General features: G+C 45.8%; 46 protein-coding genes and 1 pseudogene (1 of these 47 running past the window's edge). 39 read left to right on the forward strand and 8 right to left on the reverse strand.

Annotation, left to right across the window (positions count from 1 at the left end; genetic code table 11):
* Positions 1-131: 131 nt before the first annotated feature.
* Positions 132-734 (reverse strand): recombinase family protein, encoded by a 603-nt coding sequence (locus ACO53F_RS07765; protein ID WP_485137973.1) that lies wholly within the window; start codon positions 732-734, stop codon positions 132-134.
* A gap of 117 nt (positions 735-851) precedes the next feature.
* Here ACO53F_RS07765 and ACO53F_RS07770 point away from each other — a divergent pair, with 117 nt between their 5' ends.
* From ACO53F_RS07770 to ACO53F_RS07780, 3 genes are all read left to right on the forward strand, one after another.
* Positions 852-1,538, forward strand: coding sequence for a methylase (locus ACO53F_RS07770; protein WP_485137974.1), 687 nt, complete (start codon positions 852-854; stop codon positions 1,536-1,538).
* Positions 1,539-1,546: 8 nt separating this feature from the next.
* A complete protein-coding gene (locus tag ACO53F_RS07775) occupies positions 1,547-5,941 on the forward strand; it encodes an Eco57I restriction-modification methylase domain-containing protein (protein ID WP_485138028.1) in 4,395 nt (1,464 codons plus the stop codon).
* A 284-nt stretch (positions 5,942-6,225) separates the two neighbouring features.
* Positions 6,226-6,330 (forward strand): putative holin-like toxin, encoded by a 105-nt coding sequence (locus ACO53F_RS07780; RefSeq protein ID WP_246269769.1) that lies wholly within the window; start codon positions 6,226-6,228, stop codon positions 6,328-6,330.
* 448 nt (positions 6,331-6,778) lie between these two features.
* Here the strand turns inward: ACO53F_RS07780 and ACO53F_RS07785 are convergent, their stop codons facing one another.
* On the reverse strand, positions 6,779-7,627 hold the full coding sequence (locus tag ACO53F_RS07785; RefSeq protein ID WP_485137975.1) for an AraC family transcriptional regulator: 849 nt from the start codon (positions 7,625-7,627) through the stop codon (positions 6,779-6,781).
* 198 nt (positions 7,628-7,825) lie between these two features.
* Between ACO53F_RS07785 and ACO53F_RS07790 the strand changes: the two genes are divergently transcribed.
* From ACO53F_RS07790 to ACO53F_RS07920, 27 genes and pseudogenes are all read left to right on the forward strand, one after another.
* Positions 7,826-9,106, forward strand: a complete 1,281-nt coding sequence (locus ACO53F_RS07790) for an ABC transporter substrate-binding protein (protein ID WP_485137976.1) — start codon at positions 7,826-7,828, stop codon at positions 9,104-9,106.
* 67 nt (positions 9,107-9,173) lie between these two features.
* A complete protein-coding gene (locus ACO53F_RS07795; RefSeq protein ID WP_023392437.1) occupies positions 9,174-10,061 on the forward strand; it encodes a carbohydrate ABC transporter permease in 888 nt (295 codons plus the stop codon).
* The gene (locus ACO53F_RS07800; RefSeq protein ID WP_485137977.1) at positions 10,048-10,872 is read left to right on the forward strand and encodes a carbohydrate ABC transporter permease; all 825 of its coding nucleotides are present in this window, start codon (positions 10,048-10,050) and stop codon (positions 10,870-10,872) included. Before ACO53F_RS07795 ends, ACO53F_RS07800 begins: the two co-directional genes overlap by 14 nt.
* A gap of 17 nt (positions 10,873-10,889) precedes the next feature.
* Entirely contained in the window at positions 10,890-13,913 is a 3,024-nt protein-coding gene (locus ACO53F_RS07805; RefSeq protein ID WP_485137978.1) for a glycoside hydrolase family 2 TIM barrel-domain containing protein, read from the forward strand.
* A gap of 786 nt (positions 13,914-14,699) precedes the next feature.
* Positions 14,700-16,754: a BglG family transcription antiterminator gene (locus ACO53F_RS07810; protein ID WP_485137979.1), complete on the forward strand. Its 2,055-nt coding sequence runs from the start codon at positions 14,700-14,702 to the stop codon at positions 16,752-16,754.
* Between the two features lies 1 nt (position 16,755).
* The gene (locus tag ACO53F_RS07815; RefSeq protein ID WP_291454863.1) at positions 16,756-17,037 is read left to right on the forward strand and encodes a PTS sugar transporter subunit IIB; all 282 of its coding nucleotides are present in this window, start codon (positions 16,756-16,758) and stop codon (positions 17,035-17,037) included.
* A 32-nt stretch (positions 17,038-17,069) separates the two neighbouring features.
* Positions 17,070-18,449, forward strand: coding sequence for a PTS ascorbate transporter subunit IIC (gene ulaA, locus ACO53F_RS07820; protein ID WP_268445292.1), 1,380 nt, complete (start codon positions 17,070-17,072; stop codon positions 18,447-18,449).
* Positions 18,450-18,453: 4 nt separating this feature from the next.
* The gene (locus ACO53F_RS07825; protein ID WP_485137980.1) at positions 18,454-19,170 is read left to right on the forward strand and encodes a transaldolase; all 717 of its coding nucleotides are present in this window, start codon (positions 18,454-18,456) and stop codon (positions 19,168-19,170) included.
* A gap of 440 nt (positions 19,171-19,610) precedes the next feature.
* Positions 19,611-20,651, forward strand: a complete 1,041-nt coding sequence (locus ACO53F_RS07830; RefSeq protein WP_485137981.1) for a sigma-70 family RNA polymerase sigma factor — start codon at positions 19,611-19,613, stop codon at positions 20,649-20,651.
* Positions 20,632-23,958 carry a DEAD/DEAH box helicase gene (locus ACO53F_RS07835; protein WP_485137982.1) on the forward strand — a complete coding sequence of 1,109 codons (3,327 nt, stop codon included), beginning with the start codon at positions 20,632-20,634 and terminating at the stop codon, positions 23,956-23,958. Before ACO53F_RS07830 ends, ACO53F_RS07835 begins: the two co-directional genes overlap by 20 nt.
* A 97-nt stretch (positions 23,959-24,055) precedes the next feature.
* Positions 24,056-27,037, forward strand: coding sequence for a DEAD/DEAH box helicase (locus ACO53F_RS07840; RefSeq protein ID WP_485137983.1), 2,982 nt, complete (start codon positions 24,056-24,058; stop codon positions 27,035-27,037).
* Positions 27,038-27,313: 276 nt separating this feature from the next.
* Positions 27,314-28,297: a nuclease-related domain-containing protein gene (locus ACO53F_RS07845; RefSeq protein ID WP_485137984.1), complete on the forward strand. Its 984-nt coding sequence runs from the start codon at positions 27,314-27,316 to the stop codon at positions 28,295-28,297.
* 190 nt (positions 28,298-28,487) lie between these two features.
* Positions 28,488-28,739 (forward strand): annotated as a pseudogene (locus ACO53F_RS07850) (phage replisome organizer N-terminal domain-containing protein); the annotation flags it as partial.
* Positions 28,740-28,968: 229 nt separating this feature from the next.
* Positions 28,969-29,412 carry a GNAT family N-acetyltransferase gene (locus tag ACO53F_RS07855; RefSeq protein ID WP_291454584.1) on the forward strand — a complete coding sequence of 148 codons (444 nt, stop codon included), beginning with the start codon at positions 28,969-28,971 and terminating at the stop codon, positions 29,410-29,412.
* Between the two features lie 26 nt (positions 29,413-29,438).
* Entirely contained in the window at positions 29,439-29,843 is a 405-nt protein-coding gene (locus tag ACO53F_RS07860) for a nuclear transport factor 2 family protein (RefSeq protein WP_070755722.1), read from the forward strand.
* Positions 29,844-29,942: 99 nt separating this feature from the next.
* Entirely contained in the window at positions 29,943-30,128 is a 186-nt protein-coding gene (locus ACO53F_RS07865) for a transposon-encoded TnpW family protein (protein WP_268445227.1), read from the forward strand.
* A 224-nt stretch (positions 30,129-30,352) separates the two neighbouring features.
* Positions 30,353-30,808: a hypothetical protein gene (locus tag ACO53F_RS07870; RefSeq protein WP_291454663.1), complete on the forward strand. Its 456-nt coding sequence runs from the start codon at positions 30,353-30,355 to the stop codon at positions 30,806-30,808.
* Positions 30,809-31,047: 239 nt separating this feature from the next.
* A complete protein-coding gene (locus ACO53F_RS07875; RefSeq protein ID WP_485137985.1) occupies positions 31,048-32,409 on the forward strand; it encodes a serine hydrolase domain-containing protein in 1,362 nt (453 codons plus the stop codon).
* A 14-nt stretch (positions 32,410-32,423) separates the two neighbouring features.
* On the forward strand, positions 32,424-32,786 hold the full coding sequence (locus tag ACO53F_RS07880) for a DUF2620 domain-containing protein (protein ID WP_485137986.1): 363 nt from the start codon (positions 32,424-32,426) through the stop codon (positions 32,784-32,786).
* A 21-nt stretch (positions 32,787-32,807) separates the two neighbouring features.
* Positions 32,808-34,118 carry a YhfT family protein gene (locus tag ACO53F_RS07885; RefSeq protein ID WP_485137987.1) on the forward strand — a complete coding sequence of 437 codons (1,311 nt, stop codon included), beginning with the start codon at positions 32,808-32,810 and terminating at the stop codon, positions 34,116-34,118.
* Between the two features lie 13 nt (positions 34,119-34,131).
* The gene (locus tag ACO53F_RS07890) at positions 34,132-35,010 is read left to right on the forward strand and encodes a phosphotriesterase family protein (protein WP_485137988.1); all 879 of its coding nucleotides are present in this window, start codon (positions 34,132-34,134) and stop codon (positions 35,008-35,010) included.
* A 2-nt stretch (positions 35,011-35,012) separates the two neighbouring features.
* Positions 35,013-36,110: an aminotransferase gene (locus ACO53F_RS07895; RefSeq protein ID WP_485137989.1), complete on the forward strand. Its 1,098-nt coding sequence runs from the start codon at positions 35,013-35,015 to the stop codon at positions 36,108-36,110.
* Positions 36,111-36,119: 9 nt separating this feature from the next.
* Positions 36,120-37,043: a GntR family transcriptional regulator YhfZ gene (yhfZ, locus tag ACO53F_RS07900; RefSeq protein ID WP_485137990.1), complete on the forward strand. Its 924-nt coding sequence runs from the start codon at positions 36,120-36,122 to the stop codon at positions 37,041-37,043.
* Between the two features lie 21 nt (positions 37,044-37,064).
* Positions 37,065-37,418 (forward strand): hypothetical protein, encoded by a 354-nt coding sequence (locus tag ACO53F_RS07905; protein ID WP_485137991.1) that lies wholly within the window; start codon positions 37,065-37,067, stop codon positions 37,416-37,418.
* Position 37,419: 1 nt separating this feature from the next.
* Entirely contained in the window at positions 37,420-38,583 is a 1,164-nt protein-coding gene (locus ACO53F_RS07910) for an alanine racemase (protein ID WP_485137992.1), read from the forward strand.
* Positions 38,584-38,588: 5 nt separating this feature from the next.
* Positions 38,589-39,800, forward strand: a complete 1,212-nt coding sequence (locus tag ACO53F_RS07915) for a phosphopentomutase (protein ID WP_485137993.1) — start codon at positions 38,589-38,591, stop codon at positions 39,798-39,800.
* 11 nt (positions 39,801-39,811) lie between these two features.
* Entirely contained in the window at positions 39,812-40,843 is a 1,032-nt protein-coding gene (locus tag ACO53F_RS07920; RefSeq protein ID WP_485137994.1) for an amidase family protein, read from the forward strand.
* Between the two features lie 127 nt (positions 40,844-40,970).
* On the opposite strand, the gene ACO53F_RS07925 is transcribed toward ACO53F_RS07920, so the two are convergent.
* The 3 genes from ACO53F_RS07925 to ACO53F_RS07935 are packed head-to-tail and all read right to left on the reverse strand — an operon-like array spanning position 40,971 to position 42,888.
* Positions 40,971-41,279, reverse strand: coding sequence for a PTS sugar transporter subunit IIA (locus tag ACO53F_RS07925; RefSeq protein ID WP_485137995.1), 309 nt, complete (start codon positions 41,277-41,279; stop codon positions 40,971-40,973).
* A 1-nt stretch (position 41,280) separates the two neighbouring features.
* On the reverse strand, positions 41,281-41,583 hold the full coding sequence (locus ACO53F_RS07930; protein ID WP_485137996.1) for a PTS sugar transporter subunit IIB: 303 nt from the start codon (positions 41,581-41,583) through the stop codon (positions 41,281-41,283).
* 18 nt (positions 41,584-41,601) lie between these two features.
* A complete protein-coding gene (locus ACO53F_RS07935; RefSeq protein ID WP_314976132.1) occupies positions 41,602-42,888 on the reverse strand; it encodes a PTS sugar transporter subunit IIC in 1,287 nt (428 codons plus the stop codon).
* Positions 42,889-43,786: 898 nt separating this feature from the next.
* On the opposite strand from ACO53F_RS07935, the gene ACO53F_RS07940 reads away from it, so the two are divergent.
* The 5 genes from ACO53F_RS07940 (at position 43,787) to ACO53F_RS07960 (ending at position 50,313) form a co-directional block, all read left to right on the forward strand.
* Positions 43,787-45,115: an extracellular solute-binding protein gene (locus tag ACO53F_RS07940; protein ID WP_485137997.1), complete on the forward strand. Its 1,329-nt coding sequence runs from the start codon at positions 43,787-43,789 to the stop codon at positions 45,113-45,115.
* Between the two features lie 108 nt (positions 45,116-45,223).
* Positions 45,224-46,093, forward strand: coding sequence for a carbohydrate ABC transporter permease (locus ACO53F_RS07945; protein ID WP_485137998.1), 870 nt, complete (start codon positions 45,224-45,226; stop codon positions 46,091-46,093).
* A complete protein-coding gene (locus tag ACO53F_RS07950; protein WP_023392404.1) occupies positions 46,090-46,911 on the forward strand; it encodes a carbohydrate ABC transporter permease in 822 nt (273 codons plus the stop codon). Before ACO53F_RS07945 ends, ACO53F_RS07950 begins: the two co-directional genes overlap by 4 nt.
* Before the next feature lie 23 nt (positions 46,912-46,934).
* Positions 46,935-47,975 carry a LacI family DNA-binding transcriptional regulator gene (locus ACO53F_RS07955; RefSeq protein ID WP_485137999.1) on the forward strand — a complete coding sequence of 347 codons (1,041 nt, stop codon included), beginning with the start codon at positions 46,935-46,937 and terminating at the stop codon, positions 47,973-47,975.
* Positions 47,968-50,313 (forward strand): glycoside hydrolase family 31 protein, encoded by a 2,346-nt coding sequence (locus ACO53F_RS07960; RefSeq protein WP_485138000.1) that lies wholly within the window; start codon positions 47,968-47,970, stop codon positions 50,311-50,313. The genes ACO53F_RS07955 and ACO53F_RS07960 overlap by 8 nt, the downstream gene beginning before the upstream one ends.
* Before the next feature lie 305 nt (positions 50,314-50,618).
* On the opposite strand, the gene ACO53F_RS07965 is transcribed toward ACO53F_RS07960, so the two are convergent.
* Complete coding sequence (locus tag ACO53F_RS07965; RefSeq protein WP_485138001.1) at positions 50,619-52,058, reverse strand: aspartate kinase; 1,440 nt, start codon at positions 52,056-52,058, stop codon at positions 50,619-50,621.
* Between the two features lie 159 nt (positions 52,059-52,217).
* Between ACO53F_RS07965 and ACO53F_RS07970 the strand changes: the two genes are divergently transcribed.
* Positions 52,218-53,414 (forward strand): homoserine dehydrogenase, encoded by a 1,197-nt coding sequence (locus ACO53F_RS07970; protein ID WP_268445131.1) that lies wholly within the window; start codon positions 52,218-52,220, stop codon positions 53,412-53,414.
* 12 nt (positions 53,415-53,426) lie between these two features.
* Positions 53,427-54,314 (forward strand): homoserine kinase, encoded by an 888-nt coding sequence (thrB, locus tag ACO53F_RS07975; RefSeq protein WP_485138002.1) that lies wholly within the window; start codon positions 53,427-53,429, stop codon positions 54,312-54,314.
* A 46-nt stretch (positions 54,315-54,360) separates the two neighbouring features.
* Here the strand turns inward: thrB and ACO53F_RS07980 are convergent, their stop codons facing one another.
* On the reverse strand, positions 54,361-54,948 hold the full coding sequence (locus ACO53F_RS07980) for a hypothetical protein (RefSeq protein ID WP_485138003.1): 588 nt from the start codon (positions 54,946-54,948) through the stop codon (positions 54,361-54,363).
* Positions 54,949-54,973: 25 nt separating this feature from the next.
* Complete coding sequence (locus ACO53F_RS07985; RefSeq protein WP_485138004.1) at positions 54,974-55,993, reverse strand: YeiH family protein; 1,020 nt, start codon at positions 55,991-55,993, stop codon at positions 54,974-54,976.
* Positions 55,994-56,139: 146 nt separating this feature from the next.
* Here ACO53F_RS07985 and ACO53F_RS07990 point away from each other — a divergent pair, with 146 nt between their 5' ends.
* Together ACO53F_RS07990 and ACO53F_RS07995 are read left to right on the forward strand one after the other, a co-directional pair.
* On the forward strand, positions 56,140-56,823 hold the full coding sequence (locus ACO53F_RS07990; protein ID WP_485138005.1) for an NAD(P)H-dependent oxidoreductase: 684 nt from the start codon (positions 56,140-56,142) through the stop codon (positions 56,821-56,823).
* 52 nt (positions 56,824-56,875) lie between these two features.
* Positions 56,876-57,671: the 5' portion of a hypothetical protein gene (locus ACO53F_RS07995; RefSeq protein WP_485138006.1), read on the forward strand. It continues 962 nt past the right edge of the window; only the first 796 of its 1,758 coding nucleotides appear in the window; it begins with the start codon at positions 56,876-56,878; its stop codon lies beyond the right edge, outside the window.

Here is a 57,671-nt window from a genome sequence, read left to right on the forward strand (position 1 = left end):
TTACGCCACCGCCTTGTCTGAGCTAAGGGTCCGAGAAACCGAGGTTTTTCGGACTCTTTTTTTATCGTTTAATGAAGGCGGTTTTAGTCGCCTTCTCACAAGACTTATTATACCATTTTTTGGACTTTCTGCTAGAGGCTAAGATTGCCTTTTTTTAGTTGGTTTAGGTAATAGTAAAACTTAGATTTTTTAACCTGGGTCAGTTGAAGAATCTCTTGGATAGACAATTGATTTTGCGGACGATTTAGATATAGCTCTAGTGCCCTTTCAATTCGGTCATAGTGTTCTCGTGGTCGGCCTAACTTAATACCATTCAGTCTTGCTTTCTCAATTCCTGCCCCTGTACGTTCGATAATCAAGTCACGTTCAAATTGAGCAAATGCCCCTAATATGTTGAACATCAGCAAGCTTAAGGGACTTGGCTTTTCGTGAGCTTCGAAGATCAAATTGTCTTGTAAAAACCTCACTTGAACACCTTTACTGTTGAGAGTAGTCACTATTTGATTAAGGTCGATAATGCTACGTGCTAGTCGGTCAATTTTGGTAACAACCACCTCATCTCCGCGCTGTGCTATCTCCAAAAGATTCTGCAAAGCTTCCCGATTCTCAGTTGTAGTGCCACTTGTCTTGTCGACGAATATTTCGCAGACGCCGTAGTGCCGCAGTTCCTCATATTGGATATCCGTTTTCTGCTGAGCAGTCGATACTCGTACATAGCCATATTTCTTTGTCATTTTCATACTCCTTTTTGCACTCATCTAGTGAGTAGTGCTGGCTTCACCATAGCATAGGTCACCCCTAGTCCGAAAAACCTCGGGTTTGTGGACTGGGAATGGGAGCTGGGTGAGTGCATGTCAGAGGGATTAATAAAAAGTAAGAAACGCGTTCAGCAGCATGGGGAAGTCTTTACTCCTGCTTGGATGGTGAAGAAGATGCTAGATACTCCAGGTATCAAAGAATCCTGTGAAAATATTTATGCTACTTTTCTAGAGCCAGCTGCAGGAGATGGCAACTTCCTCTTAGCAATTCTAGAACGGAAGCTGAAGGCTGTAACAGAGCAGTATGATAAACGTAATTGGAAGACCAAGGCACTGGTAGCTCTAGCCTCAATTTATGGCATCGAGTATCTTGCAGACAATCTTGATGTAGCACGCTCGAGGATGTTTAATTACTATCTCGATTGGTATGAAGAGGCTTTTGGTGAGCGACTCAATAGTCAGACCAATATCTACAAATCGGCGAATTATATCATCCACAAGAATATTGTAAGAGGGAATACCTTAACCAAACGCCACCCCATAACTGAAGAGCCAATTCGAATGATTGAATGGCAGAAAGTTCCGGGATATCCGAGCAAAGTTCGAGCTGTTCCTTTTGCCTTTGCTGAATTATTCGGTGAAGAAGTGGAAGAGGAGAAAAAACTTGTAATGGAACAACTTAGCCTCTTTGAATGGGAGGATGAAGTTGCTAGCGAGCCAGAGGTTGAAAAAGTCATAACAGAAATTGAAATACAAAAAGTATACTTATTGGGGGATTAAGGATGAGTGTGGTTTCAAATTTTGATTTTTTAAGTGTCGATTTAGATACAGCAGAATTGTATGCAACTATTAATATGGCGGAAGAAAACTACGCTCAGAGAGACTATGAAGGGACCTTGACCAAAGTCCGTAAAGTCGCGGAAAATACAGCCAAGTTATTTGCAGACCGTGCCTACATTGAATTGGGGGAACGGGATAATTTCAATGAGATTCTTCGGAAAATTAAGTACTCGATTAATGATAAACATGTTGTGGATTATTTTTACGAGATCAAAGGGAAGGGCAATAATTCTGCCCATGTTCTAAACCCCTCTGACGCCACGCAAGAGAATGCGCTTAGAGCCTTAGAGCATATGTTCTATATCTTAGTCTGGTTCGTTATTAACTATATTGACGATGAAATTCAGGCTAATTTATTCGATGAATTTTTAGAACCTAAAGCTCAAGCCCTCTACAAAACGGCTGAGCGGAAATTTATCTATGTTCAGACAGTTGACAATGCGAGTGGCCAATTTCCTGCTTTTGATGGGACTTACAAAGTTGGCGAAGGAACCGTTCCAGAAGACGAAGTCGAAGGAGACTGGAGTCCGAATAGTAGTTTCTTACGGAAGTTAGCTCCTAAACGAATTAAACAATACATGAAGACCTCAGGTCTGCCTTTTATGTTGGGATGGGTTGAACTAGCCTATCGCAAATCAGACAAGACCTGGTTTCATGATTATGATGTCCATAATGTATTGAGACGTTCCGGAATTAAGCATGCAGAATTGCTAGAAGGCAATGAGTGGTTTGATACGGATTTGGAGACAGCCAAATCAGCTATTCAAGCTGTAAAGGATGGTCGTGAATATATCAATGAGTCGGTAGAAGAGAAGACGGCGGTCGTTTTACGTCCAGAACAAGAAGAAGCAGTAGCAAAGACGCGTCAAGCCTTCAAGACTAAGAATACAATGCTCTGGAATGCTAAAATGCGCTTTGGTAAGACGTTAACGGCTCTTCAGTTGGTCAAAGAAGAGGGCTTCCAAAACGTACTGATTATGACGCATCGTCCCGTTGTGTCAGATTCTTGGTTCGAGGACTTTAAGAAAATGATGATGAGCCAAGAAGGTTATGAATATGGTTCAGTGAGCCAAGGCGCCTCGCTTGAATCGCTCAAAAAGGGAAACAAGCCTTTTGTTTATTTTGCTTCCATTCAACTCTTACGTCATAATAATGCGCAAACGAACTTGAGCCAGTTTGCTGAGGTAGACTGGGATCTCATTCTGATTGATGAAGCGCATGAAGGCACTCAGACTCAACTAAGTGAGCTTGTAATGGAGCAGCTAGTTAAAGGTAAAACCAAAGTTCTGGAGCTTTCTGGTACCCCCTTTAACCTCTTGGATAAATTTGAAGAAGATCAAGTTTATACCTGGGACTATACCATGGAACAGACGGCTAAACTTAAGTGGGCGCTCGAGAAACCAAATGAACCCAATCCCTACGAGAAGTTACCGAAGGTCTCTATGTATACCTTCGAGATGAAGAACAAGAAATTTTTAGACGAACGGAAATCTTTTAATTTCAGGGAATTCTTCCGTACAGATGACTCAGGTTGCCTAGTCCATAAGCAAGAGGTTCGAGCCTTTCTTGATAATATTACCAATCCTGATAGCCGAACGAACTATCCTTTCTCAACTAAGGCCTACCGAGAAGAATTGCGGCACACACTCTGGTTATTGCCAGGTGTTAAGGAGGCCAACGCCTTAGAAAACCTTATGAAGCAGCATCCAATTTTTGGTAAGGAGTACCAAATTGTCAATGTAGTACGAGGAAGCGAACGGGATAGTGACGATGGTGTCGCCAATGAGGCGGACTTAGAGAAAGTTCGCAAGGTGATAACAGAGGATCCCTCTCAGACAAAGACCATAACCCTAACGGTTCGTAAGTTAACGACTGGCGTCAATATTCCTGAATGGACGGCCGTTATATTTTTATCCAATACTAACTCTGCTATGAACTATCTACAAGCTGCTTTTCGTGCTCAGACGCCATTTGCTCATGAAAAATTAGGGATGAAGAAGCATTGCTATATCTTTGATTTTGCGCCAGATCGGGCGCTGACCGTGATGGCTGAGAGTGCGCAGATTAATTCTGGTGTGGGTAAGAAAAATACTCATCAGCAGAAGAAAGCCATGTCCCACCTCTTGAATTTCTTGCCAATTCTTGGTCAATCAGACAATGGCATGAAGACTTATGATGTTGATCGCATGTTAACTCAATTGAAGAAGGTCTATGCGGAGAAAGCCGTACGATCTGGCTTTGAAGACGACAGTCTCTATAATGATAAGCTTCTAACCTTAACAGAGGGCGATGCCAAGTTGTTCCAAGACTTGAACGCGATTGTCGGTAAAACGAGCAAACAGAAAACACCTAAAACGATTACTGTGAATGACAATGGTTTGACCGATGAAGAATACGAGAAGGGTGAGAAGGGCAAGAAAAAGAAAAAACGAGACCGCACCCCTGAAGAGCAAGAAGCAATTGAGAAGATTAAGAAGGCTAAGCAACAGCGCAAGACCATGATTTCGATCTTGCGAGGGGTATCAACTAAGATTCCTCTCATGATTTATGGGATGGATGTCGATATTCAAGAGGATATCTCGATTGAGGAATTCGTCAAGCAGGTGGATGATAAGTCTTGGAAGGAGTTTATGCCTAAGGGCTTTACTAAGGAGCTGTTCCATGATATCGCGCAATTCTATGATGCGGAAGTCTTCGTGGAAGCAGGTCGAATTATTCGACACCGCGCCAAAGAGCTAGACGAGCTGGACTTTATTGAACGTGCAGAGCGGATTGCTGAATTATTTGGCAGTTTCAAGAACCCTGACAAGGAAACCGTCCTCACCCCGTGGCGTGTTGTCAACATGCAAATTGCCAAGGGGATTGGTGGCTTGAACTTCTACGATGATGATTTCCATGCGATGACGGATGGCGGAAGACCTAACCTACATTGGGTAGAGCGTGAAGTAACTAAGGAAATCTACCACCCAGATACCAAGATTATTGATATAAACTCTAAGACAGGCCTATATCCCTTGCATGCTGCGATGAGCTTATACTATCAGGCCATGTTAGCCAATGAAGACAAGCGATTTATTGATAGACAAGTCTATCAGTCGATTCTAATGAAAAATATCTATGTCATTGCCCAAACTCCAATGGCCAAAACCATTACGGAGCGGACACTAGCAGGATACAGAGGTTATAAGACGAATGTGGTTTATATTCCGGGGCTAACGGACGTCCTAAAGCAGGATATAGACAAGGGTAAAGAAAAAGTAGAGGAGGCGTTTGGTCACGTGAAATTTGATGTTGTGGTGGGGAATCCACCGTATCAGGAAGGTACAACAAATGAGCTGATGCGTTCAGGGCAACAACAGCGAGTAAGAAATGTCTTCCAAGATTTTCAATTACTTGCTGATTCGGTTTCGAAGAAGTATTCGTGCTTAATTTACCCAGGAGGGAGATGGATTCATCGTTCTGGGAAAGGGATGGTCGAGTTTGGGAAAAGCCAAATTAATAGCTCAAGTTTAGCTAAGCTAATATATTATCCTCAAGCAAATGAAATTTTTAAAGATGTCGCTATTGCTGATGGAATATCAATAGTAATCAAAGACTACAAGAAAGATACTAATGAATTCATTTATGTTTACTCAGTTGGAGGGAAGGATGAAGAACTAGTGATGTATTCCCCAGGAGATAGATTAATTATATTAGATCCAAAAAATACACGGATAGTTAATAAAATAGAGAAATTTATTAGTGATAACAATTTATCAATTATAGCGGATAGTAGTGTAATTAATCAAAAACTATTTCAGATAGAAAGCGACTTTGTCGAGAAAAACCCGCATAAAGTTAGCCTATATAATGGACAGAAAATTAATTATGAACAGAAAATCAAGCTACTAGTTAATGATAAAGCCGGAAAAACTGGACGAGCTACCTGGTTTGTTGCTGACCGAGATTCTATTAAGGTGAATGTTGAGTTGATTGATAAATGGAAAGTGGTAGTTTCTAGTGCTAATGCCGGAGGTCAGAAGCGTGATAACCAACTGGAGGTTTTAGATAATCACTCAGCATTTGGGCGATCAAGGATTGCTCTCAAAGTGTTTGATACTAAAGACGAGGCGCAAAATTTTTATAAGTATATGAAGAGCTACGTAATTAGATTTACTTTCTTAATGACAGATGAATCGTTATCGTCCTTGGGTAAAGTTGTTCCTGACTTAGGAGATTATTCGGATTTTAATATGCTGGTTGATTTTACTAAAGATATTGATGAGCAATTGATAAAACTATTAGGGCTTTCCAATGAAGAATTTCAATACCTAGTAAAATATGTAGATAACTTTAAGAAATAACCTAGTCACGCCCTATTTAATAGATAATCCTACCTACCCATAAGTAGGATACTTTGTTTAACGATACATGATTTTAAGATAAATTAAATTACTCGTTGTAGAGACGCAAGCAAGGACGGAGTCTCTACGGGATGGGAACAAAAATTCCTGTCCCCCTCCATAATCCCTTCAATAGGCGTATAATAGAGATTGTAGAGAAGTGAAGACGGTGGTGACTCCCACTCAGGAGGAGGTGGTGCCCTATGTGCATCCATCAAAATCTAGAGGGAAGGAGGACACTGAATTTGTCAGCTGAAGCTGTGGTAAGGCTTATCTTGGAATTTGGCACCTTTGTCATTGCCTTGATTGGGCTCTGCCACAAACTTTTCAATAAACACGACAAAAAATAGCCGTCCCCACTTTGACACGCGGGACGGCTATTTTTAGTCATCTTGGCATCACCGTCTTATACGGCTCTGCATGGGAGTCGAGTTCGCCCTCGACTCCTTCTATGTTTATTATACTGTACAGGTTTGGAAGAAGTCAAATCTCTTTCTCGGGAAAGAAAGCTTTGCTCCTTTCTTTAAGAATGCTTTTGGTTAGGGCTTAAAATTCCCTCTGTTAATTCTCCTAGATTTAGGTTAAAATTAAAGTAAGTCATAATAATCTCCTCTTTCAATGTTGTCGGACAACTACATTGTACTAGAGATTACCTGGCTTTTTTTTGCGTATTTTTAAGGGAACATTTTTTTCTGAGCCAGTGGTCCACTCTTTAAAGTGGACCACTGGCTCGGCCAGGAACCTGGGAAAAGCCACCAAACCAGCTACCTCCACCTAGCCACCAAACTAGCCCAACCTTCATCCTTTCCCCATATAATCTGGTTCGCCGGCGCAGTCGCGGTAATCGCTGGGGCTGAGGCCGAAGGTTTTTTTGAAGATTTTGGAGAAGACTAGCTGATCAGAGTAGCCGACGCTAGCGGCAATGGTCTTAATAGAGTCTTGGCTTTCAACCAGGAGTTGCCTGGCCTGACGGAGGCGAGTCTCCATCAGGAATTGCTTAGGTGACTGGCGATAGTGTTGTCGAAAGAGGCGGAAGAGGGCGCTGCGGCTCATGCCAATATACTGGGCAATAGACTCAACTGTTATGGGGTGAGCATAGTTGGCGTAGATGTAGGCGGCGGCTACCTCTGCGGGCGAAGAGTTACTTTGTTGGCGGGGGGCTGACAGGCTGACTAGCTCTAGATGGGCGTGGTAGAGGAAGTCGAAGACCTTCATCATTTGCCAGTAGAAGGTATTGGCATCCTGAGTCTGGGACAGGCTATAGTGGCAGATATCTTGAATGATGGTCTGGCACTGCCCCTCATCCTGGAACTGAATACAGTGGGCATCAGCCAACTGGGTAAATTGCAGGAATTCTTCCAAACGTTGGCCACTAAAGCCAATCCAGTAGTTGCGCCAGGGTTCCTTGCCATCGGCATAGTATTTGACTTGCTGACCGCGTCTAAGAATGAAGCCTTGATTGGTAGTCAGGGGGTAACAGTGGTTGTCGACTTCTAGGCTACCTTTGCCTGAGGCAATCCAGTGAATAATGTAGGGTTGATAGACGGTGTATTGGTAGACCTGATAGGGTTCAAACTGCTGGATGCCGCACTCGTCAAACTGCAGATCCGTCAGTCCATAGTCGAAATGTTGCCATAATTGTCGCATAGGTTTCGCCTCCTTACTCCTAGTATAGCAGAGACATGTTGCAACAAAATGACATAGAGTTTAACGCTTTCACTATATCTTGTAAAACCAAAAGACTATACACTGTAAATATAAAGCGTTACCATTTCAGGTGCCTGGTTGACCAGACTCGAGGTGTGTCGGCTAAGGCGCCCAATTATTGAGGAGGATTAACGAAAGATGAAGAAGTTTACACGTATCATGATGACCTTGACGGTGCTTTTGACAACTTTTACCACGTTTCTAGTCGCTCCACGCCATACCGCACATGCTGCGGATGAGGTATCGGTCTGGGCCTGGGACCCTAAGTTTAACATTAAGGCCCTAGAAATCGCCCAAGAACTCTATCAGAAAGACCACCCAGACTTCAAACTCAATATCATTGAGAACGCACAAGACGATATTGTGCAGAAGTTGAATACCGCCCTCAGTTCTGGGGTGACCGATGGCTTACCACAAATCGTCCTGATTGAAGACTACCGGGCTAAGAGCTTCCTAGCTGCTTACCCAGATAGCTTCTTCCCGCTCTCTGATTTCTTCAAGGCAGAAGACTTCGCACCATATAAGGTGGCAGCTACTTCTATTGGCGATACCCACTATGCGGTGCCTTTTGACACTGGGGTGACTGGCCTCTATGTCCGTAAGGACCTCTTAGAACAGTCTGGCCATAAGGTGGAAGAACTACAAAACATCACTTGGGATCAACTCCAAAAGATTGGTCAAGATATCTACGATAAGACAGGGACCAAACTTCTTTCCATTGACTTCAAAGACTTAGGTCTGGTGCGGGCCATGATTAATGCTAGCGGTAGCTGGTATACGACGGAAGATGGTAAGGCACCTAACCTCAAGGACAATGAAGCCCTTAAGGAAGCCTTCCGTACCCTCAAATCCATGAATGATGCGGGCTTGCTTAATGTCCACAATGACTGGAGCCAAATGCTGCAAGCCTTCAACAAAGGAACCGTTGCGACGGTGCCACAAGGTAATTGGATTACACCATCTGTGACAGCTGAAGCTAGCCAATCTGGCCAATGGGTGGTCGTGCCTTGGCCTCGCCAAAATGTGACAGGCTCAGTCAATGCCTCTAACTTAGGTGGGTCTTCCTTCTATGTCCTCAATGTCAAGGGCAAGGAAGCAGCTGCTGATTTCCTAGGCAAGACCTTCGGATCTAGCGAAGAATTCTACCGCCGTATTATGAAGGAAGTCGGTGCCCTAGGGACCTATCAACCACTCCTTAAGACGGATGCCTATGACCAAGCGGTACCATACTTCGGTAATCAGAAGATTTATAAGGACTTTGCTGAATGGTCTACTAAGATTCCTGCCGTTAACTACGGGGAACATACTTACGCTATGGAAAGTATTGTTGTGGATGCCTTCAACCAATACCTCAATGGTGCAGACCTAGACCAAGTGCTGACTGAAGCCCAACAACAAGCAGAGAATCAAATTCAATAATGACATCCAGAGGCAACAAGGCATCCCTACAGACTTGTTGCCTCTTCTATTTAAGGAGGTAGGTAGGATGTTCAAACTCAATCACTTCGCCCGAACCAAGATTCTGGGTTGGTGCTTTATCGTGGTACCCACCCTCTTGATTGGCCTCTTTTACTTCTATCCTATGGTACAGACCTTCCTCTTGTCCCTATCGGCAGGGAAGGGTAACCAGCTCAAATTCGTCGGTCTAGCCAACTATCAACGCTTACTCAGTGACCCGGTCTTCTTGACGGCCCTCGGTAATACGCTGATTTTTCTGGTTTTCCAAGTGCCACTCATGGTCATTCTGGCCATCTTCTTCTCGGTCTTGCTCAATCAGAAAACACTCAAATGGCGGGGCGTCTTTCGGACCCTCGTCTTCCTGCCTTGTGTCACCTCCCTGGTTGCCTATTCTCTGATCTTCAAGTATTTGTTCGGAAATGAGGGCATTGTCAATCAGCTCTTGGTGAATTTACACATTGTCAGTGAACCCATTATGTGGCTATCTCATCCAGTCTGGGCGAAGGTCCTGGTCATTATTGCCATTACTTGGCGTTGGACAGGCTATAATATGATCTTTTTCCTGGCTGCCTTGCAAAATATCGACCCACAAATCTATGAAGCAGCGGATGTCGATGGGGCCTCCAAATGGCGGACCTTCTTCAGCGTGACCGTTCCCCTCTTAAGACCGGTCATTCTCTTCACTTCGATTACCTCCACCATTGGGACCTTGCAACTCTTCGACGAACCCATGAACTTGACCAAGGGTGGGCCAGGGAATGCCACCCTGACCATCTCCCAGTATATCTACAATATTAGCTTCAAGTTCACACCCGACTTCGGTTATGCGGCCGCTGTCTCCTATGCCATTGTCTTCCTGGTGGTTATCTTCTCAATTATTCAGCTAAAGGTGGGGAATCAACATGAAAAGAACTAAACATCTTGGGTCTTACCTCTTCTTGGGGGTGGCCTCTATCATCTTTGCTTTCCCCTTCTATTTCCTCTTAGTCAGTGCGACCAATACCAGTCTAGATGTTACTAACGGTCGGCTCTTGCCAAGTAATGCCCTGTGGCAGAATCTGACTAATTTATTCAGCCAGACCCAGATGCGGGGCGCCTTAATCAACTCTGCCATTGTGGCCCTCTGGCAGACAGTCCTAGCCCTCTTAGTAGGGTCAGTGGCAGGCTATGGCTTTGAAGTCTATCGCTCCCGGGCCAAGGACATTGTCTTCAATATCCTCTTGGTTTCCATGATGTTGCCATTTGCGGCCATCATTATCCCGCTCTTCCGCTTCTTCAGCCAACTGTCTTCGGTTAGTTCGGCCATTGGGATTAACTCCTATGCCTCCGTTTATCTACCTTTTGTGGCGACTGCCTTCCTCATCTTCTACTTCAGACAGAATACCAAGATGTTCTCCAAGGAATTGCTAGAAGCAGGGCGAATTGACGGCTTATCTGAGCTGGGCTGCTTCGTCCGAATCTTCATGCCGACCATGAAGAATACTTATGCCGCGGCAGGGATTATTGTCTTCATGTCTAGCTGGAACAACTATCTCTGGCCATTGATTGTCTTGCAGACGCCTGACAAACAGACCGTGCCCCTCTTAATTTCCAATTTAGGGTCCTCTTATTCGCCAGATTTCGGTCTCATGATGACGGCCATTAGTATCGCGACCCTGCCAACCATTGCGATTTTCTTCATCCTACAACGTCACTTCGTTGCAGGTATGTTAGGTTCTGTCAAATAAGGGAAAGGAGCTCAAGCATGTTAATCCATCCATATTTTGAAGACCCTCAATTAGTCAGTGTAGGGGCCCTAGACCAAAGGGCTTATACCATTCCTTATGCTAGTTTGGACCAGGCTAAGCAAGCCAGCAATCGACGGGACTCTACCGCCTATCTTGACCTGAATGGCATCTGGAACTTTAAGTATTTCCCTAATGTGCGGACGATTGAGGCCCCTTACTGGGAGCAAGCTCAAGGCTTGGACTGGGACCAAATTCCGGTGCCCAGCTGTTGGCAAATGCAGGGCTACGACCAAATTCAATACTCCAACACAGAATTCCCGATTCCCTATGATCCACCCTATGTGCCTTATGATAATCCGGCGGGACTCTATCAACGTCAGCTTGACTTAGCAGATTGGACTGAAACGACTAGCTATGAACTAGTCTTTGAAGGGGTAGACTCGGCCTTCTATGTATGGGTCAATGGCCATTTTGTGGGCTATGACCAAATATCCCATTCGACTTCTATCTTCGATATCAGCGACTATCTGGTAGCCGGCAGCAACCGTCTAAGCGTCTTAGTGCTTAAGTGGTCCGACGGGACCTATCTAGAAGACCAGGACAAGTTCCGTAATAGTGGGATTTTCCGCGATGTTTACTTACTTAAGCGGCAGCAGGCACGTATGCTAGATTTCAGCCTCACGACTCAGCTATCCCCTGATAGTCAGACTGGCTACTTAGGCTTGTCTGTCGCGGCCACAGTGGGCTTGGCGCAAGGTCACTATGAGCTCTATGCCCCTGATGGAGGCTTAGTGGGAGAGGGGAGTCTGCCCCTAGGACAGCGAGACTGTCAAATCGAAATTCCAAACCCTCAGATCTGGTCCTCAGAGGCACCACATCTCTACAGCCTTTACTGGCAGGTAGGGGAGGAGTACTACCGCCACAAGGTAGGGGTTCGTCAGCTAGCTATCCAAGACAATTGCCTATATATCAATCATCAGCCAGTTAAGCTCTTGGGTGTCAACCATCATGACTCTTGGCCGGATACAGGGGCAACGGTGACCTTGGAACGTCAGCGCCAAGACTTGATTTTGATGAAGGGCCTGAACTTTAATGCTGTGCGAACAGCCCACTATCCCAAGTCACCAGAATTCTATGAGCTCTGTGATGAGCTTGGTTTCTATGTCATTAGCGAGACGGACTTAGAATGTCATGGGGTCGTGGATCTCTATGGCATGGGCGGGAACGACAACTATAACCTACTAGCCTACGATGAACGCTTCAAGCAGGCCTGTCTCGCGCGCATGATAGCCAATGTTCGAGCCCTCAAGAACTTCAGCTCCATTATTATGTGGTCGGCCGGGAATGAGTCCGGCTATGGCCCTAACATTGAAGCCATGTTGAAGGCTGCCAGACAGGAAGATCCAAGGCGGCCGCTCCACTATGAAGCCTACTGGTATCACAAGCCTGATGTCACCTATGACACCCAGTATCTGGATGTTTGGAGCCGTATGTATCCTAGCGTCGAAGAAATCGAGGCCACCTATTTCCATGAAGGGGGCGCCTATGCGCCACTGGACCGGCCTTTTATCCTCTGTGAATATGCGCATGCCATGGGGAATGGGCCAGGCGATTTGGCTCATTACTATGACTGTATGATGCGCCATCCTGAATTTATTGGGGCCTTTGTCTGGGAGTGGGCGGACCACGCCATCGAACTCCAAGGCGTGACTAATCAAGGTGCTTGGAACCAAGGCCTGCCAGTTTACCGTTATGGTGGGGATCATGGTGAGTACCCTCATGCTGGCAACTTCTGTATGGATGGCCTGATGTATCCGGATCGTCGGCCACATACCGGGGCCCTGGAATACGCTCAAATCCATCGGCCAGTTCGCTTGGTAGATAGTGATCTAGAGAGAGGGTGTCTGACCTTCTGTCATCACTACCACTTCACCAAGCTAGAAGACCAGGTCATCCTGGAGATGATTCCTTATGACCTAGCCGGTCAGCCCCTAGTTGGGGTGACGGTCACTGACTGGCAGGCTGAGCCAGGCCAAGAAGCGACCGTCTTCCTGCCTAAGGACTGGGATTTAATGCAAATGTCCCATATTCGCCTGCGCTATCTGCGCCAAGGAGACGACGTTTGCCTGGGCCAAGACCAAGTGCGCCTGCGGGACATTGAATGGCCACAAGCTAAATGTCTAGGTCAAGAGCCTGAGACGCCTTGGCTGACCGAGACCCTAAGGGATTTCACCATGCATTGGCGAGATCAGGCAGTGACCTTCAGTAAGGCCAATGCCGCCCCAAGCTCATGGCAGTTTGGCCAAGAAGAAATCTTAGCAAGCCCGGGTGACTGGACCATCTGGCGAGCGCCAACGGATAATGACCGCGTGATTGTGACAGAGTGGCGCCAGGCCAACTATGACCACAGCCAGGTTCGGGTGCACAGCCTGAGGGCTGAGACCATCAATCATCAAGTATGCCTGCACTTTGAAGCTGTTATTGCAGGAGTTGGCCGTCAGTCAGCCCTTAGTTTCCAAGGTCATTGGTGCCTAGATCAAGAGGGTCGACTGAAGTTAAGCCTGGAAGGGCAACGACCTAAGGAAATGGTGGAGTTGCCACGCTTTGGCTTAGTCCTACCGATGGTGGATGCAGACCGAGTTTCCTATATTGGTTATGGACCTTATGAGAATTATGTGGACAAGCATCACAGTAGTTATTGGGGCTACTTCGAACAGTCTGCCCAAGACTTGTACGAACCTTATGTAACCCCGCAAGAGAATGGCGCCCACCAAGTGTCCAAGCTAGCAGTCCAGCAAGGATCGTTGGCGCTGAGTGTGGCTTCGTCTCATTCCCTATCCTTCAACCTCTCGCCATATTCAACACGCCAACTAAGTCAGGCGCGCCATCGAGACGAGCTAGTGGAAGAGGGCGTCTATTACCTCCATCTAGACTATAGACAGGCTGGTATTGGCTCCAACTCCTGTGGCCCACGCCTCCTACCGGAACACCGCTTTGATGAATCAAGCTTTAAACTAGATTGGACTTTTGAGTTAAGATAAAGAAGGTAGGCAACCACCCGTATAGCGCGGGTGGTTTTTTGGTGTAAAAAGGGGCGCCACGTCGTGTTGGAAGGCAGCCATGTCGCGATGGAGGTCCAACACGACGTGGCAGGGGAAGGAAGTGGGGAATTTGAGGTAAAAAGAGATGAAAAACGTGAGCCACGTCGTATTGGAAGGCAGCCATGTCGCGATGGAGGTCCAACACGACGTGGCACGGCAAGGAAGCGAGTATTTTGAGTCAAAAAGGGCGAAAAAGCGTGAGCCACGTCGTATTGGGAGGTAGTGATGTCGCGATGGAGGTCCAACACGACGTGGCTCGGTAAGGAAGCGAGTATTTTGAGGCAAAAAGGGAGAAAAAACGTGAGCTACGTCGTATTGGAAGGCAGCCATGTCGTGTTGGAGGTCCAACGCGACGTGGCTCAGAATGTAAGCTAGGTTTAAGCTGAAGATATTGCAGGGCATATTTTAAGGCACTGTTAACATATTTAGGCCGCTAACTCAATCTCCCACTGTTAATTATTCAACTTTTAGGTTAAAATTAAGATAAGTCAGATTAATCTCCACTTTCAATGTTTTCGGACCATTACATTGTGCTAGGGATTATCTGGCTTTTTCTGTTTACACACATACAGGGCATTTTTGGCTTAAAAATAAGACGAGACATACCCCTAAATGAAAGGGGATACACTGAGCACAATTTGCTGTTCTAGCCTGCGCATGAGATTGTGCTCAAAGGCTGTTTAAGGCAAGAGAAAGCCTAAGTATAATAGAGATAGGAGGGAGAACGTGTTTACAAATGAGCTCATAAAGAAATACCAATTTTTCCTGAATTATGATAATTCTTCAATTGGGGAGTTAGAGAATTTGTCCAATAGTAGCAGGAGAACCATCCTTTCAGATATTCTGAGAATCAATGAAGCGCTGAGTCACTTATTGCTTCCAAACATAAGAATTGAGAATGACCTAATTAGAGTACCTGCTATTTCAAGCGGCGAGCTACTAGGTCATGTAGATATAAGCAGTAGATCCTATATCTTTCAACATGAACGGCTAGATATGATTATTCTTTATTTGCTATTGTATCCAGACTACATATCCAACTATCATTTGCAAGACTTATTACGAATGAGCAAAAACTCAGTGGTAGCCGATTTGAAAGATATTCGGGAATTGCTAAAAAATCAATCAATCTTATTACAATACACGCGTAGTGAGGGCTATTATTTGGAAGGCACAGGAAGTCAGCTAAGGCAATTACTAGAGCGCACGATTGAGAAGTTAATGCGTCTAGAGAGTGGACGATTTATCTTAGATTATGTGCTCAAGGAATGTCGCATAGCAACTAAGGACGCAGCCATCTTCTCTCAAATCCGAATGCTGAGTGAAAAATATCAGCTTACCTTTATTTTCGAAAACGTGAAAATAGTTTCGCTCGTGATGGCTGTTCTGAATGAAATCGAGATTGAAGGTGACTATCAAGTAAAGCAAGAGTGCTACCGTAATATTAAGGAAACAGCCCTGTTGAAGCTAGTGGAGGAACTCGAAGAAGAATATCCGAAGCTGGCTAAAGAAAGAGACTATACTCTGTCGCGGCTAGCAGGATGCCTACAGGGTAACTTGGATTTAAACCCTGATCCGACTGTAGTGCTAATTATGGACGAAATTATCAAGCAAGTAAAAGCCAATACTGGCCTTGAGTTCCCGCTGGGGATTTCGTTCAGGAAGAATCTGTATGCCCACTTGTATCCGTCATATTATCGTCTCTTGTTCAATATTTCTTTGCATAATCCCTTAACCCATCAGATTAAGAGAGAATACCGTTCGCTATACGAATTAATTAGACGCAGCTTAAAACCCCTAGAAGAGATGACGGGCAAACCATTATCTAGCGACGAAATTGCCTACTTCACTATACATTTTGGTGGGTATTTACAGGCCAAAGTCAAGCATAGAGAAGGGAAGGATTTAAGGGCAATGATTGTCTGCCCCAACGGGGTTAGTACATCCTTGATACTGCAATCTGAATTGGAGAAAATATTTCCAAGGATGGAATTCCAGGCAATCTCAAGGAGTCATTTTAAGACTGTAGATAATAGGGAGAGGGATGATGTTCAAGTTATTTTTTCAACTACTCATTTAGAAAGTCAAGACAAGGTCTTCCTTGTTAAACCCTTAATGACTTCTATTGAAAAAATTCTCTTAAAACGAAGGGTGTATGAATACTTGCACCTGGAAAAAGAGGATGTGGTATCGATAGACGAATTAATGGGGATTGTGGCCAAATATACCACTATCAAGAATGAAGAAGGCTTAAAGAATGAGTTAATCCATTATCTTTTTGCTCAAAACAATCAACAATTATTAGGAGGTGATTCTTTGACTGATCTATTAAAAGAAGAATTGATTCAACAAGTAGACAGTGTGAGTAATTGGCAAGAATCCGTTGATCTTGCGGCTCAGCCACTGCTTACCCATGGCTATGTTGAAGAATCCTATATTCAGGCCATGATAGCGTCCATTAAGGAAACAGGACCTTATATTGTCTTGGCGCCTAAAGTAGCTGTACCTCATGCATCTCCTGATTCAGGTGTGCATCAACTAGGCATTAGTTTATTGCAAGTAAAAGAACCTGTCGATTTCTCTGAAGATGATGATGACGACAAGAAGGTTCAATTAATCTTTGTCTTAGCTGCAGTAGATTCAACTGCGCACCTAAGAGCCTTACAAGAGTTGGCCTTGATTTTAGACGATGAAGAGGCAATTGATTCCTTAATTGCAGCTTCTGACCCAAGGGAAATACTGGCTATTATTGATAAAATCATAGAGGAAGGAGGAGAGTAACTTGATTAAAGTAGTCACGGTTTGTGGTAATGGTATTGGTAGTAGTTTATTACTACGTTTCAAGGTAGAAACAATTGCTAAGGATCTAGGGATTGATGTAGATGTGGAATCATGCGATTCCAATGCAGCAGTTGGTAAGAATGCAGATTTGTATGTAACCGTAAAGGAATTTAAAGATATATTCCCAGAAGGTACGAAAGTTTGCCTCGTGCCAAGTTATACCAATCGCAAGAAAATTGAACCGGAACTTGTTCCAATCTTAAAAGAGATGGTCAATCAATAATATAACTAGCATTAAAAGAAGGAGGAAGTACAATGAATGGCATTTTGACATTTTTACAAAACATCTTAAGTGAACCGGCTTTCTTAATGGGCTTAATTGCTTTTATTGGCTTGGTAGCCTTAAAAACGCCTGGACATAAGGTCTTAACAGGTACCTTAGGGCCTGTTTTAGGTTATTTGATGTTAGCGGCAGGTGCTGGCGTTATTCAAGCTAACTTAGGACCTTTAGCAAGATTAATTGAAGAAGGTTTTGGCATTACTGGAGTGGTTCCTAATAACGAGGCTGTTACCAGTGTGGCGCAACAAATTTTAGGTGTAGAAACCATGTCTATCTTAATTGTGGGCCTTGTCTTAAACCTCTTATTTGCAAGATTCACGCGCTTTAAGTATATCTTTTTAACCGGGCATCATAGCTTCTTCATGGCTTGCTTGTTATCAGCAGTGTTAGGGGCCATCGGATTTAAAGGCCTAACGCTTGTCCTAGTCGGTGGCTTCTTCCTAGGTGCTTGGTCTGCAATTTCACCGGCTATCGGACAACGATACACCCTCAAGGTGACAGACGGTGATGAAATTGCCATGGGGCATTTTGGAAGCCTTGGCTACTATTTATCAGCTTGGATTGGAGAGAAAGTAGGGAAAGATAGCAGAAGTACTGAGGAATTAGAAATCTCTGAAAAATGGAGCTTCCTCAGAAACACCACGATTTCTACGGGGATTGTCATGGTTGCCTTCTATCTAGTCGGAGTAGTAGCTTGTTTAGTTCGTAACCCACAGGCAGTTCAAGAATTAGCTGGGGGTAAGAACCCTTTTATCTTTGCAGTTATTAGTGGGCTAACCTTTGCAGTGGGTGTGTCCATTGTCTACTCAGGTGTACGTATGATTCTGGCAGACTTAATTCCAGCCTTCCAAGGTATTGCGACCAAGATCATTCCGAATGCAGTTCCGGCGGTAGACTGCGCAGTATTCTTCCCATATGCCCCAACGGCCGTTATTATCGGCTTCGCATTCAGCTTCCTCGGAGGCCTGATCGGCATGTTTATTCTTGGCGCAATCGGCGGCGTCTTAATTATCCCAGGCATGGTGCCGCACTTCTTCTGTGGCGCAACGGCAGGTATTTATGGTAATGCAACTGGTGGACGCAAAGGTGCGGTTATTGGCTCATTTGTTAATGGTTTATTCCTTGCCTTCCTGCCTGCTACGCTATTACCAGTCTTAGGCCAACTAGGTTTCGCCAATACGACCTTCGGAGATTTTGACTTTGGGATCTTTGGGATTTTATTAGGACGCGTAGGAGAGTCTGTCGGCTCAGTCGGTATCTATGTTGTGGCTGCCGTATTAGCAATTGTGTTGATTCTGCCATCTATCCTAACCAAGTCTAAGGAAGCATTGAATAATGTAACGGAGGAGGAATAGGCAAATGAGCAAAGCATTATCAATTAAAGTATTTTCGGATGGCGCAGTCTTGGAAACGATGCTGCATGATTTAAATTCAGGCTTAGTGACAGGTTTTACAACCAACCCTAGTTTAATGAAAAAAGCAGGAATTACTAGCTACATTGGTTTTGCTAAAGATGTCTTAAAAGAGATTACGGATTATCCTGTATCATTCGAAGTGTTTGCAGATGATTTAGAAGGAATGGAGCAAGAAGCGCGGAGAATTGCAGCCTTAGGCGATAATGTCTATGTTAAAATCCCGGTCACCAACTCTAAGGGTGAGAGTACTGCACCTTTAATTGATAGACTGACTGCAGAAGGAATCAAAGTCAATGTGACCGCTATTTTCACGGTTGATCAAGTTCGAGAAGTAGTCGATGCACTCAAGAGTGGTACCCCAGCAGTGGTGTCCGTTTTTGCGGGACGCATTGCCGATACAGGCGTTGATCCAATGCCAATCATGCAAGAGGCACTTGCTATTTGTCGTCAAAAAGAAGGTATTGAGTTACTATGGGCTAGTCCGCGCGAGACCTTCAACATCTATCAAGCGGATTCCTTAGGAGTGGACATCATCACCTGTACTTCGGATTTGATTAAGAAGTTAGAATTGAAAGACAAGGACTTGACTGAATACTCCCTGGAAACAGTTCAAATGTTCTTAAGAGATAGTTCTAGCCTAGGATTTACAATTTTAGAGTAAGCAGAGACCTTCAACATTATCAATGACTAGTACAATCATACAATGTAGGCTGAATAGAGCAATCTTCTGGTAGAGGAGGATTGCTCTGTTTTTGCAAATGCGCCAAGAGTAATGATTAGGGGACAAATTATATTGTTTAGAGATAATGGCTAGGAAGGAGGCGAACGCTTAACGGACACAGGTTATAATATCCAATCCCTGCAGAAATTGGCGAATGAGAAGTTAGCAAAATAGAGAGTAAGAAAATACGCCGGTATGGCGTTTTTTTGTGGAATAAAGATCATCGGTATAACATGTCTACTAATAATCACCTGAATTCAGCAAGAATTCTAAATAAAATAGCAAGAAAACTAAAGTGAAATGTGAAACATATAGTGTATACTATTCATGATACACAAAATTATTTAAAGAATTCGCGCACAATGAGAGGGGGGCTAATAATGCATATGAATAGTTCCAATATGGTTAACAGAAAGAAAAATCCTGTTTTTGAGGCTTATCTACTAGCGGAAAAAAAGGGAGAACTGAAAGATCAGCATTCAATTAAGTCAGAACTTGTCATTGTAGAAGATATGGAAGATAATGGGGACGATGACTACTTGGATATCGATGCTTTGCTCTCGTTGCCTGAGTTTGAAGACTTGAAGTCAGTCCATATTGAAACTTTGGATTTTCGGGGCAATCTCATAATGCTCGAAGAATACAGCCTAAAAAAAGATCCTGTTACACTAAACAGATTAGTTGAAGCAAACGAGCGATTGGTTAGGAAAGTCGCTAATCACTATAGAAAACTAGCAACTGCAGATTTTGATTTTGAAGATATGATGCAGTGTGGACGAATAGGCTTAATAAAAGCTGCAAAAAAATTCAATCTTTCATACGGCACACAATTCTCCACCTATGCCTTTCATTGGATCATGCAAAGTATTACCCGTGGCATAGCAGATGATTCAACACTGATCAGATTACCTGTTCATGTTCGAGAGAAGATTTTGAAGATAATTAAGAAGGTGCGAGAGCAGGAGTTCGAAAAAGGGGAAGTCAATACGAAAGAAATTGCTCAGCAGCTTGACATGACGGAACAAGAAGTGGCGCGGCTCTTATACTATAAAGACATGTTTTGGAATTTAGCTAGCTTTGATACTCCAGTTGGAGAATCTGACGGAGACACAACTTTGGGAGAATTCGTAGCAGATAAACAGGCTTCAGTGGAAGGCGAGATACTGCATGGGGATCTGTCTGACCAAATTGATAAGCTCTTATCAGAGCTTTCGGATAAGGAACGCGAGATAATACTTTATAGGTTTGGCTTTCATGATGGGCGAACATACACCCTAGAGGAAGTTGGTAAGATTTATGGAGTGACTAGGGAGCGGATACGACAAATTGAAGCTAAAGCATTGAGAAAGTTACAACGTAGGGCGCGATATAATCCAAAGATAAAGGAGTACATAGAAGATTATGTTGATTGGGAAAATTGAACAAGAAATTAGTAAACTAATAGCTAGACTTTCTGATGTTATTTCTTCAAGTAAGAAGCCTTTAATAGTCTTTAAGGGTGTGGACCGTATGTTGCTTGAGGAGTATCAAGCTCAATATTTTTGTAAAGGGATGGGTACATTTCCAATAGATAAAGCTGATTTCAATGAATGCAGTAGAAGAATACTTGGGAAAGCCACAAATATTCTAGAACTCACTGAGCCTTTTTATTGGATGTTTTTTGAGGAGTTTTTGCTAGTAAAAGATACATTGGACTTGTTCTTTGATCTGCATATTATAACTAACAACTTATACAATGGGTTTTATCCTGTCGATAATCATTTGTCAGACCCTAAAAGTAGCTATCAGGGGATTTTCCTAGAGGATGATCAAAGTATAAATAACAACACATCCAGTGAAAATATATTGAACATTTATGGTGGTATGACCTATTCAGCTACAACAGATTCTTATTATGTCCGACCCCATGAGTACGAATCGAATAGTGCAAGGTATCACGATTTATTTGATTTCGAAAATTGTGACAGGGGACAAGTGTTTAGTATAGAAACTTCTGATGTCTCACAGTCTTTTGAGCTGTTCGATGATGAAACTGCCTTTTTAGATTTAATACATTATGTTTTGCATCGTCAAGGCAAGCAGACGATTGAAGTAGCATTAGCTGATGAAAGATTGTCACCAAACCTTACCTATAGACTGGGCCTCATTAAATGGTTATCGGGAGAAGAAATCTCTTTTATTCAACGGCAAGAAGAACAGAAAAATGACCCGATTTCGAACAGCCAAGAATATCTTCGCTATCTGGAAAAGTACTGGGGTTATACTTCATTTAAGAATCTTGAGATGTATAAAGACATTCGCCAAGGTGATAAGACAATAGACCTAGTATCTCAAGAGAAGATTATTGATGCGATTGTATCACAAGCGTGTAATGCCTTAGATGAAGCAGATTTTCGCGATGTATATATAACCTCTTCGACGGGATCAGGTAAATCTATTATGTTCCAAATTCCAGCCCTTTACTTATCTAATGAGTATCCTGACAAGAAGCCACTAACTCTTATTATTTCGCCATTGATAGGTTTAATGAATGACCAGGTAGATTCTTTGAGTGCGCGAGGCATAAAGTCAGCTAAAAGTGTCCATTCTAACTTAACACCTCAAAAACGCGAAGAGATTATTCAAAGCGTTGTAAATGGGGAAGTGGACATGCTCTATTTGTCTCCAGAGACCTTACAGAATCGCTCAGATATTAAGACGCTTATTGGGGAACGTCAAGTGGGCTTAGTCATTATTGATGAGGCACACATTGTGACAACCTGGGGTAAAAGCTTCAGAGCAGATTATTGGTACCTAGGGATCTATCTGGCTAAGTTGCGTAAAAAATACAAGTTTCCAGTTGTGACCTTCACGGCTACTTCGATCTATGGGGGGAGAGAGAACATGTATCTCGATACCTTGGATAGCCTAAAGATGATTAGGCCGATTACGTTTATAGGTAAAGTAAAACGGGATGATATTCTGATGGATATTCAACGCGTTAATATGGAATCTGCAGCTGTTCGTAAATTGGGAAATGATAAGGCCTATATTAAGAGGTACTTAGCAGCTATGAGAATCAAAGAGGCCGCTAAAAAGAAGCATAAAGTACTAGTTTATTTTCCAACTGTTAGATTACTAAGAGCATTTCATTCTTTTCTTAAGGAATCTTTTTCTGAGTTAGTAGAGAAAACCGGCGTATATTATGGTAGCTTGGAGAAGACACAGAAAGATGAAATGCTTCTAGGATTCAAATCCGGAGAGATCCGGTTTATGCTAGCAACTAAAGCTTTCGGTATGGGGATTGATATATCTGACATTAATGTTGTTTACCATTATGCCATGACAGGCAATGTAGTCGATTATTTACAAGAAATTGGCCGGGTGGCTCGTGATCATGAAAAAGTAGAGGTCGGGCGAGCAAAGTTAGATTATATGCCAAGCGACTTTAATGAAATTAGGAAGCTTCACGGAATGAGTGCTGTAAAAAAATGGGAACTCATAGAAGTGATGCGAAAAATCGTTTCCTTGTATAAAACTAAGAAGAATGCTCGTAATTTAGTTGTGAGTGCGGATGATTTTAGGAATGCCTTAAAAACAACGGAAGACGATAGCAGCATAGATAACCGTATTAAGACTGTCTTGTTAATGATTGAAAAAGACTTTTCATCAACAAGAAAGCTGAATTATTCACCATTTGTCGCGCGTCCTAGAACGCTGTTCGGCGACGACATGGTGCTCGTAACGAAAGACACTGAAGTGATTGTAAACAGCCACTTATATAAAGTCTATTTTGATTTGGTTCATTATATAAAAAGCCCAACTTATGCAGCCGTCTATCGCTTTAATTTAGTTAAGCTGTGGGAGGATAAGTTTGATAATTTGTCATTTCCACAATTTAAGTACGAACTTTATACTAAGAATTTGCCGCTTAAACGGTGGAATGACTTAGTCAGCAAGTTGGTCTTTGCTACCAGTGTCAGTCTCTATATAGACCATAAGCAGGGTGTATCAAGAGCAGAAGCAAAATTGAAAGAGTGGCTAAATCTATTTGAGCTATTCTTTATACAAGGGGTTAGAGATAATAAAGGATTTACAGTAAAGGAAATGGGGGATTTCTTCTCGAAAAGGGTAACGCATCTAGATAGATATGTTTCTCAAGCGTATGCTCAAGGCTTTATCAATTCGATGCTAGACTATCAATCCAATCGAAATGATCGAATCATCCGAATTATAAGCAGTGAAGGAGGAGCCTCTACTTCTTACGATAAATACATGTTGCTTGGGCATCCAGACAACTATATGGAATTTGTTACTCGTACCTTTACAGAACTGGTAAATACAAAATCTATGGTAGTAGAAAGGGAGGAGGCCAAAACGATTTACTTTGCTCGCTCGCGAGATAGGTTTGATCGTTTTAGTGCTGCAACGAATGTCTTAGGTCTGGCCCAGGCCTTAGAAATATTAACCTATGAAGCTAGAAATGGTAAGAATCCTCAGATTTACCTCCGCATAAACTCGATCTATCATATGGAGAAGGCGATTAACAATCCTACAGCCTACCATAATGACTTCCAAGAAGAAATCTATCAGCGGCATGAATTAAGCGTTAAAATGTTTAAGTACTTGTTTGAACGCGATATGGAAGGGAAAGATCGTAATGAACAGATAACTAACTATACCCACTTCTTCTGGGACGCTATCGAGGATTACTTCATGGGAATCATCCCTCAGGAAGTCTTAAAATAGTAACCACAAACTTCAAGCAAGAAGCAGAGCTATTTTGCTATTCAAGCGTGACTTTCGTATAATAATAGGTAATAAGCCAACAAAAGGAGCCCTCACCGTGTCCAATTATTTTCAATCGCAACTTACTAAATCTCTCCAGCATGGCTTCATTCATCGACATGACTATCCGGATGGCAACTATGCCCCGCAGATTCTCATTAATAAGCCGGCCAAGGGGGCCCATGTCCTCACCGCTATTCAAGACGAACTGCTCAAGTGTGATCGTTTCTACTTCTCTGTGGCCTTTATTTCTAAGGCTGGGATTGCCATGCTTAAGACCCAACTCTCGGATCTGGCTGATCGCGGGGTAGAAGGGTATATTCTCATTTCGCCTTATCTAGGCTTCAATGATCCGGATGCTATGCGGGAATTGCTCAAGCTATCCAATGTTCAGGTGCGGCTGACCCGTGAGGAGCTCAATATGCATGCTAAGTGTTATCTCTTCCAACAGGGGGAGCGGCATGTGGTCATTCTGGGATCTTCTAACTTAACCTATACGGCCTTGAAGAAAAACTATGAATGGAACATTAAGTTGACCTCGGCTGAGAGTGGGGACTTCATCCAGAAGATGTATCAGGAATACGACCAGCTTTGGCAGGAGTCGCTGCCCTTGGACGAGCTCATCATTAATCAATATGATCTGGCTCGTCAGAAAGAGCTGACAGTGCTTGGTGAGACGCCAGGCCGGGATAATCTGCCTGAACGGGATTGGCAGCGTCCGCTCTTCCAACAAACGCCGCATGCCCAAGAATCCATTGCGCCTCTGACCAAGGAGCCGCTAGCAACCTATGAGACGCAAGTAATTCGACCTAATAAGATGCAGGTCAAAGCCCTAGCCTCACTGCAACAAGTTCGTGATCAGGGGGCTCGGCGTGCCCTAGTGGTCAGTGCGACGGGGACAGGGAAGACCTATTTGTCAGCCTTCGATGTGGAGCAATATAAGCCCCGTCGCATGCTCTTCGTGGTTCACCGCGAGCAGATTCTGCGCAAGGCTCAGTCGGATTTCCAACGGGTCATTGGTTTCCAGATGGATAAGTCCTGCATCTACCGGTCAGGTCTGGATCTGTCGGACAAGCAATATGTCTTCGTCACCATTCAGACCCTATCCCGGGACGCTAACTTGGCGGAATTGGCGCCTGATTTATTCGACTACATCTTGATTGACGAGGTCCATAAGGCAGGGGCGGCCACCTATCAGAAGGTCATCGATCACTTCAAACCGGACTTTCTCCTAGGCATGACGGCAACTCCGGAGCGGACGGATGGCTTCAATATCTATGAGCTTTTCGATTATAACGTGGCCTATGAGATTCGACTGCAAGAAGCTCTGGACGAAGATATGCTCTGTCCCTTCATGTATTATGGGGTCAAAGACATTGAGCTAGACGGCCAGCTGCTGGATGAGACCAGTGACTTCTCCCAATTGGTGGCGGATAATCGGGTCAATCACCTGATTGAGAAGGTCACCTATTATGGTGTCAGCGGGCAGACTGTCAAAGGGCTTATCTTCTGTTCGCGCAAGGATGAAGCCCATGAGCTGTCGCATAAGCTTAATGAACGTGGTTACCGGACGCAAGCCCTGACCGGGGAAGATTCCCAGGAAGTCCGTCAAGATGTGGTAGCAAGATTGGAAGCGGGAGAATTGGATTATATTCTGACTGTCGACATCTTCAATGAGGGGATTGACATCCCAAGTGTCAACCAGGTCATTATGTTGCGCAATACCGAGTCCAGTATCATCTTCATCCAACAACTGGGACGCGGTCTGCGTAAGCATGACAGCAAGGAATTTGTGACCATTATCGATTTCATCGGCAATTATAAGAACAACTACCTGATCCCAATCGCCCTCTATGGCGACCGTTCCATGAATAAGGATGAGTATCGCCGTAAGCTGGTCAACCGCCAGCAGTTGAGCGGTATGACGACCATTAATTTCGAGGCGGTGGCTCGGGAGCAGATCTTCTCTTCTATTAAGCAGACCAAGTTGTCCAGCATGAAGAACCTCAAGGAGGCCTATGTTGAGATGCGTAACCGCAAGGGCCGGGTGCCTCGTCTCATGGACTTTCTCTTGGAAGACAGCCTGGATCCTATTATTTTCTTCGAAGGAAGCTTCAAGCATTATGGGCAAGTCATTGATAAGTTTGAAGAGGAGGTTGATTTTCCAAGTTCAAAAGAACTGGACCAATACCTGCAATTTATCTGCGAAGAGCTCTTACCTGGCAAGCGGCCGCATGAAATCTGGCTCATGAAGCGTTTGGTGGAAGGGCAAGGCGATCTGGATAAGGAAGCCTTCTATGACTTTCTAGCGCAAATGAACCTGGATGTATCGCCGGCTATTCGTCGGTCGATTGAAGGCTTCTTGGATCTGTCCTTCTTCGCTCAAACAGCTGCAGGTAAGTTTGGTGAGCCCATCATTGTGCCAGGGCTGCCGGTGTTTCGTCTGAATGCGACTATTCAAAACTTCTTAGCCAATGCGGCCATTAAGGACTTGGTGTTGGATATGCTGGAGACGGCCTTGAAACGGTCGGAGCGCTACACAGACGACAGCCAAGACTCGCCTTTCAAGTTGGGTGAACGTTATAGCCGAAAGGATGTCTGTCACCTTCTTAATTGGAAGATTAACGTGGTGCCGCAGAATATCGGGGGTTACTTCATCGATGCCGAGACCAACACCATGCCGATTTACGTGACCTATCACAAGAGTGATGAGATTAGTGATACGACTAAGTATGAAGATGCCTTCATCAATGAGAAGATGTTGCATTATTTCTCCAAGAGTAAAAGACGCCTGGAATCCAATGACGTTCAACAAATGATGAATGCGGATGAGACGGGCCTGGCCATGCACCTCTTCATTAAGAAGGACAATAGCGAAGGAACCGACTTCTATTATCTGGGGCGGGTCCATTATCAGAAGGGTTCAGCCCTCCAAGAGATTATGAAGACAGGCGATAAGCCCGTCTCGGTAGTGTCTATGAACCTGGAACTGGAGCACGAAGTCCCTTATTCGCTCTACCATTATCTCAATAATAACTAGTCAGCTAGTTTTACGAGAGTCCAGTGCCAGTCAATTGCACTGGGCTTCTCTATTTAGTGGGTCGCTAGTAGCCTATTTTTGAGCCAGTCCATAGATAGCCAGAACAATGGACTGGCTCTAGTAGAAAATGATAGCAAGGTAAAATTTTTGTTTTTCCATTAGCTGGTAGTTCTCATCAAACTTTTATCCAAGAGACTAGTGCAAAATCAACTAGTTTGGGTATATATAGAGGGAGGGTATTTCCTCTGTAGACTTGATTAGAAAGAAGGATTAATGATGAGAGCAGCCTCTTTTGATTTAGCATTTTTGCGCTTGCTTAAAGAACGCTATGTATTAAGTGATGATGAGTCCATGCGCCTGTCTCGATTGGAAAAAGGCTATGCGGGCGAATGTCGATTAGATGCTAGTATTGAAAAGTTTGGGTTAGGACCCTTTTTGCTGAAAGACTTGTGGATTACGGAAGGTAAGCTACCAGCGACTGGTTGTCAAATAGACGCCATCCTAGCGGTAAATAATCAATTAGTGATAATTGAATGTAAAGATTTTTCAGGACGCTTCTCTTATTCCCCCTATCATAGTAAAATAAATGGCTATCCTTATGACAATGATTTACAAGGTCAAGCGCAACGACAGCGCCAGTATATCCGGAAGTTCTTTCAGTCCAAGGGGCTTGCGCCAATGCCAATTAAGGCCCTTGTAGTATTCATAAATCCTGACATAGTATTAGAAAATAGACCTGGCAATTTTCTGACTTTAGCAGATTGGCAAGAGTTCTTGGCTCGTTTGTCATCCTATCAACCGCAGGTAATTTCACCTGAGTATTGGCAAGTGCTACGAGCATGCCAATACCAAAATCCATATCGGCCACGTCGTCTGTCTTCTGTTGAACAAGCAGGGGTGGCTACTGGAATTTTTTGCCAAAATTGTGGGAAACGAATGACAGAGCAGTCACGCTATAAATGTCATTGTCTACACTGTGGCCATCGTGAGGGGAAATCTCACGCATATTTGCGAACCATCTATGAATTTGCAATTCTCTACCATGGCGCCGATCTTACCTTAAAAGAAATAATCAAATTTTTTGGAGATAAGGCAAATAGAGATTTGATAGCGAAGCTGCTAGTACACCATGCTGAGAGCCTAGGGCGAGGCCGTAATGCTAAGCATCGCATAGTAAATCCTCATCTGAAATGGCACGACCTTAAGGAGAATCCACTGAAGAAGCTACCCTTACATGGCAGTTCGGAGAAAGAGGGCTAGTCAGGGGTAGTTTAACCGGAGTGCTATCGTGCCTCCAGTCCATAGATAGGCAGAACGATGGACTGGGGCGGTTATAAAGTGCGGAAAACCCTCGAAATGGGCTTTGCCTCGTGTAGCCAGTCCATAGATAGGCGGAACAATGGACTGGCTCCGCCCATGAACAAGCCCCCCACCCCCAAACTCAAAAACCTACGGGGAATTTCATAATGTCAACTTAAGCGATGAAGAATATCAAAGACTAAAGGAAAAGTTAAAAAGCCACACAAATACAATGATTGAAAAGCTATCAAGGTATATGCAAAGCAGTGGTAAAACCTATCAAGACCATTATGCAACCTTGCTTCATTGGTATGAGAAAGATGAGGAAGAATTGCGAAAGAAAACAAATGATAGAAGCAAAGCTCCGACGATTGAAGAATATATGATAGGAGATCATCTTTAAGATATGCTTAAAAGACGGTGCAAGCACTCTATTTTGTTTCTAAATGCAAAATAGGTAAAAAGGATAAGCCGAGAGAGAAAAAGAGCCTTAAAACGATTGCCACCGTTTTGTAGTGGGTTTACTAAAAATATTCCTTTATGGTATTTGGAAATGGAAAGGCTTGGAATTTATTGGTATAATAAAATTTAGGAGAAATAAAACATCATTGATTTGAGAGGTATTCACATTGATAGAAATAAGAGAAGTTGTAGGAAATAAGAAGCGGTTTTTATCGCTTTTATTATTGGCAGATGAACAAGAAGATATGATCGACAGATATATAGCAGATGGCACAATGTATGTTTTAGACGATAATGGAGTAAAGGGCGGGTGTGTTGTCCTAAATGTGGGGAATAATACTCTCGAAATTAAAAATATCGCCATTCATCCGGATTATCAAAGAAAAGGATACGGACAGGCTTTCATTGATTTTATTATAGAGAAATACAAAGGGGAATATTCCGTATTGCAAGTGGGAACGGGAGAAAGTCAGACTACCATCCCTTTTTATGAAAAATGTGGCTTTATTCGTTCTCATATCATCAAGAATTTTTTTATAGATAATTATGAACATCCGATTTACGAAGAAGGTGTCCAATTAGTAGATAGGATTTATCTAAAAATGGATTTATAAGTCCGAGCATTAGGAGCGTGATAAATATGAAAAACCGAGAGAAGATCATTAGCTTATGGTTTGATATGTGGCTCAAACAACAAGATTTAGGAATAGACGATATATTTGCGGAAGATGTTGTTTATACTGAAAGTTGGTGTCCTAAATATGAAAATCGAGCAACTGTAAAGCATTGGTTTAATGAGTGGAATACAAGAGGAAAAGTGCTTGCGTGGGATATAAAGCAGTTTTTCCATAGTGAACATCAAACAGTTGTTGAATGGTACTTCAAAAGTAAGATGAATGATGGAAGAATAGAAGGATTTGATGGTATATCTTTGGTTGAGTGGACAAAGGAGAATAAAATCAAGAAACTAAAAGAATTTGGCTGCAACATCAATCATTATAATCCATATGAAAATAGTGAGAAACCTCAATTTAGAGATGATTGAGCTTCTTGGTTTTAGAACTAATTTCAAAATATTGGTAAGAGCGATTAGAAAATAAAAAATCTAATCGCTTTTTTTATTTCAACGAGGAAAGGAGAATTTATGGAAGAACTGAAAAACACAGATAAAAAAGGCATTAGCACAAAGAGAAAGATTGGAAAGACCACCTATGAGGTTGTTGTCCATTTCGATGAAAATGCAACTGAAACAATGCAAGATAAACTTACAAGAATAATGCTGAGGGAGCTTAGGAGAAAATCGAATGAAAAAAAAGATGATTTTGATTAAAAAGTCCTTGACAAGTGGCAATAGGTGTAACTAGCTCAAGCGACTTCATCGTAGACAGTGACGGCATCGCGGCGGATGCCAGAGCAACTTCTCGCTTAATAAAGCACCTCTCCATTTACCTCTTGTGCTAAGATTTGCTATAATCAGATTAGTAATTACTTAAGCGGTGTTAGCGGTAAGGATTTTAGAGTACACCCTAGCCACCTTAACAAAGGAGTAATATCATGACCGACCAATTTTCTTCCATTCAAGAGCAAGGGCGCAAGCAACGTGCGCGCTATAAGTCCTTCTACCTACTCACAAGAATCCTACTGCTTGCTGGACTCGTTTTGCTGAGATTCCTACAGATGCAGGCTTCGATTAAGCCTACCAGCCTCAATTCAATCCTAGTCTTCGTAGTATATTTCGCCATTCAAGTCGTCCTATTATCAGAGCGCTTTGCTCACAAGTCGCAAGGGCTAATCATTGCCGTGCTCATTCTGGAAGTCCTCTATGTCATTCATCTATTGGCGCATGTGATTTTTGACTGGCTAAATTCCGCCCTAGTCAGAAGCGCCAACTTCCAGGCTGACCTACTAGTGCCACAAGTCGTCCTACCGACCTTATTTTGCTTGATAGGCTTATTCTCCCTAGTCCTAGTCTGGCGTTGGTGGCGCTCCTTCCGCAAGTCCCAAGCCTAGCGTGACGCGGAAGAGGCTGCGTAAAAAAAGTTCCTACTTGTTTACAAGTAGGAACTTTTTTATTATGTAGCATATGGCTATTAGAAAGGGTTTACATTTTTCCGGCCATGAAGTATAATGTTCATGTAGGATAATACAAAAAAATGTATATTGGAAAGGGGGATTACGAAGTAGAATAAGGCCAGGGTCCATTGTCGTCATATCACAAGGCATCTTAGAATGGAGGAGTAGCCATGATCGTGAATCGCAAGAAATTATCGATAGCTCTTTGTCTCGCTATCACAACTAATCTCGCAAGTTACACTTTTAATCAGATAAATCCATCTCCACTCCCTGCTCGTGCCGTATATGCAAGTGAAGATACGGCTAAACAGAAAGAGCTAAGCAAGGCAATTGATGCTGTTGCCTATTCTTATGTTAGAAGTCAACTAGCAGATGATAATCCTAAGGCCACACCGGGTGCTCAAATTCTTGTAATGAAGGATGGAAAAGTGGTATTTGAGAAAAGCTACGGGACCATACAAGCATTTGATTTCAGTAAGGAAGGCGACAACAAAATTGTGGATCCTATTCCAGTCAAGAATGATACGCTCTTCGACCTAGCCTCTGTCACCAAGATTAGCGCCACCACCCAAGTTTTTTTACATTTGGTCTACGAAGGTAAGGTTAGCCTAGAAGATAAGGTGACTAAATATCTGCCTGAATTCGGTAAGAATGGAAAAGAAGAGGTGACAATTGGCCAATTGCTAAGTCATACTTCAGGCTTGCCACAATGGAAGGCAATCTATCTCTATTCTGATAATCGTCAAGCCACTTTAGAATATATTGAGAATCAAAAATTAGAGTTCGAGCCAGGTGAATATAAATACAGTGATTTAGGATTCATGACGCTCGCCTTTGTAGCCGAAAAGATTACGGGTGAATCCTTCGATGAATATGCAACCAAGACAATTTACGATCCATTAAATCTCAAACATACTAGCTTCAAACCATTAGATCATGGCTTTAACAAGGAAAATATTGCAGTAACCTCATTTGGTAATCCTTTTGAGCAACGTATGATTGATGAAGTCAATTATCCTGACTTTGGATACGATATGACAGAAGACAAAGAAGCCTTTGATCAATTTAAAGGTTGGCGTGACTATGAGCTACAAGGTGAAGTCAACGATGGCAATACTGCGATGGCTAATGGAGGCGTTGCAGGACATGCAGGACTCTTTTCCACGGCATCTGATTTAGGGAATCTCTATCAGGTTGTCCTTGATAAAGGTAAGCAGGGTGACACAGTGCTTTATGATGAGGCAACACTTAATAGTTTCTTGACCGATGTATCTAAGAATAAGAATGGGTCAATACAAGCCTATGGATTTTTGAAGAATGCTTCGTGGATGAAGCCTTTGTCAGAAGATGCCTTCGGACATAATGGCTTTACAGGCACCTATGTTACGATTTCTCCTAAGCATAATTTAGTAGTCATTGTCTTGACCAATAAAATGAACAATGGGCTACAGGAGAAGGGGCTGTATAACAATACTCATGACTTTGCTGGTGCCGTTAACTTCGCGGTTCATAATAGCTACATTGAATCAGACAATTAGAAGGAGGAATAGCTATGAAAAGGATTGTGATAGGTGGACAGATTGACAAAGACGAAGTAAGACAATTGGTAGAAAAGCACAGTAATGGAAATTTTGAGATTACTGTTAAAAGCGACCTTGATGCGGCAATGGCTGTAAAGGCTGGACAAGCAGATTATTATATAGGAGCTTGTAACACAGGTGGAGGTGGCGCCTTAGCAATGGCACTAGCACTATTAGGACGAGATCAGTGTGTCACTATCTCGATGCCTGGGAAAGTCATGCCAGAGGAGGAAATTCGACTCAATGTTCAAAGCGGTAAGAAGGCATTCGGGTTTACTGCTCAGCACAAGGAGATTGTTATTCCCATTATTATGGATGAATTGAATAAAAAATAAAACTGAAAAGAGGATAAAATCATGGATACAAAGACTATTGAGTTAATCGTGATTGCGTTGCTAGGCGGATTGTGTGCTATTATGGCCAACAAAGGCATTGCCGTCTTCAATGATGGCCTGCGTCCAATTCTTCCTGAATACTTAGAAAAGAAGATTGGTAAAAAAGAATTAGCAGCTACCAGTTTTGCTTTAAGTTTTGGTCTTGTCATTGGCTTCGGGATTCCAGTTTCTATTGGGGCATCCATTATCTTGGTTCATAGTATCCTCTTAATGACAGATATTATTGGATCTTGGGCGCCAGAAGGAAAGGGTGGGCTAGTTGTTTCTGGCCTTCTTGGGGCACTCTATGGTGTCGGTTTAGTGCTTGGTTTACAGGCTGTCGTTGATTTATTTGCCCAACTACCAGTTAATTTTATGCCAGCCTTATCCTCGGTCGGGGCACCAATTGTAGTTGGATTCAGTATTTTCCCAGCCATTGCAATTGCCGACCAACATGGCTTTAAGAAAGCAGCTGTGACCTTATTGGCTTCTCTTTTGACGCTATTTGTAGTCAAACAATTTGGAACTATTGACCTTGGAAATGGTACGGCTATTAAACTAAGTGCGGAAGGAATGTCCTTACTTGTTGGCATGATTTTTATGATTGCTTTCGCTATGCAAGTAAAAGGGGATGGAGCTAGCTCTAATGAAACTTTGGTGAGTATCTTCCTTGAACGGGTCAATCGCATTCAAAGCAATTGGATTTGGCTTTCTTTGACAGGTGGTTTAGTAGCTGCTTCAACAAGCCTTATGATTTTAGCTGGCGATCCAATCTCTCTTAAACTACTCTCTGAAGGAAAGATAAGTGAAGCAGCACTTGCGGCCTTTGCACGTGGGATTGGCTTCGTTCCTCTCGTCTTCTCTACTGCTATCGTGACTGGGGTATATAGTCCAGCGGGTGCAACCTTTGTCTTCGTAGTGGGGATGTTGTTATCTGGCAACCCGCTCATTGCTTTTATTGCTGGCGCAGGCCTGATGTTTGTTGAGGTGAAGATGTTAGCAGTAGTGGCCAAGGCATTAGATCGTTTCCCAGGAGTTCGAGAGATGGGGGAACATATTCGGACAGCCATGAACAAAGTCCTAGAAATTGCACTCTTAGTCGGTGGTGCCGTAGCATCTGAAAAAATCGCCCCTGGGATAGGTTATTTCTGGGTAATCGGTCTTCTACTTCTTAACCGTAAGGCTAATAAGCCAGTGGTAGAATTAGCCATAGGGCCTGTGGCCGCAATTAGTCTAGGTATCTTAGTAAACCTACTCTTCTTATTGGGTCTATTTACACCGGTTGCTAGCTAGAGGTGAGGCGAAGATGTTTTTAGACGGAATCACATATATGCATGAGCACACTACAATTGATCTATCGCGGCTCAAACACAATGATGACACTAATCTTAATTGTTTCGAAGAAACAGTAGAGGAATTTAAGGAACTCTACAGCAAAGGGGTTCGTAATGTAGTGGATGTCACCAATCTTGATATGCGACGCAATCCTTCTTATGTTCAACGAGTTGCGGAGGCATCTGGGATAAATATTATCCAATCAACCGGGTTTTATCAGGATAAATTTCTGCCTGATTTCGTGACAGATGCATCAGTGGACAGTTTAGCTAATTTGATGATTCAGGAAATTACAGAAGGAATAGCAGAGACCTCTATTAAAGCCCAAATTATTGGCGAGATTGGAACGAGCAAAGGTATGATGACGGAGCGAGAGAAAAAAGTATTTCAAGCAGCCGTAGTAGCTCATAAGACCTGTGGTGTTCCGATTACGACCCACACAACACTTGGAACCTTTGGTCATGAACAAGTCGATTTTTTCAAGAATGAAGGCGTAGACTTGAATCGGGTGGTTATAGGGCATGTTGATTTGACCGGGGATGTGACTTACATTCTGAAGATGTTAGATCAAGGGGTCTATGTTGAATTTGATACGGTTGGTAAGGAAAACTATCAACCGGATCTATTGAGGGCGCAGATGTTGCGTGAGATTGAGAAACAAGGTTTCGAAGATCGTGTATTCTTATCGATGGATATTACGCGTAAATCTAATCTTAAGTATAAAGGTGGAATTGGTTATACTTATCTCTTGGATACATTTGTCCCGTTACTAGGAGAGACGGGAGTCTCTGAATCATTTATTCGGAAGATGTTAGTGGCAAATCCACGCCGTTTTATGACGGGGAGGTAATTATGGAAACTTATCCCTTAGTAAGTTTAACTATTGCGGAAGCAATAGCTCTACAATTCAAATTAGTGGATACTATCACTCAATTTTTCCCAGGGAATGAGATATTGATGCAAGGGGATCTAGGGGTGGTTGCCGGCTTAAATAAGCCGGTGACTACTCATAAAGTCGAGCAAGTCTTAGCTAAATTTTTTGATGCGGAAGCGGCAACTTTGGTGCGAGGTGCGGGTACAAATGCTATTCGACTAGCTCTGAACGCCATTGGGCAAAAGAAGGTACTTATCCATAGGGCACCTATCTACCCGACAACGAAAGTTTCGTTTGAAATGCTTGGGATAGACTGCGTTTCTGTAGACTTTAATCAGCTTGATAGGGTTAAAGAAGTGTTGCGACAAGTAGATATTGACTTTGCTTTAATTCAAGTAACACGTCAATTGCCGGATGATGCTTATGATATAGGGGAGCTTATCCAATCTATAGGCCAAATTCGTCCGGATTTACCAATTGTGACAGATGATAATTACGCTGTTCTTAAAACGCAATCCATTGGAGTACAATTGGGTGCTAATTTATCATGTTTTTCTACTTTTAAGCTTTTAGGTCCTGAAGGAGTTGGATGTATAGTCGGTGACAAATCCTATATTGAGGCGATTACTAGGGACAATTATTCTGGTGGGGGGCAAGTTCAAGGACATGAAGCACTAGAGGTCTTACGCGGAATGGTCTATGCGCCAGTTGCCCACGCTATTGCTGCCGAAGTTGGAACTCAAGTGTGTCAACGCCTTAATAAAGGTGAAATATTGGGCGTTAAGCATGCATGGGTAGTCAACGCTCAATCACGAGTTATTATTGTGGAGTTGGAACAACCCCTAGCGAGCCCTGTGATTCAAGCCGCATCGCAATACGGTGCATTACCTTATCCGGTAGGTGCAGAGTCAAAATATGAAATTTGCCCACTATTTTATCGTGTCTCTGGAACCTTTCGGGCCACTATGCCAGAAGCTGAGGAGTACATGATTCGTATTAATCCTAACCGAGCGGGTGTGGACACAATCATTAGAATTTTAGACGAGGCGTTACAAGATGTGCAGAGGAGAGAATAAAGACAGAATATGGTAGAAAGATTTTTAACTAAAAAAGGTCAGATTATCCATGCGATTGCATCTGATTTTATGCAAATGAAAAGAGGAGATAAGATTCCAAGTGTAACAGAATACCAAGAGAATCTTAATGTTGCACGAGGGACTATACAGAATGCCCTAACTTATCTAAAAAAAGAAGGTGGGTTTTCTTTACAGTCAAGAGGACATTTAGGCACTTACATTAGTTCAATTGATTATAATGTCTTACAACGATACGCCCTAGCGGAGACTGTAATGGGGACAATGACACTGCCTTACTCCAAACTTTATGAAGGACTTGCTACGGGTATTTATGAAGCTTTTAGAGCCAACAATGTTCGCTTAAATATCGCCTATATACGTGGTGCAAAAGAACGGATTAATGGAGTTTTGGAGAAGGTATACCAGTTTGCAGTCCTCTCAAAATTTGCTGCCAAAGAGGCGATAAAAAGTGGGAGCCCGATTGAAATAGTAGTCGATTTTGAAGAACATAGTTTTTTAAGTCAACATGTTATCGTTTCAACCAATGATATCTCTAGTGAGCAACTAGAAAACAAGCGTCTAGCAATCGATTATGAATCTATCGACCAGTATTCGCTAACCGAAGCGCTTGTAGCCAACCAAAACGTCCAATTAGTACAGATGCCAGGATATCGTATCTTAGAAGCGATACGTAAGGGAGAGATTGACGCGGGGGTTTGGAATGTAGACGAGATCAATGATAAGAATTATAGCGATTTATCATATAATGAGTTGCCTAAGTCGCTAATGATCTCTGACATGAGTACGGCTGTAATCATTGTACATCAGTCAGACGAATCGCTTATATCCTTTTTTAAAAATAGCTTGAATAAGGAAAAAATTAGGGATATTCAGTTGGCCGTTAAATACGGGGAGATGATGCCACAATATTAGTGGCAAAAGTGAGGCGATACCATGATTCAAGAGAAACTACAGGTACTACGAACAGCAGGTATTATTGATCAAGAAACGATGCAGATGGTCCTAACTGTACAAAGCTACCTATCAGATGGATTGCATATTTCTAGCGAAAAAATGGAAACTTTTCTGATTCATCTAGCTATGGCAGATATGAGACGCAAGCGACATGAAGATATAGACTTACAAATGGAAGCAGATTTAGTTAGGGATATAGAGAGTCATGTACGGTTTGAAGAGGCTAAAGCTCTGTGGCTGAAACTGACTCAGTTTACAGGAAGTAGAGACTTTGATGCGGGAGAATTAGATTTTTTCTATCTTCATTTGTTAGCGCTCTTTGAGGAGGGATAATATGTTCCTGGACATATTGAGAAATCGAAATCCACAACTGATGGAAGTTGCGCTTGATTTACATCGCACTGGTGAAATTTTACCGGATACCTACGTAATTGACTTAGATGCAATCATTGAGAATGCTAAGAACTTATTCAAGGTTGCTAGTCAAGAAGGCATAGAGCTCTTTTATATGTTGAAGCAGATAGGCCGGAATCCTTTGGTTGCGCAGAGAATTGTAGCAGAAACCGGCATCCAAAAGGCTGTCGTAGTAGATTATAAGGAAGCATTAGTGCTGATGAGCTACGGACTCAAAATTGGAAATGTAGGTCATCTAGTACAAATTCCAACGAACTTGATAGAAAAAATCATGCGATACGGAACAGATTATATGACGGTGTATTCTTTGGAAAAGCTCAAAGAAATTATTGAGATTGCTGAGAAGCTGAGTGTTCATCAAGGGCTTCTACTTAAGGTGATTGAGCCTGGAGACTGTGTTTATGATGGGCAGTATGGAGGCTTTCATTTATCTCAACTATGTAAGGTCATGGATCTTGTAAAGTCATCGGAGTATGTTTATATTGCGGGTATCACATCCTTTCCTTGCTTCCTCTTTGACGATAATCAAGAGCTGTCAGTTACAGAAAACTATAAGACACTTCTGAAGGCTCAGGAGGTTCTAGAGAAGCTAGGTGTCAGCGATTTATTACTTAATATGCCTTCTGCAACTTGTGTCAAGACCATCCCGATGATTAAGAGTTTAGGTGGCGCTCAAGGTGAGCCAGGGCATGCTCTTACAGGGACAACACCCTTACACGCAGTTTCTGACCAACCCGAGCTTCCTGCCATAGTCTATGTAAGCGAGGTTTCTCATAATTTAGATGGACGTGCATACTTCTTCGGAGGAGGCTACTATCGTCGCGGGCATTTCCAACAAGTAGCAATCTATCAACTAGGCTCTAGGACACCGAAAATAGACCGGGTATATCCACTCAAAGACGAAAGTATTGACTATTATATTACGACCCATCATTCGCATGTGGTCGGTTCAACGGTTCTCGGAGCATTTCGAACACAAATGTTTGTTACGCGTAGTGACGTAGCTATTGTCTCTGGTATTCGAAAAGGTGCTCCTGTTTTAGAAGGTTTATATGACGGATTAGGGAGTAAAATAAGAAGGTGACGGTTTTGGGGCGTTTTATTGTAATTGTGCTCGATAGTTTTGGTGTTGGCGCAATGGACGATTGTCCACAAGTACGTTCGCGTGACATTGGTAGCAATACAGCCAAGCATATCTTATTAGCTCAAGATGATATTCAGATTGATTTACTTGAGAGATTAGGATTGATGAATGCCATAGGGGAGGAAGTAGGACGTCATCAGTTTTCAGACACTGCTAACTATGGAGTAAGTAATTTAGCTCATTATGGAGCAGATTCTTTCCTTGGACATCAGGAAATTATGGGGACGACGCCAAAAGTACCCTTAATTCAGCCCTTTAATGAGGTCATTGATGTAGTAGAAAAAAGCCTGATGGGGCATGGCTATACTGTAAGACGCGTCGGTAATCCAGGTAGCCAGATTCTCGTTGTGAACGAATTAGCTACTGTTGGGGACAACCTCGAGACGGATTATGGGCAGGTCTACAATGTATCAGCGTGCCTTGATTTGATAGACTTTGAAGATTTAAAAGAGATTGGACACGCGGTACGCGAAGTAGTACATGTGTCGCGCGTCATCGCCTTTGGCGGGCAGCAAATCGTGTTAGATGACCTATTGGCCGCTTATAAGGCGAAAAATAATTCAATCGCTGGGGTAGATGCACCAGAATCAGGTGTCTATAATCATGGTTATCAAGTAGTGCACCTAGGGTATGGTATCGATAAAAATGTACAGATCCCTACAATTTTAGACAGACATAGTATTACGGTTTCCTTTATTGGCAAGGTGGCGGATATTGTTCAGACAGAAAGTCCAAGGCTCTTCCCAGGTGTAGATACTGACTACTTGTTTGATTGCCTCATGGATGAAGTAGGTTCTATCAGTCACGGCTTTATCGCAGTAAATATTCAAGAAACGGATTTAGCAGGTCATGCGGAGGATGTGGCCTTATATGCCAATCGCCTAGAAGTTAGTAGTCGGCGCATAGAAGAATTGCTTCCTCTATTGAATAGAGGCGATGTACTGGTGGTCATGGCTGATCATGGGAACGATCCTACGATTGGGCATAGTAATCATACACGCGAAAAAGTTCCACTTCTAGTCTACAGCCCAGGTATCCAGGGTCGATATCTTGGTGAACGTGAGACTTTGGCGGATGTGGCTGCAACAGTAGCAGAATACTTCCAAGTAGAGAGCCCCCAACATGGCAAGTCGTTTTTATCTGAGTTAATGAAATGAAGGGAAATGCGATGGAACGGTTGAGGACATATGCTTTTAAAACCCTTCGAGCTATGCAGAATTACTATGGCTCTGTTGAGACAGTTTATCCTTTGGCCTTAGATAAAATTACAGAAAAAACTGGGTATTATATTGGCCTAAAGGATACGGCTCATTTAGCTCCAGAAGTATTTGATCGACTGGAGCAATTAGGCTATTATCTACATACGATTGATAAATCTAGTCTGGGTGGCCGAGCTATTGATGTCGCCTTGAAAAATCCCATCACTGGAAAACCTATGACAGGTTCATCAAGTGGCACCGCCATGAATGTGTTTTTAGGGATTAATGACCTTGGTATCGGTACGGATGGCGGTGGTTCAGTACTTGCGCCGGCTACTGCATTGAATCTTTGTGCCTGCATTCATCCTGACTTATTTAGGGAGCCAGGGGCCACGAAACAAGTTAAAAAATCTACGGATGGTATTCCTTTTAGTCCATCTTTTGGGATGATGGGGAGAAATTTGGACATTATCAGGCAAGTGATGGTTCTAGAGGATTTGTTGGCGGTTGATGTACCTAAGGATTCACTCTTTGTAGGAATCGATAATGAAATATCGAATCTATTAGGGATAGGCCAGGAGTTTGTTGAGCGACTTGATTGTGAGGGCAAGCATGAGATGCCAAGGAAGGACTTAATTGCCTGTCTCAATCAGTGGCTAGATGAGTACCGCTTGATAATTACTGAGGAAGGGCCAATCGATTTAGTGGGTATGGGAGATACTGTATTTGGTCATTTTGATGAACAGACTCAACAAATACAACAAGACGGCAAGAAAGGTTTTTTACGTGTGGTCAATATGTGCCAGGCTTTTGGACTGATTGTTCCAACTGGCGAGCTGTCGAGGGGCTATTTGTTAATATGTAAGTCGACTGATAAAGAAGCTATTGCCTATGCATTTGAGCTTGCCACCAAGATTGGCCATCCTGAAGATAACCTAAGTCGGCAATATTTTGAAGAAGCGAAGAATTACTTTGAAATAGGAGTTCACTTTGGACGATGAGGCTATTAGTTGTTAAGTGCCACATTAGCCGGAAAACCAGGGGAAAGTCCCGATTTCGCATGAGCCACAAGCTACTTACTCAGCCCACACAAAAAGGGTGCCCCACCGGGGCACCCTTTTGTCATCATCATTTAGCTTGGTGGACGGCCATGAGTTCTCTGACTAGGAGTTGGACGACTTCCACGCTAGCCATTTGGTCTTCGGCGTGCATGAGGAGCAGGGAGACCGGGGTTTGCTGGCCACTGGCTTCCTTTTGGATAAGCTCGCTATGGACCTGGTGGGCTAGGACGAAGCAGTCTTCGGCTTCCGCCAGTTTGGCTTGGGCTGCTTGTTTCTGACCGGTCTTAGCCAGTTCCAGGGCTTCTAGGTAGGCAGACTTAGCCGCGCCGCTGTTGGCGATGAGCTGGAAGCAGATCATTTCCATTTCTTCAGTCATCTTAATCACCTAGCAATTCCAGGGCTTGGGCCAGGACTTTGGGACCGTTCATCATGCCGTAGTCGCGCATATCGATGGCAGCCACCGGTAGGCCATTAGCGGCGGCCGTCACATTGGCTAGTTCATAGCGGATTTGAGGTCCTAGCAAGATGACCTGATAGTCTTGCAAATGTTTCTTAGCCTCGGTCAGGGATTGGGCCTCAACTTCTAGATCTAAGCCTTGTTCCAGGGCGCTCTCCTGCATTTTCTTAACTAGCATGCTGGTCGACATGCCGGCATTACAGATCAGTAGAATTTTCTTCATAATCAAACACTCCTTAGCTTAGGCTTCTAGTGACACGCGGTCGTTAACCTTGATGAATGGGATGTAGCAGAGGACACCGATGGCCAGAATGACCGCCTGCACGACAACCGCACGCCAGTCGCCGCCGGTTGCTAGGAAGGCATTGAAGAAGACTGGAGTAGTCCAAGGCACTTGGATGACACATGGTCCCATGAGGCCCAGGGAGGTTGCCAGGTAGCTAATCAGAATACCTAGGGCTGGCACGCCAATGAATGGAATGGCCAGGGAGATATTGTAGACGATTGGGTAGCCGAAGAGGACGGGCTCGTTAATGTTGAAGATACCAGGCCCCAAGGCTAGTTTGGCCACGTTCTTGCTGACAGCGGACTTACTTACTAGGAAGGTAGCAATCAGCAAGCAGATGGTGGAGCCACTCCCACCCATGAGGGCAAAGGATTGGACTTGAGACAGGTTAATGATGTGAGGGATGGCTTGGCCACTATTGTAGGCCGCTATATTGTCCGTAATGTTAATCAACAAGAGGGGTTCAAGAATGGAGCTGTAGATGACGGCTTGGTGAATCCCAAAGAGCCAGAGCATGTTGCCCAGTGAGTAGATAATAATAGCACCCCAGAGACCGGTCCCGATATGCCGAATAGGTTCTTGAATGAAGGTGGTGATCAAGTTAATCAGGTTCATGCCCGTCATCTTGAAGAGTAGGGCAGAGACTAGCCCGAAGAAGGAAATCACCAGGATGACAGGTAGTAAGACGGCGAAGGATTTGCCGACAGCAGGTGGGACATTGTCGCCCAGGTTGATGGTCAGGGCTTTGACTTTGGTCAGGCGGATGAAGAGCTCGGTCGCAACCAGAGCCACAATAATCCCCGCGAACATGGCGCCGGTCCCGATATTTTCAAAGGGCAGGATGCCGGAGACCGCTGACTTGACCTCACTGCCGTCGACGGCTACTTGGACGGTGTTAGGCATCATGACGACCAGGGCCACTAGTGACAGCATGGCGGTTGCTAGCGGGTTACTGTAATTGCGGTTTTGGGCTAGATAGTAACCAATCATGACGGCGATAATTAAGCTAGAGATATTGAGGGTCCCGTTGGCGATGGTGATGCCCCAGTATTGGAAATTAGTCAGGGTATCGCCAGTGAAGAGCCATTTGAAGACGGTGTTGTTAAGCAGAACGACTAGGCCGGCCAGAATATAGAGGGGCATGACGGTGGCGAAGGCGTCCCGCAGGGTCTTGAGGTGAATCTGGTTACCGAGTTTACCGGCAAAGGCGGCAAATTTATCAACGAATTTTGAGTTTTCCATGATCTTTCCTCCTAAATAGCTTTTGGGTTGAATAAGGGCCAAGTCCTGAGCCAGACTGACTTGACGACACCAGTGGCTGGACTTGTGGCGAATGAGCGCTAGAGTGGCTGGCCTTTCGGAGGGTCTTCGAAATTTTGGCCCCGCCGAAATGAAGGCGGTACCAAAATTGGTTAAGATAAGAGTGGGGCATAAGCTGGCTAGCATTCCTTGATACTTGCTTCCTGGCTAGACCCCACCTTAATAAGGCTGAAAGACGTCTCCTGCGCCCATTTGTGGTGTGTCCTCCTTTCTTTTATTGTTCAACTTAAGTATAGCACGCTAAGAATAATTGTCTAGAGAGATTTGTGAGAAAAAAGCTTTGGTGCTACTGCCGGTCTGCTCACTAGTGTTGGGAAAATAGCCCTATGAGCCTCCTCTGATTTGGCTGGGAAATAGGAGAAAGCGCCGATTTCGCATGAGCCAGTGGTCCACTCTCCGGAGTGGACCACTGGCTCCTTAGATTTTGCCGGAAAAGGGGGAAAAGCCCAGATTTCGTATGAGCTAGTGGTCCACTTTCTAGAGTGGACCACTGGCTCCGTTGATTTAGCCGGAAACCCGGGAAAAGGCTCGATTACGTGCGAGCTAGTGGTCCACTCTCCGGAGTGGACCACTAGCTCCTCAGATTTTGCCTGAAAAGGGGGAAAATCGCCGATTTCGTATGAGCTAGTGGCCCACTTTCCAGAGTGGACCACTGGCTCCTTTGATTTGGCCGAGAAAAAGGGGGAGGCTCCTCTGCTTTAGACACAAATCAGGAATTTCTTCTAAAACAAAAAGAAAGCGCTTGACAAAGTCTAAGCCGAGTGCTACACTCAAGTAAAGGTTAAACGTTTAACCTAACCATGAGAAAGGACTGTTCCCTATGAAAAAACCGTTGATGAAGTCACTACTAGTGGCCTTTTCTGCTTTGTTAGCTACCAGTGTGGTGCCCCTCAGCTCTGCTCAGGCTAACGACACGCTCGGCCAGAAAGTCCAATATGATACCAAGGCGCCTGTCAATGATGGCAAGGATGTCAGCATTCAGTATTGGACCTGGAATGACGGCGACCCAGCTATCAAGTTAGCGGAGTCCTACCAAAAGTTACACCCTAACGTTAAAATTGAAGTGGTCAACCATCCTTGGGATGATTACTGGACCAAGTTGCCACTGGCTTTACAAGGTTCGGATGGCCCAGCCATTTTCAATATTCATAACTCCCAAGACAAGTTGCTATCCAGCTACCTAGAAGCTTATGATATTCCAACCGAAGATCTCAAGGCAGACTTCACCGGGGTAGAGCCTCATGTCGTAGACGGTAAAGTCAACTATATCGATATCGTCATGAATACGGGTAACATCTACTATAACAAGAAGATGTGGCAAGCAGCCGGTTTAACGGACAAGGACATTCCTAAGACCTGGGATGAGTTCCGCCAAGTGGCTAAGAAATTAACTATCAAGGAAGGCGATAACCTGGTTCAAGCCGGGTTCAACTGGAATGGCTCCTATGCTGGTCTCTACCAAGGCCTCAACTACCAAAAGGGGACCTTACTCTTCCAAGAAGATGGCACCACCCCTAACTACAATAACGAGACAACCAAAGAAAACCTCAAGTTCCTCGTAGACCTCTATGAGGTGGATGGCGTGGGTTCTAAGGACTTCGGGACCGACGATACCCAAAGCTTCGGTAACCAACAATCTGCTATGGTTTACAAATGGGGCTGGTTCGCTAACGAGCTCAAGACCAAGTATCCAGATGTGGAATACGGCGTCTTCGCGACTCCAACCTTCAGCAAGGATGTGCCTTTTGCTTATGACCGCTACAACGGCGAAAGCACCCCAGGTATTAACAAGAACCAATCAGAAGAACAAAGAAAAGTGGCCCAAGACTTCCTTAAGTATCTCTTGGCTAACGACCAATACTCATTAGAAGCAGCCAAAGCCTATGCTTCTTATCCAACCAAGAATAGCGTCCAAGAAGATCAATCACTCAAGTCAGACCCTGTCTTATCCGTGATTGCACCACGTATCAAGAAGTTGATTTGGCCTGGCCCATTCCCTGCTACCATGGAAACCAGTGCCAAGAAGGCAGCCGAAGAAGTACTCTATAATGGCGTGGATCTGGATTCAGCCTTAGAAAATGCGCAGCGTCAAATGGAACGCGACATGCGCAATGAGTCCTTCAAGTCGCTGGAATCAGCTTATCAATAAGAATAGAAGATCTGCCCTAGTCCGCTAGGCATGAGGCAGTATCTCAATCTGAGAGTGAGGGGGTAGTCAGCTACTCACTCACTCTCGTTGTTAAAAGGAGTTAAAATCATGAATATCCTGAAAAAACAACTCAACTTTCGTAATGTATCGGTCCTCTTCCTGGTGGTATATTTTGCTGTCTTCCTCTTCTATCCCATCTATAAGGCCTTTGCTGGGAGTCTGCATGACTGGAATCCGCTGACCCAGAAGTACAACTACATTGGTTGGGAGAACTATCGCTTCGTATTAGGGGATAAGCTCTTTTGGAAGTCGCTGACTAATACCTTGTTCTTCACCGCTATCTCGACCGTCTTGCGGCTGGCAGTGGGCTTGGCCTTGGCCCTCATGCTCTTCTCGCGCATGACCAAGATGCGGACCTTCTTCCAAGGCCTCTTCTATATGCCGACTGTCACCCCAATGGTGGCTGTCTCCTTCGTCTGGATGTGGATGTTTAATCCTCAGTTTGGGCTCATTAATCGCTTCTTCCATCTGGACATTAACTGGCTCAAGAACTCTAACTGGGCCATGATTGCCATTATCATCATGACCGTCTGGAAAGATTTTGGCTATGCGACGGTTCTCTTCCTAGCGGGGCTCATGGGCCTGCCGGAAGAGGTCTATGAAGCTAGTCGCATTGATGGGGCCAATGGCTGGCAGACCTTCAAGAATATTACTCTGCCCTTGCTCAAGCCAGTGACTCTCTTCGTTACCATTACCTCCCTCATTTCCTATTTCCAAACCTATATTCAAATTCTGATTATGACGGAAGGGGGACCGGGGACTTCGACTTTTGTTATTTCCTACTTAATCTTTGATGAGGCCTTCGTCAACTATAACTTTGGGACGGCTTCGGCCATTGCGGTTATTCTCTTCGTTGTCATTGCCGTGCTAACGCTCTTAATGTTCCGCTATATGGATATGGGAGGTGACCAACAATGAAATCTAAAGGCATCTTAAGCCTGATTTTGAATCTGATTTTGGCGGCTTTGGCCATTATCACCATTATTCCCTTTATCTGGATGCTGGTGTCTTCCTTTGCGCCTAATAGTGAGATTGTCAAGTTAGGTGGGGGTCTCTTCCCAGGCATGTCCACCTTCAACAACTACACCAATATTCAGGAAAAATTCAATTTCATGGGCATGTTCTGGAATAGCTTGATGATTTCGGTGACCATTACGGCCATTATTATCTATACCTCCGCGCTCTTTGGCTTTATCTTCGCCAAGTTCACCTTCAAAGGCAAATCCTTGCTGTTCGCGGTGGTTATGAGTACCATGATGTTGCCATGGGCCGTCACCATTATTCCTAAATATGAGATGATGGTTAAGTTCGGTTGGCTGGATTCCTATAAGTCTCTGATTATCCCAAGTATGGTCAGCGGCTTCGGGATCTTCATGTTCAAACAAAGCATCTCAGGCATCTCCAATGAGCTGATTGAAGCGGCACGGGTCGATGGGGGTTCGGATTTCTATATCTTCCATCGCCTGATCTTGCCGATGTCACGCAACACCATTTCCAGTTTAGCCATTTTCCAATTCCTATGGAGTTGGGAAGATTTCCTCTGGCCTTACTTGATGATTAACACCAAGTCCAAGCAACTCTTGGCGGTAGGTTTACGTCAATTCAATGGCCAGTATGGCACCGACTACGGCGGCCTCTTCGCTGCCACGACTATTTCAATCATTCCGATTGTCATTGTCTATATTATTTTCCAAAAACGATTTATTGCCGGGATTGCGACAGGTTCCAGCAAGTAATCGTCAGATTTGAGGCGACCCCAATGAAAAAAGCAACCCTAAAAGACATTGCCCAAGCCGCCAATGTCAGTATCGCGACCGTATCCAATGTCTTAAATGACCGCCACCACAAGGTTTCTCAGGAGACGGTGGTCCAGATTCAAGCCCTGGCCCAGGAGCTGCAATACACGCCCAACCTCAATGCCAAAGCCCTAGTAACTAAGGCTTCGCGCTTGGTCAGCGTCTTGTTCTATAGTGGCGGACGGGATTTTAATTATTCCGACCCTTTTGTGGCCTCTCTCCTAGAGGGGATTGAGCGCATTGCTAGGCAAGAGAACTACTACATCCTGCTTCATAATATTGAGAGCCTAGAGGCCGTCCACCAAGTCAGACGTCAGTGGGCCTTTGCAGGTCATATCGTAGTAGGCTGTGATGCTCATATGGCAGCAGCTATGATAGAAAGTGTCAGCGAGCCCTTGGTCTTCATCGACACCTATTTGACGGCGCAAGGCCAGGCCCTAGTAGAGGCTTCTGACCATGTGCAGCTACTCAACTCCAAGGACTATGACCTAGCCTATGCCGGAGTAGAATTGCTAGCCCGCAGCCAGGGCTTGGACCTAGCCTTCTTAAGCTATCAATTTGAGCCCGACCAAGTGGGGGTTATTCAGGCCCGTTATGCGGGGGCCAATGCGGCCTATCAGGCGGCTGGCGGCCAGGGGGATTTGCCCCTCTACCTCAACACTAAATTGGATGACTTGATTAAGGACCTGTCCAACTACCAGGGCCTTATGGTGACCGCCGATGTTCTAGCCATGGAATTAGTCAAGGTCAGCCAAAGCCAGCTAGGCCAGTGGGACCCGAACCGGCGTCTCATGAGTTTTGATAACATTCCTTATCTTCAGTATTTGGCGACCGAGGTCAACACCATTGACCTCAATCAGGTCCACAAGGGGGAAGAGGCCATGGCTAGCTTGAGTCGCGTCTTGCCGTCAGGTCAGACCGCTCACGACCAGCGCCAGCAATACATCCCCGCCAACCTCATCAACAAGAATTTATCCTTAGAAGGGAGTACTAGCCATGATTAAAGCTGTCTATGGAGACTATCAGCTCTTGGCGGCGCCAGAGGCCATCATTCAGGGGCCTAATTACCGCTTCACTATTCTGACTTCTCGCTTGATTCGGGCCGAGTATAGTCCGACGGGGACCTTCTATGATGGTCAGACCCAGACGGTCTTGAACCGGGACTTTCCTGTGCCTCACTATGAAATCCGGGAGCGGGAGGACCTACTGGAAATCATCACCGACCATGTGCTCATTCAATATGACAAGCAGGCCTTCTCTAGAGAGGGCTTGGTCTTCAAGCTGCGGGGCTACTTCAGTATCTACCACAGTGATTGGCATTATGGCGACCCCATCCAAGACTTGGGTGGGACGGCTCAGACCTTGGACCATGCCAATGGGGCGGTGCCGCTAGAGCGGGGGCTTATGTCCCGTTTTGGCTTCAGCGTTCTAGATGACAGCCAGAGTCTGCAACTGACTCAGGATGGTTGGTACCAGGTCAAGCAAGGCGACAGCCAAGACTTCTATTACTTTGGCTATGGCCATGACTACCGGGCTTGCTTGGCCGACTTCTATCGCTTGACCGGGCCCCAGCCCCTCCTGCCTAAGTATGCCTTGGGCAACTGGTGGAGTCGCTTCTATCGCTATAGCGAGGCGACCTATCGCCAGCTGATTGAGCGTTTTGAAGCCGAGGGTCTGCCCTTCACCGTGGCGGTCATCGACATGGACTGGCATGTGGTCTCCGTTCCGCCTCAATATGGCAGCGGCTGGACTGGTTACACCTGGAATGAGGAGCTCTTCCCGGATCCCGCGGGCTTTATGGCCTGGCTCCACCAGCATGGGCTGCGCATCACTCTTAACGTCCATCCGGCCGATGGGGTGCGGCCTTTTGAGTCTATGTACCAGCAAATGGCCCAAGAGCTTGGCCTGGATTGGGAGGGTGGCGAATATGTGGTCTTCGACCCGACCTCACCTCGCTTCCTAGAAGCTTATTTCAAACACCTGCACCATCCAAAAGAAGAGCAGGGGGTAGACTTCTGGTGGATTGACTGGCAACAAGGCCAGACCGTCAAGGGCGTGGACCCGCTCTGGGTGCTCAACCACTATCACTACCACGATATTCAGGCCCGTGGCCCTCAAGGCATTACCTTCTCCCGTTATGCCGGACCGGGGAGTCACCGCTATCCGGTGGGCTTCTCGGGTGACAGCCACATGACCTGGGAATCGCTGGACTTCCAGCCTTATTTCACGGCGACGGCAAGCAATATCGGCTATGGTTGGTGGAGTCATGATATCGGCGGCCACATCTTCGGCTACCGCGACAATGAGCTGGCCTTGCGCTGGTACCAGCTGGGTGTCTTTTCTCCTATTATGCGTCTACATAGTTCGTCTTCAGAATTCCTAGGCAAAGAACCCTGGCGCTATCCGGAGCCATATGCTAGCAGCATGAAGGACTACTTGCGCCTGCGCCACCGGCTCCTGCCTTACCTCTATACCATGAACTACCGGGCGGCCTATCAGGCGCAGCCCCTAATTGAGCCGCTCTACTATCAGCACCCTGAAGAGGAGGCGGCCTATGAAGTGGCCAATCAATATTATTTTGGTAGCCAAATCATGGTTATGCCCCTGACCCAGCCGCGCCATCAGCGCAGTCTCTGTTCCCGCTTCGATGGTTGGCTGCCGGAGGGGACTTGGTATGATATTCAGACTGGCTTGCGCTATAGTGGGGGCCGGCGCTTATCGATTTATCGGCCGCTGGAACGCATGGGCCTCTTCGCCAAGGCGGGCGCCATCCTGCCTCTGTCGGGCGAGGATGGGACTGACAATTCCTTAGCCAACCCAAGCGTCCTGGAGCTGAGAATCTATAGTGGCGCCGATGGACACTTCGACTTGGTGGAAGAGGCTGAAACTGCAACTGATACTTCAGCCGGCACGGCCTTCCTTACGACTGGGCTGACCTTTGTCGATGGCAAAGCATTCAAGCTTGAGCCTCAAGGGACTGGGCCTCGGACCTATGAGCTAACCTTTGTGGGGGCTTGTTTGACGGACCTAGAGCTAGCGGGCCAGGGTCGCCTTCTTGACGTCGGTCTGAACGCGCAAGGCGACAGCCTAGTGCGCCTTGAAGCTGACGGGTCGGTGACCCTCTCCTTCAAGCAGCTGAAGCGTGACTCGCAGCAAGTCTGTCTAGATGTCATTTTCTCTTATATCGAGCAAGCCCAAATGGAAAACCAGGCCAAGGACCAAATCTGGGCCCTGGTCAAGAAGGACATGCCGATTGCCTATAAGATGCTAGAACTCCAAGGCCTAGGCCTAGAACCGGAGCTTGTGGAGCCCGTTATTGAGTTGCTAGTGACGGAGCCTTAGCCCTCGCCCTGAGCTAGTGGTCCACTCGGCAAAGTGGACCACTAGCTCTGGACTTTAGGCCGGAAAAGGGCGAATTTCGCCGAAACTGAATGAGCTAGTGGACCACTTTGCCGAGTGGACCACTAGCTCGGGCTTTAGGCCAGGAAAAGGACGGTTTGCGCCGAAACTAGAAGAGCCAGTGGACCACTGGCTCGCGGATTATAGGCAAGAAAAAGGTGATTAGGCCGAAATGGTGTGCAAGCCACCAACCTCAACACAAAACAGCAGACAAAAAGTGCAGTTCAGGTCCTGAACTGCACTTTTCTTTATTCTCCTTGCGCGGCAGCGGCTAGGGTGGCTAGGGCTTCGCGTGGGAAGTAGGCTTGGTAGAGGCCTTGGAGGGCGATGTCTTCGTCCTCGGCCTTGATCATGAAGAGCATGCTGATTTCGGATGCGCCTTGGCTGATCATGCGGATGTTAATGTGGTTTTCAGCGAAAGTCCGGCTGGCTGCGGCCGCCACCCCGACATTTTCCCGCATGGCTTCCCCGACGATGGCGAAGATGCAGAGGTCGTCTTCCACTTGGATGGAGTCAGGATTGAGTTTGTCCTGAATGGTAGCCAGGATGCCGGCCAAATGCTCGGGCGATTGGATATTAGCCGAGCGAATAACCAGGGAAATGCTGTCGATGCCTGAAGGCACGTGTTCGACTGGCACGCCAGCTTCCTCGAAGAAGCGGATAGCGCGGCGCATGAAGCCCATTTCCCGGTTGAGTAGGTACTTGCTGATGGAGATGGCGGTGAAACCGGTCGCTGAGCTGACCCCGGTGACTGGATAGCGGGGGTCGAGTTCTTTCTTGGAGACGATCTTGGTGCCGGCGATTTCCGGTTGGTTGGTGTTGCGAATCATGACCGGAATGTCATTGCGGTAGACAGGTTCCAAGGCTTCCTCGTGGAAAATCCCAAAGCCGGCATAGGATAGCTCCCGCATTTCGCTATAGGTAATTTCTTTAATTGGATGCGGCCGTGCGATTTTGCCCGGATGCATGGAGTAGATAAAGGACTCGTCGGTGTAGTTCTCGTAGAGGTCGGCGCCTAGGCCGTTGGCGATGATAGCCCCGGAAATATCAGACCCACCACGGGAGAAGGTCACGATGTCGCCGCCCTTAGAGTAGCCGAAGAAGCCTGGAATAATGAGGACGCCAGCCCGGTCGCGGAGTTTGGCGATTTGGGCGTAGGACTCGTCAAAGAGGCGGGCATTAGACGGTTCGTCCGTCACTAAGATGCCGGCTTCCTTAGGCGACACATAGTGGGCGTCAAGGCCCAGGCTGATCAGGTAGTGGCTGACTACTTGGGCGTTGAAGTCCTCGCCGCAAGCCTTAAGGGCATCCAGCAGGCGCTCAGGCTCCTGAATGTCGGCCATGTAGCCATTTAGGGTATCTTCAAAATAAGCCAAAAGCTCTGTTGACAAGCCCAACTCGATCAGGATGCTGGCATAGCGGTCCAGCACCTTTTGACGGGCCTGAGCTACTGGCTCAGCTTGCAATAGGGCCTCCGTCTGGTGGCCTACTTGTCCAACGACTGCTTGCACCGCATCGAAGAGGGCGATGAGCAGGTCGGTGACCTTAATGTCCTCAGCGAAACGCTTGCCTGGGGCGCTGACGACGACGGCTTTAATTTCTGGTTTGCCTTGGATGATGGCGGCTACCTTCTTAATCTGGCCGGCGTTGGCCAGGGAGGAGCCTCCGAATTTTGCTACAATCATCATATCTATCCATCCTTCTATCAGATTGGCGCTAGAGCCTAACAGTTACTATGATACACTATATTTTGCCCAAACGATATACTTTCTTATGAAATTTACTTGAAAAAACAGGCCATTCCCACTAAACTTAGAGGAGTAGAATTGAAATGGAGGCGAGCAGGAATGAAAATCGCATTATGTGGTATCGGTACGGTAGGTGGCGGGGTCGTGAAGGTCTTAGCTGAGAACCAAGCCCAATTCCAAGCAAAATATAAAGAAGACCTAGTCATCAGCCATGTTCTGACCCGGGATCCCGACAAAGTGGACCGTCTGGGCTTAGAATCAGCAGTCTTCACCGACCGGGTAGAAGATATTTATGAAGCGGACATCGACCTAGTGGTGGAAGTCATGGGGGGCGTGGACTTCGCCTATCAAGTCATCCGTCAGTCCCTGAGCCAAGGCCGTCACGTGGTCACTGCCAACAAGGATCTGCTAGCCCTCCACATTGATGAGCTACAAGCCCTAGCCAATGAAAAGGGCGTCAGCCTGCTCTATGAAGCCAGTGTAGCCGGTGGGATTCCCATTATTAACGGGGTCCAAGTGGGCTTGGCGGCCAACCAAATTTCGGGTGTCATGGGGATTCTGAATGGGACCACTAACTACATGCTTAGCCACATGACCCAAGACGGCTGGACCTATGACCATGCCCTGTCTGTTGCTCAAGAAAAGGGCTATGCCGAAGCCGACCCAACCAATGATGTGGGTGGTTTTGACGCAGCCCGTAAGATTACCCTCTTGTCTCGTCTAGCTTATGACACCCGCGTGGACTTCCATCAAGTCAGCGTCAAGGGGATTGACACAGTGGATGCCAGCGACATCGCCATTGCAGCCCAAGCTGGCTATACCATGAAACTCTTGGGTAAGAGCACCAAGACAGCTGCCGGCATTCAAGTCGGGGTAGAGCCTGTCCTCTTGCCAAACGCCCATCCTTTATCTGGTGTCTCTGAAGCCTTCAACGCTGTCTATGTGGAAGGCAATGCGGTCGGCCAAACCATGTTCTGGGGGCCAGGTGCCGGTAGTCTGGAGACGGCTTCTGCCGTAGTGTCGGACATCTTACAAATTGCCGACCGTGGCTTCATTCCGGCTGTCTTGCCAAGCCAAGAATTAGCTATTGTCAGCCAGGAAGCACCAGCTTGCTACTACCTACGTTTTGATGCGCCAGCTAGCCATGTTCGCGCTGTCCTCCAAACCTTAGAAATTGGCTACTTGACCTTGGCCGAAGCGCCAGGCTTGACCATTAAGACCGAAGCCATCAGCCCAGCAGTCTTGGCTAAGTTAGAAGCCAATGCCACTGTGGTAGCCCGCTACCTCATGGTCTAGGAGGCGGAATTCATGGTATGGCAAAAGGATTTTCCTGCCTCTAGTGCCAACTTGGGACCGGGTTTTGACTCAATCGGGATTGCGGTCGACCGCTATCTGACGGTGACGGCTGGTCCGGCTGAGCGTTGGCAGGTGGATTTTGAGACCGACTTTATGGCCGGCCTGCCCCAGGATGAGTCCAACCTAGTGGTGGCAGTGGCCCTGGAAACGGCAGCCCGCTATGGCAAGACCTTAGCGCCCCTGCATCTGACCATGAAGAGTCAGATTCCCCTGACCCATGGCATGGGCAGCTCGGCCTCAGCCATTGTGGCCGGCATTGAGCTGGCTAATGATTTTGCTGACTTGGGCCTATCGACCTTCGATAAGGTGCGCCTGGCCAGTGCCAAGGAAGGCCACCCCGACAATGTGGGGGCCTGCATCACCGGTGGCCTCTTCGTGGGTTACTATGAGCCAGAGACCGATCAACTCTTCTATCAAGTAGGTAACTTGGAAGGGGTCGGGGTCATTATTTCCACCCCAGCCTATGAGTTGTCGACGGCGGCAGCCCGCAGTGTCTTGCCTGAGGTCTACTCCAAGCCGGATTCCATTGCCCAGAATGCCCTGACCAGTGTCATGTTAATGGCCATGATGCAGGGTGATTACTCGACCATGGGTCAACTCATGATGCAAGACAAGTTCCATGAACCTTACCGTCAGTCTCTAATTGCAGAGTTCCCGGCGGTTAAGGCCGCGGCTCTTGAAAAGGGCGCCTATGCCACTGTCATTTCGGGGGCGGGTCCTAGCATCCTGACCCTCTGCCCTCAGGAGCGAGTGGCCGACATTCTAGCGGCACTTGAAGCTTCGGTAGACTGTCAGCACCAAGTGGTGTCGGTTCTGCCAGCCTTGGCAGACAAGTCATAATATGAAAAAAGAGTCCAGCTCAGCTGGGCTCTTTCTTTGTGTGAGCTTATTTGTTAGGACTGACATCTTGGACCTGGGGCGCAAGCGTCTTAAGGTCGGCTAAGAAATTAGCTAGGGCACGCTCGCGGTCGCCTGTCCACCGACCTAGGTCCCGCATTTCCTTCTGACCAGCCAGGTCGCGCCAGTAGACTAGGAGATGGGCTTGCTTGAGGTGGCGGCTGACGGGGACCTTTTGCACCTGATAGCCCATGGCCGCGATTTGCTTGAGGGGGCAAATGTAGAGGCCTTGGGCGGTGATGACCAGATGCTCTTTATAGCAGTAAATCCCTAGCTCTGAATCGGCCACCTGGGCTTGGCGACCTAAGCGACTCCAGTCGTCAGCCAGTTCAGGATAGTGGCGGTAGAGGACATCATAGTCACTCAAGATGCGTCGCCGCTTGCGCCAAGCATAATAGCAGAAATAGCCGCCAATCCAAATGAGTAGGACTGACATGGCTTGGGCAATCCAGAGGCCATGCTGATAGTTACTTAGCATGACGGTCGTCACATAGCTAAGGCCGAAGAGACCGCTGGCCAGGAGGGGCAGGCCGGCCAGTAGGGTTAAGAAGAGATCGACTTTATCCCGATATTTCATGGTTCTCGTCCTTTGCATGCTAATCTTAAGAGTAGAAGAAATGAATGGCTAGGCTAGCAGTGGCAATGACCAGGGCCCAACAGAGGCCCCCTAGCAAGATGGACTGGCTACCGGCCCGGCGCAACTGTCTCAGATCAACGGCCAAGCCCACCCCAGCTAGGGCCGCAATCATGGTCAGACGGGCTAGCAACTTGAAGCCGTCTAGCAGCCAAGCAGGTAGAGGCAGGAGGGAGCTAGCCAGGACCGCCAAGAGGAAGTAGGCGATGAAGCTAGGAAAGAGGCGGCGGGCTTGTTCCCACAAGCTGACTTGAGCCCTTTGGCCGTCAGCCAATTGCGCGCTTGCTTGTTGATAGCGAGCCCCAACCAGGCCTAGGCAGACCGGCACAATGAGTAGTGTCCGGGCCATCTTGACGATGGTGGCGGTGGTGCCGGCAGCCTCACTAAAGGCGAAGCCAGCGGCCACGACCGAAGAGGTATCGTTAATGGCCGCCCCGGCGAAGAGGCCGAAGCTTTGGTCGCCATAGCCCAACCAAGCCCCTAAGAGAGGGAAGAGGAAGAGTGCCAGGGTATTATAGAGGAAGATGGTGGTGATGGCGAAGGCAATCTCTGAGTCCTCAGCTTCCACAATGGGTGCAGCAGCGGCAATGGCCGAGCCCCCACAAATGGCCGTCCCCATACCCACTAAGAGGGCTGAACGCGACTCAATCCCCATCCAGCGGCCTAGGTAGCGGGCACTCAAGAGGGCCACCGCCACGACTGGAATCAAGACCAAGTAGACCTTGAGGCCCACTGCTTGCAGTTTAGCAAAGGACAAGCCGAAGCCCAGAAAGACAATGCCGATTTTGAGCAGTTGGCCACTGATTTGCTTGGCTGGCTTGGTCGAGGCAGGGGGTCGCCAGGCGGACAGGGCCATGCCTAGCAGAATGGCCAGCATGGAAGCCCCCAGGGCTGGCACCAGGCTTTCAATGGCATAGGCCAGGGCAGTGATAATCAGAATCTTGGCCCAGCTGGCCCACTTGCTGTCAGAAAACTTAGAAAATGTCATGGTTGATATCGCTCCTTTGTCATCTTCTAGTATAACAAAGTCCCGCTCCGCGCGCTAGTTGGGTCAGGGCTAGAAGAAAGCGTTTATCTAGACTTAAGGAGACCAGTAGACTATACTAAAACAAAAGACTAGAGAGGATGTATGCCATGACACAAGAAGCCATTCAAGAACAAATTCGTCAAGCCCTAGACCACCGAGTAGCTGTCCGGGTCTATGATGCCAGTCGTCATATATCCCGCCAGGATATGGAGGTCATTCTAGACGCTGCCTGGCTCAGCCCTTCTTCAGTTGGCCTGGAAGGTTGGCGCTTTTTGGTCTTGGACCGGGAGCAAATTCAAGCCATCCGGCCGGACCTCCAACCCCTAGCCTGGGGTGCACAACCGCAATTGGACACCGCTAGCCACTTTGTGATCCTCCTAGCGGAGAAGAATGCTCGCTATGACGGTCCTTCTATGCGGGCCAGCCTGATTCGTCGAGGCCTGACTTCTGATCAGGACCTTAATAGTCGTTTGACCCTCTATGAAACCTTCCAAACCCAACACATGCGTCTGGATAGTCCGCGGGCCCTCTTTGACTGGACGAGTAAGCAGACCTATATCGCCCTAGCTAATATGATGATGAGTGCTAGCTTGCTGGGCATTGATTCCTGCCCAATCGAAGGCTTCGATTATGAGGCGGTCAATGCCTTGCTGGCTGCCAAAGGTTGGTTGGATCCGGAGCGCGAAGGGGTGGCTAGCATGTTGTCCCTGGGTTACCGTCTCAAGGACCCTAAACATCCCCGTAGCCGTAAGCCGCGCCAGGAAGTCATTTGCTGGCTAGGCGACAAGTAAATCCCCCCCATGAATTTTCTCCAGCCCTTAATAAGTGAAAGGACTGAATGATATGACCCTATCGAGAAAACTGAAACTAAGCGCCCTGACCTTGCTTTGTGCCAATCTGCTGGCCAGCCAAGTGCCTGTGCTAGCCCAAGAGGCCAATAACCAAGAAGCGTCGAGCCAAGAAAGGACCGCCGTCGGCCAATACAGCTTGGCTTTTGACAATGCGGCTTGGCAATACGATGAAATCAATGATATCTACTGGCAGGTCGGCGTCGTCTATGTCGCCAACCCTGCTTCCTTGGACTATGAGACCCTGGGTATTTATGTGCCGGGTGCCTATTTAGAGGCGACTGCCAACGGCGATGGAACCTATACTGCCAGCGTCAAGTCTGACGCCCAAGTGGGCCAATTTACCGCTGCGACTGCTCCTTATGTCCTACCGGTTAACACGCCGGGTTTTAATGCCTCTCAGGCACCAACCTGGCTTGCTGACGGCATTGCCAGCTATACCCAAGCCGGGATGATTTATCTGCAACCTGGTATTCGTGGCCGCGACAACACCACCGATAGCCAGGGCCAAGAAGTAGTGGGCGGTGCGCCATGGGGCGTCACCGACCTTAAGGCGGCTATCCGTTATGTTCGTTATAACAAGGATGTTCTGCCAGGTGACACCGACAAGATTGTGAGTTTTGGCCATAGTGGCGGTGGGGCTCAGTCTGCTGTCCTAGGGGCTAGTGGGGATTCGACCCTCTACAATCCTTACTTGGAAGCCTTAGGGGCAGCCATGAAGGACAAGGAAGGCAACCCAATTTCCGATGCGCCTTATGGGACTATGACTTGGAGTCCCATTACCAGCTTGG

This window comes from Abiotrophia sp. (assembly GCF_057275535.1).

Bases quoted from the DNA above. Each gene is read 5' to 3' on its own strand.
- ACO53F_RS07765 (WP_485137973.1), bottom strand. From the start codon at position 734: ATGACAAAGAAATATGGCTATGTACGAGTATCGACTGCTCAGCAGAAA.
- ACO53F_RS07770 (WP_485137974.1), top strand. From the start codon at position 852: ATGTCAGAGGGATTAATAAAAAGTAAGAAACGCGTTCAGCAGCATGGG.
- ACO53F_RS07785 (WP_485137975.1), bottom strand. From the start codon at position 7,627: ATGCGACAATTATGGCAACATTTCGACTATGGACTGACGGATCTGCAG.
- ACO53F_RS07790 (WP_485137976.1), top strand. From the start codon at position 7,826: ATGAAGAAGTTTACACGTATCATGATGACCTTGACGGTGCTTTTGACA.
- ACO53F_RS07795 (WP_023392437.1), top strand. From the start codon at position 9,174: ATGTTCAAACTCAATCACTTCGCCCGAACCAAGATTCTGGGTTGGTGC.
- ACO53F_RS07800 (WP_485137977.1), top strand. From the start codon at position 10,048: ATGAAAAGAACTAAACATCTTGGGTCTTACCTCTTCTTGGGGGTGGCC.
- ACO53F_RS07805 (WP_485137978.1), top strand. From the start codon at position 10,890: ATGTTAATCCATCCATATTTTGAAGACCCTCAATTAGTCAGTGTAGGG.
- ulaA (WP_268445292.1), top strand. From the start codon at position 17,070: ATGAATGGCATTTTGACATTTTTACAAAACATCTTAAGTGAACCGGCT.
- ACO53F_RS07825 (WP_485137980.1), top strand. From the start codon at position 18,454: ATGAGCAAAGCATTATCAATTAAAGTATTTTCGGATGGCGCAGTCTTG.
- ACO53F_RS07830 (WP_485137981.1), top strand. From the start codon at position 19,611: ATGCATATGAATAGTTCCAATATGGTTAACAGAAAGAAAAATCCTGTT.
- ACO53F_RS07835 (WP_485137982.1), top strand. From the start codon at position 20,632: ATGTTGATTGGGAAAATTGAACAAGAAATTAGTAAACTAATAGCTAGA.
- ACO53F_RS07845 (WP_485137984.1), top strand. From the start codon at position 27,314: ATGAGAGCAGCCTCTTTTGATTTAGCATTTTTGCGCTTGCTTAAAGAA.
- ACO53F_RS07860 (WP_070755722.1), top strand. From the start codon at position 29,439: ATGAAAAACCGAGAGAAGATCATTAGCTTATGGTTTGATATGTGGCTC.
- ACO53F_RS07865 (WP_268445227.1), top strand. From the start codon at position 29,943: ATGGAAGAACTGAAAAACACAGATAAAAAAGGCATTAGCACAAAGAGA.
- ACO53F_RS07870 (WP_291454663.1), top strand. From the start codon at position 30,353: ATGACCGACCAATTTTCTTCCATTCAAGAGCAAGGGCGCAAGCAACGT.
- ACO53F_RS07880 (WP_485137986.1), top strand. From the start codon at position 32,424: ATGAAAAGGATTGTGATAGGTGGACAGATTGACAAAGACGAAGTAAGA.
- ACO53F_RS07885 (WP_485137987.1), top strand. From the start codon at position 32,808: ATGGATACAAAGACTATTGAGTTAATCGTGATTGCGTTGCTAGGCGGA.
- ACO53F_RS07890 (WP_485137988.1), top strand. From the start codon at position 34,132: ATGTTTTTAGACGGAATCACATATATGCATGAGCACACTACAATTGAT.
- ACO53F_RS07895 (WP_485137989.1), top strand. From the start codon at position 35,013: ATGGAAACTTATCCCTTAGTAAGTTTAACTATTGCGGAAGCAATAGCT.
- yhfZ (WP_485137990.1), top strand. From the start codon at position 36,120: ATGGTAGAAAGATTTTTAACTAAAAAAGGTCAGATTATCCATGCGATT.
- ACO53F_RS07905 (WP_485137991.1), top strand. From the start codon at position 37,065: ATGATTCAAGAGAAACTACAGGTACTACGAACAGCAGGTATTATTGAT.
- ACO53F_RS07910 (WP_485137992.1), top strand. From the start codon at position 37,420: ATGTTCCTGGACATATTGAGAAATCGAAATCCACAACTGATGGAAGTT.
- ACO53F_RS07920 (WP_485137994.1), top strand. From the start codon at position 39,812: ATGGAACGGTTGAGGACATATGCTTTTAAAACCCTTCGAGCTATGCAG.
- ACO53F_RS07925 (WP_485137995.1), bottom strand. From the start codon at position 41,279: ATGACTGAAGAAATGGAAATGATCTGCTTCCAGCTCATCGCCAACAGC.
- ACO53F_RS07930 (WP_485137996.1), bottom strand. From the start codon at position 41,583: ATGAAGAAAATTCTACTGATCTGTAATGCCGGCATGTCGACCAGCATG.
- ACO53F_RS07935 (WP_314976132.1), bottom strand. From the start codon at position 42,888: ATGGAAAACTCAAAATTCGTTGATAAATTTGCCGCCTTTGCCGGTAAA.
- ACO53F_RS07940 (WP_485137997.1), top strand. From the start codon at position 43,787: ATGAAAAAACCGTTGATGAAGTCACTACTAGTGGCCTTTTCTGCTTTG.
- ACO53F_RS07945 (WP_485137998.1), top strand. From the start codon at position 45,224: ATGAATATCCTGAAAAAACAACTCAACTTTCGTAATGTATCGGTCCTC.
- ACO53F_RS07950 (WP_023392404.1), top strand. From the start codon at position 46,090: ATGAAATCTAAAGGCATCTTAAGCCTGATTTTGAATCTGATTTTGGCG.
- ACO53F_RS07955 (WP_485137999.1), top strand. From the start codon at position 46,935: ATGAAAAAAGCAACCCTAAAAGACATTGCCCAAGCCGCCAATGTCAGT.
- ACO53F_RS07960 (WP_485138000.1), top strand. From the start codon at position 47,968: ATGATTAAAGCTGTCTATGGAGACTATCAGCTCTTGGCGGCGCCAGAG.
- ACO53F_RS07965 (WP_485138001.1), bottom strand. From the start codon at position 52,058: ATGATGATTGTAGCAAAATTCGGAGGCTCCTCCCTGGCCAACGCCGGC.
- ACO53F_RS07970 (WP_268445131.1), top strand. From the start codon at position 52,218: ATGAAAATCGCATTATGTGGTATCGGTACGGTAGGTGGCGGGGTCGTG.
- thrB (WP_485138002.1), top strand. From the start codon at position 53,427: ATGGTATGGCAAAAGGATTTTCCTGCCTCTAGTGCCAACTTGGGACCG.
- ACO53F_RS07980 (WP_485138003.1), bottom strand. From the start codon at position 54,948: ATGAAATATCGGGATAAAGTCGATCTCTTCTTAACCCTACTGGCCGGC.
- ACO53F_RS07985 (WP_485138004.1), bottom strand. From the start codon at position 55,993: ATGACATTTTCTAAGTTTTCTGACAGCAAGTGGGCCAGCTGGGCCAAG.
- ACO53F_RS07990 (WP_485138005.1), top strand. From the start codon at position 56,140: ATGACACAAGAAGCCATTCAAGAACAAATTCGTCAAGCCCTAGACCAC.